Consider the following 56,732-nt stretch of genomic DNA (forward strand, 5'->3'; position numbering starts at 1 on the left):
TGCTGATGCGCCTGGCGCTGACCGATCTGTACCGGGCGCGTTGGACGGACATGATCCACGACGAGTGGACGCGTAACGTTCTGAAGCAGCGGCCAGATCTGAAGGCCGAAGACCTGGAGCGGACGCGGTTGCTGATGAACGCCCACGTCCGCGACAGTCTGGTCACCGGCTTCGGGCATCTGATCCCGTCCGTCGAGTTGCCGGACGCCGATGACCGGCATGTAGTTGCCGCCGCCATTCACGGCGGCGCCAGCCTGATCGTGACGTTCAACCTGAAGGATTTCCCGCAGGAACGGCTCAAACCCTACAACCTGACCGCCCAGCATCCAGACGACTTCATCTTCGATCTGCTGGATCTGCACGCAGCCCGAGTGTGCGAAGCGGCGACCAACCATCGACGATCGCTGAAGAACCCGCCCAAGACGGTTGACGAGTATCTGGACACGCTGCTCAAGCAGGGACTGACGAGGAGGCGTTACAGTGTAACGGCCCCACCTGAGATCTTCTGTACCGATCAGGGCGCCCAGTTCACCTCCGAGGCCTTTATTGAGGGAATTTCAGACTGCCCCCGAGTGGCGCACAGTCACGCCCCTGATACGCCATTTGAGGAATCCAGCGGGAATGATCCAGTCGAATCTCGGTGATCTGGCATCGGGATTTTCGGGCTAGCCAAAATGCTCCGGGCAAGTCTGAGCGTTCTGGGTTGGAAATACCCGTTCCCTGCGGGAACAGCACCACCCCGTGGCCCGCCTCCAGGGTGCGCAGAATCACCCGAAGCGCCATGGGTGATCGTTGGTCAAGGGCGACCATGCGCCGGTGGCCGTGGACCCGGCCATACCAGGTCAGCGCTCTTCGCCAGAAAGGATGGCGGGCATAATCGGGATCGACGGCGAAGAGGTAGCCGCAATGTCCATCCATCTGATGCAGGTAACGGGCAATGACAGGGCCGTCCAGTAAGGACGCGTGCGGACGGACAAGGATCAGGTGACCCGGCATGGCGATACTCCCGTGAAGGCTGATGGGAGGGTATAGATCATGCGCGGAGCGGGTATCGGCGTGCGGGCCAGGCGCCGGGGGTGGGTCGCAACGGGCGTGCCAGAGCGAAGCGGCAGGCGCGGGCCGTTGCCAACGCGTTGATATTGCGCAGGATGCCTGCACGTTACCCCTTCTTTATCTTGCGTTCCGTTCTCTTATAAACCACCCGCTTCTGATACTCCCAATACGATTGAGCTATCCTTTGAAAATTCAAACCGCCCTCACATTGATTAAGGGATCCACCACTTTTTACTGGGCGTCCTGAATTCGGCTTTCCCTCAACAGCCGATTACTGGCTGGCCGGTCCAGAGTACCGGTCGCCGCAAAGCTGATGTTTCTTGCCACAGTTTCAACCGGATCATCCAGAGTCCCGAGGAACTGGAACTCAGAAACATCGACATACCTGGCTTTCTGTCCAGTTGTGCCGGTAAATGATTGCTCCGTTCCAGTCTGACTTGATTTTCTGAACTGTATCTGGCGCAACGTGTTTTCGTCTAACAACTTGGCCAGGAACAGGACATTCTTACGATCGCCGATCCGATTGAGCAGGTATCCGGTTCCATAATCTTTACTCCAGATCGGCTTCACCATGATCATGTGCAACGTCTTGATTCCTCTCCGGGCCAAATCCAGCATGACTGACAACTGGCCATTGTTTATGCCGAAGGAGAGATTACCGTTGCCCCTCTCAACACGCGGGTACTTGTGCTTCACTTCCAGCTGTATGAGTTTACCGTCAGGCAGTCGTGCCAAACTGTCTATATCCCAGACACCATCAAAGAATGGTTGTATGGCGCAGTTCTTGAACAGCCGATAGAGAACGACATTCCTGAATAAGTCATTGCCGTATTGGCTGGAAATCCCTGCCCAGAAGGCCTGCTGGGAACGTTGCTCATCAATGACAGAATCCGAAGGAATCCTGAATAGAGGCGTTGACTGTCCGCGTTTCTTCAGCATGTAGGACTGAATTGGGATATTCCGCATGCGGCCCAATTCTTTTATATAGAAGTCCCTTTCCTCTGCGTTGTAATAGCAGTCTAACAGGAACTCCTTACTGTGTGGCCGAGGAGCGAGAAGACTAAGCAATTCCGTTGCTGTCTGACCGTCCTCCGAGTGATCCCACATCCACCATGACTTTACATATTCCTTCGTCAAATCGGGTTGGGTTTTCTCCGTCAGTGTCGTGACCAATGAAATCGGCAACACTTCTATCCCCTGCCCAGACAGTTTGTTGAGGTAATCGTTAAACACAGCCTCAATAACCAACCCTTCCAGCATTCTGCTCTTATCAGAGCGGATAAGTATTTCCTTTAACTGCTCAACATTATCAAGTTGAATATCTTTAAGAGGGCCAAAAGGGGTCAGCAGGCTCATTGGGATTCATCCTTGCGCAACGTAAAAGAGCGAAATTCTGGCGAGGCCACAAATAATTCGCAATATTTAACCTCATTCCACCAAGCTCAGACTCCAAGTAATGAGACTATGTTATTTGGGGGGGCATGACATCATGGAACATATAACACCCGTGCCATGTTTTAATGTCTGGCAGCAACCAATCCCCGCCTCTCCCATAGAGGCCAGCGAACCGTCCCAATCTCAGATCTGAAAAAGGACTCGAACGATATGACCGAGGCCTGCTTCCTGTATTCGGTCGTATCCGAGCTCTTGAGGCTCTCGGGAACGACCAGCACGATGCCCTGCGAGGCCATGTCTTCGATGGCGTTCGCAGCGATGTTCTCATCGACAGTGGCGAGATAGAGGTCGCAGTTTTTCATTTCCTGCCCGACCTGCTTCCAGCGCTCGCGCAGGGTCGTCTTGGCCGAGAGCACCAGGGCTTCCCTGTTCGTCCGCTCCGCGTCATCGTACAGGGCCTTGGAGGGCAGGATGAAGTCCGGCCGTTTTCTGGCTTCTATGACTACCTGTTTCTCAAATGGAACCCCACCATCGATCATCATCGCTTCAATGTGATGCTCGAATGAGTAGCCAGCCCGTGATTTCCTCTGCTGGGCCGCCGAGAGCAGCATGGCGTCGATCTTCGGGAACTCGACGATGATCGAACGCAGCGCCTTTTCCGGTGTAAGGGCCTTGGGGTCGTCCCCGAGGACGAGCCGCACAAGCTCGACGGCCCTGCCTCGCATCTGAAGCTCCTTGAATATCTCGTATTCGACGCCACGGCTGATGGCCCGGATCGCGTCCCCCGGCTTCGCCATCGCGAATGGGTCCATGCTCCTGAGTCCCTGCTCGGACATGAACCGGGTCCGCGCGGTTGCTGCGAGTTCGGCCGTGGCCGGCATCGTCCCGTATTTGTCGGCCAGGGTGGCGATGGATCCGTCGAAATACGCCTTGATGACTTCATCAATGAAGGTGAGAACCTTTTCCTCGCGCTCGCGCTTGACCGCCCGGAGTGTGAAAAGTCCGGAAACGAAATCCGGCGGCAGATTCAGGATGTCCGAGAGAATTTCATGATCATCTCCGTCCGAGTCGAGGGTAATCGCCCTGTATACACCGTCTTGGTCGCGGCCCATGACGATGAGCGACGCGGGGGCAAGATCGCGGAACGCGGGCTTGGGAAGCCGCGTCATGTGCGTCTCCTGTCCCTTGCTTAGGTAATGTACGAGCCGTGCCTGTCTGGTCTCATCGAATTCGAGCCATTCGATGTCGAAGAACGTCTCCCGGATCTCGTCTGCTTCAGTATCGTTGCGCTCCTTTGCAACGAGCGGCGGAAAGAAGCCGCCGTCCCGCTCCCTGGGCGGGACATATACCCCTGCCTGGTGCTTGTTGGGCAGCCGTGCCCAGTCCCGGTCGTTGAGGGACAGCTTCTTGACGAACAGAGCCTCGCACTCGTCGAGGAGCCTGGATAGCAGGATGCCGGGCTCGCGTTCGGTGAAAAGGTCTTTTTGCGGTTCGTCCGTCTGGACGTTTCTTTTTGCCATGGGCGAGTATGCTAACGGATGGCCGTTTACTGGTCCATGGCGGCGATTTCGAGGGCCTGCCCCTGGCCTTCCCTTATCCATGCCGCAAGGTCGCCGCAAACGGCTTCCCAGGGGCGTTTGCCTGCCCCACGGATCGCGCACTCCCTGACGACAGCCACGCGCCAGCCTGCGGCCTTGAGGCTGGCGGAAACCGTGGCGTCACGCTCCCTGTTTTTTCCAATCTTCTCCCGCCAGAATTCCTGCCTTGTTCCCGGCATCCTGAAGAGCGGGCAGTCGTGCCCATGCCAGAAGCAGCCGTGAAAAAAAACTGTGACGCGGTGTCTTGGCAGGACAAGATCGGGCTTGCCCGGGAGTGTAGAATTGAGCGTGAAACGCAAGCCGAGCCTGTGAAGACCAGATCGGAGCTTCAGTTCGGGCTTTGTGTTTTTTCCACGGATACCTGCCATCATCCGGCTGCGGACTTCCGGAGATACGATATCGGTCATTCAGGCAACGAACAGGTGTGGCGTTCCGTTTTCGGCTTCAATCAGTGACCGGATACCCGGAACCATGGCCCTTGCAACCGCCTCAAAAACGGGTACGGCCACGGCGTTGCCAAACTGTCTGTAGGCTTGCGTATCCGAGACGGGGATCTTCCAGTCGTCGGGAAAGCCCATGAGGCGGGCGCATTCGCGTGGCGTCAGGCGGCGCGGGTTTTTGCCCCTGCCTCGGGAGACCAGAATCTCGGATCCGTCCTTGTGGTAGCGGGCGGAAAGCGTTCTAGCCACATCACCGGGACCAACCAGACCGAAGCCAAAACCATTGCCAGCTGCCTTGTGCTTGGCGGCGTAATCCTGAAGGTACCGCCACAGGTTATCGGTGAGCGTGTATTTGGCTGCGACCCTGGCTTTTATCCCCTCCGTAAATGGAGATTCCGGGTCTTCGCTACCGTCCTCGGGGTGCAGAATGCTGCCAAGCCTCGGACCTTCGTCCACAGGCGGCAGATCGACAGCATCGAAATCGAAACCCACATTTTCGCGGAAGCCAACAATCACAATGCGTTCACGATGTTGCGGTACGAACCTTTTGGCATCAATCACTTTCGGTTGCACGGTATAGCCCAGATCATCCCGAAGTGTACGCATGATTACATCGAATGTGCGGCCCCGGTCATGGCTGACAAGATTCTTCACGTTCTCAAGCAGGAATGCCTTCGGCTTTTTTTCCGCGATAATCCGCGCCACGTCGAAGAAAAGTGTTCCCTGGGTTTCACATGCAAAACCATGTGCGCGACCAAGGCTGTTCTTCTTGGAGACCCCTGCAATGGAAAACGGCTGGCACGGGAAGCCTGCCAAAAGTACATCATGATCCGGAATATCACTTTCGTGGATTTCGGTAATGTCCCCCTTGATCTCATGATCGTCGCCAAAGTTCGCACGATAGGTCTTCTGCGACCATGTATTCCACTCGCTCGTGAATACGCAAGTTCCACCCTGACGCTCGAATCCCAGGCGGATGCCGCCGATCCCGGCGAACAGATCTATAAAGCGGAATGACTGGCCTTCGACTGGAGTGGGATTGCGGATCGGAACCGGCGTGTCAGCCTTTCGCTCCTGAATCAGCTGCCTGATCGCAAGACCGGCCATGGCCGGCGGCTGGACTTTACCCGTCTCCCACCTGGATATGGTTTTCACATCGACCTCAAGCAGATCAGCCAATGCTTTCTGCGACCATGTTTTCCTCGCCTCCGCGAGGATGATTTCAATTTCCTTCGGGTTGCCCATGTTTTGCTCCTTGATCCCGCTTCTTCCTCTGGGAATACTGGAGGACATTTTGCCCTGAAACAATCCCGCCGGTCTATAGGCCACGGCAGTTTTTTTGCCACGTTATCCAGGTCTGGGTTTCGCTTTTGCGCGCGCATCTGCCGTTTTTCAGAACAGCATTCGCGGAAGCCTCTGACCGGGTCAGAAGGGAATATCGTCAAATTCCTCCATCGGTGCAACACCCATGTCCCCGCCACCCCCACCACCATGCTGTGGCGCTGGATTGCCGCCGTCGGCCCCGTCGCGGCGCCCACCAATCAACTGAAGCCGGTCGCCCACGATCTCCGTGGAATACCGCTCCTGACCGTCCTTATCGGTCCATTTTCTGGTGCGGATACGTCCCTCGATGTACGCCTGGCTTCCCTTACGCAAGTATTCGCCGGCGACTTCCGCCGTCCTCGCGAAGAGTGCAACGCGGTGCCACTCGGTACGCTCCTGGCGGTTGCCGTCCCGATCCTTGTAGGACTCCGACGTGGCGATGGTCATATTGGCGACCGCCGTCCCGTCTGGCATGTACCGCATCTCAGGGTCTCGCCCCAGATGGCCCAACAAGATCACTTTATTGACGCCTGCCATGGTTTTTTCTCCTTGATTGTGGTGACGCTTGGTATAGATCGGGAGTGGGTCACACTGCGCACAGATCCAACAAGGAACACTGGCGCGGAGCATGCCGCTCATACCACTGCGTAAGGCGCGGATTCATCCAGATCCTTTCTATCCGCTCCCGATCAATATCTTCACCGGCTTGCCCTGACCGGTTCGCGTGACAGGAGTGGGCAAAATCCACAAAGGACCATCCTTGCCCGGACTCCAAATGGTCCGAATATAAATCACTGGGATAGCCGGAGATCGCGACATAGGCGTCACATGCACAGAGCACTCGAAGCAGGTTTTCATGATCCTGGTCACTCATCTCATCGGCATACTGCCCGTCTCTGCGGGTAGACTGGAGATAAGGCGGGTCACAATAGATGACGGCCGATAGGTTGTCGAACCTTCGGACCACTGCAATGGCATCATCATTCTCGATCAGCGCATACCGCAGCCGATCCCGAACCAATCGCAATTCCGAATCAATGACGGTGGCCATGGACCGGGCTTTATTGTCAAAAACCTTGGCAAAGGCCCACGCCGGATTTTTGCGGGTGGACTCGGCGGCGAACGCGGACCGGGCGATATAGAAAAACCGGGCGGCGCGTTCGAGGTCTGGCAGGCCTGCCGGGTCCGGAATAGCCCGCCACTCATAAAACAGTTGGCGCGAGTAGGGGGTGTTCTGCAAATACCGGATCAGTTCGTCCGTGCGGTCACGAAGCACACGGAAGAAGGTTACGATCTCGCCATTGGCATCGTTGATGACCTCAATGCCCGAGGGTCGACGGGCAAAGAATACCGCCCCGCCGCCAAAGAAGGGTTCAACATAGGTCAGCTCCCGCGACGGCTCGGGAAGCCGGGCAAGTATCTGGTCAGCCAGTTTCCCCTTGCCACCCAGCCAGGGGAATGGCGGATGCACGCTCATACGGAAGCCACCTGCAGTGCAGCCAGCACCTCACGTTCACCATTCTCCCCACGAAGGTATGCCTTGCACGAGTCGAAAAGGGAGACCACTTCACGGCTGTCGGCCCGGCCAACGCGCAGGACCTTCTTTCGAATATCGGCCAGATTTCGATTACCCAGCAGTTCACGCAGCGAACCTGCTTCAAGGCTGATTTCATCGGTTTTCTTCAGCACCTGAAGAAAACCGAGAACGGCACGGTATTCCCTGGCCTCGGCCAGGTAAGGGATGAGCTGCCTTGCAGCGATTTGCTGGTTACCCACCTGAATCAGAAGATCCAGGAACTCCCGCTGGTTGGCGGGCATCTCATAACTTTCGTCTTCCTCTTCCAGGTCGACACCTCCAACCGCGATGGACTCCTGGTCCTCCAGCGAAAGTCGCTCGCTACTGCCTCGTGCCTCATGGTCTCCCCTTTCTTCCAGCGCATATTCCAGGCGAACCTCTGTTCGCGCTCCATGCATTGTGGCTTCCATTCTTTCCAGCTCCCGCACTTTCTTCTGGCGTTTTTCTCCGGAGAGATGCTTGAGTTCCGATCGCCTCTGCCGGATGACTCTTTCCAGCGATGCTTTCGAGAACGTCGGCTCGTGGGGCAACACGGATTCCGCATCGAGCCGTTTTCGATAAATGAAATCTTCCATGGCATCACGGGAAGCAAACCGGGTGTGCACATCAACGAATGTCGCCATATTGGGGTGCGGCATCGTTGTCAGGTCGTGCTTCTCCGTAAAGTGTTGCAATGCCTTGGTGGCCGCCGTGACGGCAAGATCGTGATGATCGTCGCGATGATCTGGTATAGACCATTCAGCCGTCCTGATTTTGGATTCGATGATCGCGGCTCCACGCCGAATGGCCTCAGAGATGATCTGGTTCATCGTGTGATTTTGTCGGGGGGTCAACTGGATGCTTTGCGACCAGCGCATAAGGCGGATGGCCACCTGTGCGCTGCAGTCGTACCCCTTCGGCGCAAAGTCACTCGCGCGCAGGCTCTCCAGGAACTGCTTTGGCTCTGAAAAAAATGGGCCAAGGTCGATCAGGTAGGATGCCAGGTCTCTGGTCGCGCTTCGGGCGCAAGCGGAGCGGACGGGATGCGGGTTCAGCTTGGGGTGACCTTCCGAGAGGTGATCCATCAGCAGGTGCTGCTCATGATTTCTGTTCATGATTCACCCCGCAGACAGATAGCCGTATCGGATTTGCACCCCCTCCCCCGGCGATGGCTCTGCCAGTCAAAGAGCAGCAGCCCGCCATTTTGACACAGCCGGTCGAAGGCGGCCGGACCCAGATATTTCTCCACGCCCTCCATATTCTCGTTGGACAGGATGAGGGTCGGTTTCAGGTCGCGATAGCGGTGATCGATCACCTCGAAGAGATGTACCCGCTCACCATCGCTGCCGAAGGTTTTCCCGATCTCGTCGATGATGAGTAGACCCACTTCCGCAAACCCACGGATGACCTCCAGCTCCGTACTGTTGCCGATTCCCCGCTGCCAGGTCTGGCGGATCCGGGCAATGATGTCGTAGGCCGTGACCTGGAGCACGCTGTACCCTTTGGCCAGCACCACGTGGGCGATGGCAGACGCCAGGTGGTTCTTACCCGTGCCGGGATTCCCGCAGAGGACGAGACAGGATCCCTTTTGGGCGCGCTCTTCGAAATGATCTGCGTAGTCCCGGCAGACGTCGAGAGCCGTCTGCTGACCCGGGACCTCAACCACGTAGTTGTCGAAGCCGCAGTCAAGGTAGCGCTTTGGGATGGCCGCGCTCTCCATGAGCCGGCGGGAGGCATGCTCCGCCGCGCACACCGGACAGACCGGTGACAGGTAGCGGATGACGTCCCGCTCATCCACCATGGAGATCGGATAGCGGCCGTGGCGCTCGCACTCGCGGTGCTGGGGATGACGGTCGGGCAGAATCGCCTCATTGGTAGGGTCGAATCCCCATTTGGCAAGGAGATCCCTGGCAGCATCGCCCGCAGGGACGGATGGCTGATGGTGGATATTGGACTTCTTTTCCATGGGGGCTCTCCTACAGTCTGACATAATGAGATTTGGCAACGGCGACGGGCGGCAGCAGAGAGCGGTTGGGCGGCCCCGCTGCCGGCTGGCTCTTTCCTCCTTTCCCAGGATCTTTCAGCATCGCGGCGATGTAGCCGACGTGAATTCCGCCGCCTTTTTTCTCCAGGGCGATCTCCGCCGCAGCCAGGATGTGCTCATCGGAATGGCGTGCACACATCTCCTGCACAACGACCATGTGAGGGGCCGCACGGACACCAAGTGCCCGTAGTTTCTTGCATAACGTGCCTTCGCGGGTTGTGGTCGGCAGTGGAGAGGGCTCTGTGGGTGGCGTTTCCTGAAACGTATCACCCGCCGTTTCTGAAACGTCACTATCGTTTCTTCTCTCTCTCTTTTCTCCCTCTCCTTCTTTTCTATGAAACGTTTCAGCCGTTTCTGGAAACGTTTCAGTGAAACGGCCTTGAGACGTTTCAATCGTTTCATCGGCTTGGGTAGAGTGTGCTTCCTCAGTTCTGATAGACTGAGCGCTTTCCTGTTTGGCCCTTTGTGCCGCCCGCCAGCGACGAAGCCGCTCGCGATCCTTGGCGCGCGGGTCCGAGGGGCTTGATGTCGGTTGCTGGGTCTTGTTGCCCCAGGCATCCAGTACCATTTCCGCAAGCACGGGATGGTACAGGCGGCCATCGGAGCAAAGGGAGAAGCCATGCAATGCAATCGTTTTGACTTTCCTCCACCGTCGGGGAGAACCCCGATATCCAGCGAGGCACGCCAGGATCCTGTCATCGTTGGGAAGACTGCCAGCCGGTACCTGCCGCATGGATTCGGTCCACAGCTTTACCGCTGCGCCGAACTCCTCATTGCTGGCCAGGTGGATGAAGTCGCTGGAATGGAGTCGGCTCAGGTCCAGCTTCATCCAGCAATAGGAACGCAGATCAATGTCGGCTGATACAGGTGGGGGCGGAAGCGCTGAACAATCCAGTTTTTGTGCATCACTCGGCATGGTCTCTTCCAGCCTTCCCAGCCGTGCGAATAGGCGCCAGGCATGATCGCGCGACTGGAAACGCAATCCGGGTGCCCCCGTTTCCTGGCATGGAAGTCGTAGTAGTCGATTGGTGTTTCATGTGGCTCCCCGGTCTCTGATCTCATCCAAGGGGCCGAAAATGTCGGGCCGGAGTTCGGCACGGGTGACAGCGCCGGCGGTGGCGCGCTCGATGGCGATGGCGCGGGCGAGGGGGACTCCTCGACGCCGCCAGTGGCTAACTGCCATAGGGCAAACTCCTAGCGTGCGCGCGAGCGATGACTGGGAGCCAAAATGTGACACTGCACGGTCAAGTCCATTCATGAGGCAAAGTATAACCACAATGGTGACACTGTCAACACAGCGGTGCTTCCCTGCTTGTGCGCTAAGGGGAACAATCAACGCATGAAAAACCGAAAACCTACAGGATCTACAATTGCTATTGCCATGCTGGAATCGGACAGGCAGAAACGCGGCTTATCCAAGCGCCGCTATGCGCTAGATGTTCTCCAGCTCAAAGATGCACAGAACTATCAACACTGGGAGGAACGCGGGGTTCCCAGAAAGGAGCTGGTCAGGTTATCCAATATACTGGGAGTTCCTGCTGAGACCCTTGATGCACTTGGAGGACAGGGCATTCACAGCCAGTTGGAAAAGTCTGGTGTGACTGAAAGTGTGGATGTCAGTGCGTGGTATCCAGGCGAGGAACCAGTGCCGGATGGTTATGCCGCCATAGAGGCAGTATTACTGGAAGTTGGAGCGGGTAATCGGCTAGTTGTCACTGATGCACCAGAAAAGAAGTTGAGACTATACGACGCTGATTTCTTTGTGACTAGACGTTGTGTGCCGAACGCGTGCAAGGCGTACCGGGTGCGAGGGGAAAGCATGAGCCCCTTCATTTTTGACAATGACTGGATTGTTGTAGATACCCGTCGGCGCGTTCCGCCCGGACCGGGCGTGACAGATCCACGATTGTGTACTTTTGTCCTGCGCGTAGACGCTGAAGTAATGGTTAAAATGGTTCACCGGCTCCCGGACGGATCATTGCGGGTTAGCTCCATCAACCAGGACCCGGTATACGCTCCTTTTTCAGTCCCTGAGAACCGCTTAGATTCCGTGGAGATCTGGGGAGGCTACTTGGAGCGTAGTGGCGGCAGACCAATGAGGTAATGGATTAGGTACTTGCCGTTGTTATAACCATTATGTTGACATAATAACCTTTGCGGTTATAATTTCTACATCGAAGCCGCCCATCCCGCGCGGCATCATGGAGACCAACAGCCATGCAAAGAACCACGCTCAATGGTGAACCAATCAGGCAGGGGTTTCACCCCAATGCGAACGAGGTTGTCCCACAGCACCTAATCCCTCTCAAATTCTCTCAAAAACACGCACTGGTTTCCGTCGCCTACTGCGACGGCGCAGTACTGACTTTCCTCTTCGATCGCTCCACACCCATTGTCGACCTCATAGCCATGATCTCACGCGCCGGCACGGTGCAGAAGGTGGTGCTCTGATGCAGTGCACCCGCCTGTTCATAGTCACAAGGAAGGGCCCAAAGCAACGGAGCCGTTTGGAGTTGCTGCTTAGCCGGATACTCCTGTGTGCACCGAGAGGGTCCTTTCTGTTTCGGGTGCCAGGCCGCATCGGGATAGACGCGCGTGGTGACACCCCCTCACGGTGGTGCTCTGTTCTACTCTGGAACGAGGTGGCATCATGATTCAGATCGCAAAGGACGCCTCACGTCTTGGCATACTCATCCGGCCCAACGGCACCCGGCTACCCATAACAGGGCTTCAATCCGAAGGGACAACTTCAGTAACAGGTATTTACTTGGGGTTCGAGACGGCCATTGGTGCCACCATTGCTTTCGGATACTCTCCGGAAGATTCTACGCCAACACCTTCCGAAGTTTGGGAAAACGCTGCGGGAAGGTATCAGGCACAGCCCCCGCTGGCAGTCCATTTTGGGAGATGATCCATGAGCGCCTTACTCCTAAAAGAGCCCTCTCGCCGAATCACGCGCAATAACGGCGGGAGCTTCCGCGTGGCAGACTGGATTTTGGAATCATGGCTACTTTTCTAACGCCGGAAGATCTATATAGCCTCACAGGACTGAAGACCAAGCCTGGGCAGGTCAGATGGCTATGTGACCATGGTTACAGGCATGAAGTGGCGGCAACCGGGCGACCAGTGGTACTTTGGGCAGAGGTCGAACGTCATCTCGTTGGATCAGGGGCAATGCCCAGACGTAATGGGCCGAGACTGGATGTTCTGAAGCAGGAGACACGACAACATGGGACGGCATAGATCGTCACACCATAACCTACCGCCAAGGATGCACCAGAAAGGCAAGGTATACTATTACGTCACGCTCGTCGCCGGAAAGCGCCAGTGGACCAGGCTCGCAGATAATTATCCTGAGGCCGTTGCCAAGTGGGCCGAGATGGAAGGACATAATGCCTCCGGCTCCACAATGGGACAGGCCATAGATCGCTATATCGGTACGGAGCTATCCAAGCTCGCAGAGTCCACCAGAAAGGAATACATCCGTCAATCCGCGCGGCTGCGCTCCGTGTTTGGGCACATGCAGATCGTCGAGGTGAGAGGTATGGATATCGCCGCTTATCTGGACCAGCATCCATCACCTGTTGCAGCCAATCGCGAGATGGCCCTTCTTTCAACGGTCTTCTCCTTTGCCATTCGATGGGGCTGGTGTGAACACAATCCAACCAAAGGTGTCAGGCGAAACAAGGAAAAACCACGGGACCGCTACATCAGTGACGAGGAGCTCGACCTTATCAGGTCACATGCAGATAGCCAGTGGCAGTGCATCATTGATATCGCCTACCTCACTGCCATGCGGCGCGGCGACATCATGAGGCTTCGACTTTCGGATATCAACGGGGACTCTTTACTTATCAGTCAGGGCAAGACCGGGAAAAAGATGGCCTTCATCATTGCCCCTGCATTGGACGAAGTGATTTCACGTTCCAAGAGCTTGCGCCGCAGGGTAGGGTCGCTCTACTTCTTCTGCACACGAGACGGGCAACCCTATAGTGTGAGCGGCTGGAACAGTGCCTGGCGACGTATTGTGGCCAAAGCTGGCGTGGAGGATATTCACTTTCATGACATACGAGCCAAGGCACTAACTGACGCCAAGCGGGTCGCTGGAAGAGACTACGCGCAAACCCTGGCCGGCCATGCCAGCGGCGATATGACTGAGGCATATATCAGAGCCAGAGAAGCGGAGCGGATCACCCCACTGAGCAAGATTGTAGAAAAAGGCGGTGATTGTAGAAAAAGAAATCAGGAAGATGCATCCTAACCCTTTGATTTATTGGTCGGGGCGAGAGGATTTGAACCTCCGACCACCTGAACCCCATTCAGGTGCGCTACCAGGCTGCGCTACGCCCCGCGAGTTGCACAGAGTACGCAGATTCTTCGCGGCGGTCAATCGCTGCGCACGCAGAGGTTCCGTAGCTGCTCCAGCTCCCGCCGCAAAGCCTGGAGGCGCTGCCGCCAACGCTGCGGAGAGTACTCGCGGGCATCGCCTTCCACCTCGATATCCAGGACGAGCTGCGGAGAGTGGCCATCGTTGCACACTGCTTGGCCAATCTTCTCGCGCGCACCGTGGATGGTAAAACCCTCTCCGTATAGGAGGGAGCGAATCTGCCGCACCAGGAGTAGATCATGTTTTTGGTAGTAGCGGCGATTACCCCGTCGCTTCAGGGGGCGGAGCTGGGGAAATTCCTGCTCCCAATAGCGCAGCACATGCGCTTTGACCCCGCAGAGCGTCGCTGCCTCACTGATGGAAAAATACTGTTTTTCCGGAATTTCAGGCAGCGCCGGCAAGGTCTTAGCTAGTTTGGACTTACTCCCTGGCTCCATCACCATTTACATACGCCTTGAGCTTCTGGCTGGGATGAAATGTCACCACGCGCCGTGCGGTAATGGTGATTTCGATGCCCGTCTTCGGATTGCGGCCCGGACGCGGATTCTTTTCGCGCAGGGAAAAATTACCAAAACCTGAGAGTTTGACCTCTTCCCCTTTCGCCAAGGTCTCGCGAATACCCTCAAAAAAGGACTCTGTGACACTTTTGGCCTCGCGCTTGTTGAGACCCATGGTCGAAAAGAGCATGTCGACGATTTCTGCTTTTGTTACTGCCATTTTTCACCTCTAGTTGCGCAATGCAATGGGAGCGACCTGTTGCAGCGCACGCAAAAGCCGATCCACTTCTTCCTGTACCTGTGCTTCCGTCAGAGTGCTCGTTTGCCCCTGAAACTGCAAACGTATCCCCAAACCGACCTGCCCTTCCGGGAGGCTTTTGCCAATATATCTGTCAAACACAGACACTTCCTGCAATATGGAGGACTCCGCCCCAGCCAAAACTGCCAGAACATCGCCCGCAGTCAACGCCTCGGGCACCAACAAGGCGAGGTCGCGGCGCACTGAGGGAAATGGAGACAATGGCTGAAAACGCGGCAACTCTGATGCTTCCAACAATATTTCGAGATCCAGGGCAAAGAGCCAGATGGACTCCGTAAAATCATAGCGCTCTGCAAGCTGGGGGTGCAGGGCGCCAAGGCGTCCTACCGCACGCTCGCCCCAGAAAATCTCGGCACTTTGCCCGGGATGCAAGGCTGGGTCAGCAACCTTGGCAAAACGGAAGCAGCGCTGCGGCCAGAGTCCGAGCAGGGCCTCGACGTCACCCTTGAGATCGAAGAAATCACTGGCTCGGGCTTTCTCCAGCCAGGATTCTGCCTTGGCTGCACCCAACATCGCCCCAGCCAGTTGCAGACGCTGCGTCTGATCCGTAAAGACTCGCCCGATCTCAAAGAAGCGCTGGCGATCCTGCTGTCGATTGCGATTGAAGTGTAACGTCTGCAAAAGTCCCGGCCAGATCCCCGCACGCATGACGGCCATATCGGCGGAAATGGGGTTCTGCAGCACCGGAGACTCTACTCCAGGGTAGAACTGCGCCTGCAGTTCTGGAGCAATGAAGCTATAGCTGATGATCTCGCTATATCCACGGGCACTGAGCAAAGCCATCAGGGCATGCCGATACCCACCCGTGGTCCGCAAGGGACGAAGGACGGCTTGCGGTCGCCGGGTTGGCAGATTTTCATAGCCTGTAAGGCGACCGAGTTCTTCGATGAGATCCGCCTCGATGCGCAGGTCGTAGCGATGGCTGGGGGGTAGCACCAGATAATCCTCACCCTCGGTCCGGAGCCCGCAGCCCAAAGCCTGGAGCTGCTGGACCACCGTCTCCGCGGCGATCATCGTACCCAGTACCCGAGCAATGCGCTGTGGCCGTAGGCGAATTTCCGACAATGTTGGTTCTGTGCCCAGCGCCGTTGCCCCCGCCGCACAGCGAACGCCGCACTGCTCGACCAACGCAAGGGCCGCCGGCAGCGCCAAGCGAAAGTCCACACCTCGCTCATAGCGTTGCGCCGCTTCGGTCTGCAATCCCAAACGACGGGCACGCCCTTGCACGGCCCGCGCCGCAAAATACGCCGCCTCCAACAATACCGAGCGGGTGCTGGTAGATACGGCTGTACGACGCCCGCCAATGATCCCCGCCAGGGCCACGGGGCCAGACGCATCGGCAATCACCAGCATGTCCTCATTGAGGTGAAGGTCACGGCCGTCGAGGGCATCGAGCATTTCTCCCGAGCGCGCCCAACGCACCTCGATCCCACCCTGAATTTTTTCGGCATCAAAGGCGTGCATAGGTTGTCCCAGTGCCAGCATCCACACGTTCAGCCAATCTACCATAGGCGCAATACTTTTTTGCCCGCCACGCCGCAAGCGTTCACGCCAACGGTCTGGCAGACGCTGCGGCAGCGTGTCTAACTGCAAAGCAGAATAGTTGCCGCAGGCGTCCCGAGCCGCATCAGTGATGCGTATCGGCAAGGAATTCGCCAACTGCGCTCTACCCGTATGGGGCGTCCAGGAAGCAGCCGGCAAGGTGGGTGCCCGGAAACGACCAGCGCCCCGCGCCGCCAGGTCCCGCGCCACCCCAAGAATTGAGAAGGCATCGCCCCGATTCGGGGTGATGCCCAGGGTAAAGACCGGATCGTCGAGGCGCAGGTAGCCGCGCAGGTCCATACCAACCGGCGCATCGGCATCCAGTTCAAGAATGCCGCTGCTGCCATCGTCGATGCCCAACTCTGCTGCCGAGCAGAGCATCCCTGCCGAGCGCACACCGCGCAGTTCGGCCTCGGCGATCTCCATGTGCGGCAGCGCTGCACCGGGTAGCGCCGCAGCAACCCGCATCCCTTCCCGCAGATTGGCCGCGCCACAGACGATCTGGCAGTTGTTTCCACCACCAACATCGACTTCTGCTACTCGCAATTTGTCAGCGGCAGGGTGCGCCCAGACGCGCTGCACGTGGCCCACCAGCACTCCGGAAAAATCCGGGGCTGCGGCCTCCACCGCCTCGACCTCGAGGCCAATCATACTGAGGATATCGGCCAGCTCTGCGGCCGGGCGCTCGGTGTCGAGATAGTCCCGCAACCACTCCAATGCAACGCGCATGACGTACCCTAGGCAAACTCGCGCAAAAAGCGCAAGTCGTTTTCGAAGAAGAGGCGCAGGTCGTTAATCCCATAGCGCAGCATGGTCAATCGTTCCACTCCCAGACCAAAGGCAAAGCCAGCAAAACGCTCCTGATCGACCGCTGCGCTGGAAAGCACAGCGGGATGCACCATGCCGCAGCCAAGAACCTCTAGCCAGCCCGTATCCTTGCAGACACGACATCCTTTCCCGTGACAGATGACACAGCCCACATCCACCTCGGCCGAGGGTTCGGTAAAGGGGAAATAAGAGGGGCGAAAACGTACCGGCAAGGCACTGTTGTCAAAAAATTCCTGTAGGAAGTCGGCCAACAGACCGCGCAGGTCGGCAAAACTCGCACCCTCATCCAGATAGAGGCCCTCCACCTGATGGAACATCGGCGTATGGGTAATATCCGAGTCACGTCGATAAACCCGTCCAGTCGCAATCATCCGCAAAGGCGGCTGATGTGTCTCCAGATAACGAATTTGTACCGGCGAGGTATGAGTTCGCAGTACCCGTCCGTCCTGGAGATAAAAGGTATCATGCATCGCCCGCGCCGGGTGGTCTTCGGGAATGTTGAGGGCGGTGAAATTATGAAAGTCGTCTTCGAGTTCCGGCCCATCGGCAACCTCAAAACCCAGACGGGAGAAATAGTCTTCGATCCAGTTCAGGGTCTGGCGTACCGGATGCAGGGAACCCCGCCCGGCATCACGACCGGGCAGGGTGACATCCACGGATTCGCTTGCCAGACGTTGCTGCAACAGCTCATTTTCCAGTTGCGCCCGCCGCTGCTCCAATAGCTGCTGGATCGCCTCTTTCTGCGCGTTGAGCTCCGCTCCACGCGCCCGCCGCTGCTCCGGATCCAGAGCTCCCAAGCCCTGCATTGCCCGGGTCAGGTGACCCTTTTTCCCGAGCCACTGCACGCGCAGCTGCTCCAGCTCGGCGAGCTGCTGAATCTTGGCAATGGCTTCCGCCACTTCCGCGACAGAGGCCGGGGACACTGCATTCTCCACCATAGCCTCCTTGCGCAGACTCAAGCGGCGTCTTGCTGACCCTTCGCGACAGCAACTAGGCGAGAGAACGCTGCCTTGTCCCGCACGGCGAGATCGGCCAGGACCTTGCGATCCAGACTCACACCAGCCCGCTGCAACCCGTTGATGAAGCGGCTGTAGCTCAAACCCTCGGAACGCGCCGCAGCATTGATACGCACAATCCACAGACTACGGAAATCGCGCTTCTTGCTGCGGCGATCCCGATAGGCGTAGACCAAGGCCTTCATCACCGCCTGATTGGCGATACGGAAATTGCTCTTGCGCTGGCCACGGAAGCCCTTGGCGCGCGCCAGGACCTTCTTGTGGCGGGCGTGGGCGGTAACGCCCCGTTTTACTCTTGGCATCTGGGTACTCCTTTTGACTCAGACGTAGGGCAGCATACGCCGCAATGCGGCCTGCTCACTGCCAGACGTTACCAGGGTGTGGCGCAGATGACGCTTGCGCTTGGTGCTTTTTTTGGTGAGGATGTGATTCAAGAACGCCTGCCGGTGCTTGAATTTCCCCGAGCCGGTGCGCTTGAAACGCTTGGCGGCCCCGCGATTGGTCTTCATCTTCGGCATCTTGCCTCTCCTATTTCTTCTTGGGGGCGATGACCATGACCATCTGCCGCCCTTCCATACGTGGCCGCTGCTCGACCACACCCATTTCTTGCAAATCTGCTTCCACCCGGTTGAGCAATTCCATACCCAATTCCGGGTGACTCATTTCTCGACCGCGAAAACGCAAGGTAACCTTCGCTCGATCACCATCCTCGAGAAAGCGGATGATGTTGCGGAGCTTGATCTGGTAATCGGCATCGTCCGTGCGTGGTCGAAACTTGATCTCCTTGACCTGGCTCTGTTTCTGCTTCTTTCGCGCTTCGTGCTGCCGCTTGCTTTCCTGGAAGCGAAACTTACCGTAATCCATAACCCGACAGACCGGGGGGACGGCCTGTGGGGCGATCTCTACAAGATCAAGATCCGCCTCTTCGGCGGCGGCAAGAGCCTCATGCAAGGGAACGATACCTAACTGCTCTCCGTCGTCCCCAATCAACCGAACCTTTGCCGCAAGAATTTCCCGATTGATGCGGATCTCTTTTTCCGTCGCGATTGCCCTACCCTCCCCCTAGGCCAGTTCCAAGGCCTGCTGCCGTCGTGTATCCAAGCGTTGTAAAGTCTTACCCAACATCTCCAGCGGGATGGCGCCAAGATCTGCGCCATTGCGATCCCGCAAACTGACCGTACCCTCGCTCTTTTCCCGCTCGCCGACGATAGCCATAAATGGCACCCGCCGCAAAGTGTGGGCGCGTATTTTATAGCCGATCTTCTCGCTTCTCAAGTCCGATTCTACGCGCAGGCCGTGCGCGCGCAACTGACTGACCACGTGCTCGGCATAGTCGCTGTGCTGCTCGCTGATCGGTGCCACCACCACCTGCGTCGGCGCCAGCCAGAAGGGAAATTTACCCTCGTAATGCTCGATGAGCACACCAAAAAACCGTTCGACCGAACCAAAGATGGCGCGGTGGATCATGATCGGCACCTGCCGACTACTGTCCTCAGCGACATATTCCATGCCAAAGCGCTCCGGCAGATTGAAGTCGAGCTGAATGGTACTGCATTGCCACTTGCGGCCGATCGCGTCCTCGATCTTGAGGTCGATCTTGGGACCATAGAAAGCGCCGCCACCGGCGTCGACCTGGTAATCGAGACCGGCCCGCTGCAACGCAGCTTCCAGCGCCTTGGTAGCAGTTTCCCAAATCTCGTCGCTACCGACGGAACCCTCTGGCCGCGTCGAGAGATTGATCTCGTAGCGATCGAAACCAAAAGTGCCAAGAATGCGCTGGGTCAATGCCAGCACCCCGGCGATCTCCGCCTCGATCTGATCCGGCCGACAAAAGATATGCGCGTCATCCTGGGTAAAACCGCGTACCCGCATCAGGCCGTGCAGGGCTCCCGACATTTCGTGGCGATATACGGTCCCGAGCTCCGCCCAACGGATTGGCAATTCGCGATAGGAGCGCAGTTTGCTCTTGTACACCAGAATATGGAAAGGACAGTTCATCGGCTTGAGCTGATACGGCTGCCCCTCGTCCTCCATGGGCTGGAACATGGACTCGGCGTAGAAATCCTTGTGCCCAGAGGTATACCAGAGATCCTCGTGCGCGATGTGGGGAGTAAAGAGAAGTTCGTAGCCAGAATCGATATGCGCGGCACGCCAGAAATCCTCGATCACCCGCCGCACCCGCGATCCCTGTGGGTGCCAGAAGACCAAGCCACCGCCGGCATCTTCCTGAATCGAGAAGAGCTCGAGTTCGGTCCCGATCTTGCGATGATCGCGACGCTCGGCCTCAGCTTGCTGCAACAAAAAGGCATCGAGATCTTTCTGCGTTGCCCAGGCGGTCCCGTAAATCCGCTGCAGCATCGGATTACGCGAGTCGCCGCGCCAGTAGGCACCCGCCACACTGCGCAGCGCAAACGCGCCGAGCATTCCGGTGCGCGGCACATGCGGACCACGGCAGAGATCGACGAAATCCCCCTGATGGTAGAGGCTCAGTTCCTCTCCCGCGGGAATGTCCTGGATGATCTGGACCTTGTATTCCTCATCCATGGCGCGGAAGCGCTCGATTGCCGCGTCACGACTGACGACTTCCCGCTGCACCGGCAGATCGGCCTGCACCAGCTCCCGCATTTTGGCACTGATGGCCTCCAGATCTTCCGGCGTAAACGGTTTGGACGCGGCAAAATCGTAGTAGAAGCCGTTGTCAATCACCGGACCGATGGTGACCTGCACATCTGGGAACAGTTCCTTGACCGCCTGTGCCAGGAGATGCGCAGTGGAGTGCCGGAGAATCTCCAACCCCTCCGGGCTGTCTTTGGTGACGATACTCACCTCGGCATCGTGATCGATAGGAGTACCGAGATCACAGAGGCGGCCGTCGACGCGCAGTGCGAGGGCCGCCTTGGCCAGACCAGCGCCAATGTCGCGCGCCAGTTCCGCGCCCGTCAGCGGCGCTGCAAAGGAACGTATAGAACCATCCGGCAGACGGATCTCGGGCATATCCTCTCCAAAGAAAAAGCACCAGTGAGCCAGGCCCTTCTGGTGCGGGTGTTGGTAGGCACGGGCGGTTTCGAACCGCCGACCTCTACCGTGTCAAGGTAGCGCTCTCCCCCTGAGCTACGCGCCTAAGTCTGGCAAAAGTATCAGTGTTTGCCGGGACTCGTCAAGATCGGCGCAACATCGGCACGATATTGAAGCGCCAGATAAAACCAGGAATGGCGAAAACCGCAAACATGCACAGGGCAATCACGTAGAATTCCCAGCCCTGCCCATGATTTTGACCATCGAGCAGACGCTCTACCCCCATGCCGATGAGTCCCATGATCAAGTACATGACAAACCACTCGCCAAGATACCAGAGCAAGGTCTTCTCCGGATTGCAACTGCCAAAGACAAAACGCTTTCCACTCAGCCAAGGCAGATTCGCGGCGATAAACGCTACCAGGATGTAGATCATCGCCCATTGTTGCAAGGCCATTAGAGCACCCCCTGTAAGGCATGATAACAGAACGCCACCAAGGCACCTGGAACAATGCCGAGAATCAGCAGGGCAAGGCTATTGACAGTAAGCACAGAAGCCGCCAACGGATCATCGGCACCGTACGCCAAATCTTCCGCCGGCGGATCGAACAATGCAACCTTGAGTACCCGCAGATAGTAGAACGCGCCCACCACCGCCATCAGCACGCCAAACACCGCGAGCCAGACGAAATGGGCCTCGATGAGCGCCTGGAAGACCGCAAGTTTGGCGTAAAAACCAATGGTCGGCGGTACGCCGGCGAGGGAGAACATGATGATCAGCAGCAGGAAGGCCGCCCAGGGGCGGGTACGTACCAGACCCCGGAGATCACTGATTTCCTCGGCCTCGAAGCCTTCGCGGCTGAGATAGACAATCAGACCGAAGGCCGCGGTTGCCATGAAAGCGTAGACGACCGCATAGAAGAAGGCGCTAGCCAATCCATTCTGCGTTCCGGCGACGATACCCAAGGCGAGAAAACCCATGTTGCCCACCGTCGAGTACGCCAGCATGCGCTTGAGGTTGGTCTGGGCAATGGCCACCACATTGCCGATCAGCAGCGAGACGACCACCAACGCAACGAAAAGCTGCTGCCAGATCTCGATGCTGCCATAGCCGCCATCCACCAGGATGCGCAGAAACAGGGCGAAGATGGCAATCTTGGGAACGGAAGACATAAACAGGGTGACTGGCGTTGGCGCGCCCTGGTAAGCGTCCGGTAACCACATGTGGAAGGGTGCCGCACCGAATTTGAAGGCGATCCCCGCCACCAGAAAGATCACCGCGAGCATCAGCAGATAGTTGGCACCGCCCACATTGACCAGGCCAATAGCAATCTGGTGCAGATCCAGGGTTCCCGTGAGCCCATAGAGCAACGACATGCCATAGAGCAACAGGGCCGAGGCCAACGCACCGAGAATGAAATACTTCAGTCCCGCCTCCGTGGCGCGCAGATTGCCGCGTTGAAAAGCGACCAAGGCATATTGACTGAGGGCAAGCAGCTCCAGCCCCAGATACAGGACCAGCAGGTTGGACCCGGAGATGAGGATCAACGCCCCCAGCAAGGCAAAGAGAAGTAGTACGAAGACCTCCCCCCGATACAAGGCCCGACGCAGGAGATACTTGCGCGAATACAAAAGCACCAGCAGACTCAGCAGCTCGACGAGGAAACTGGCGATACTGGTAAAGGGATCGAGATGGAATTGCCCGAAGAAGGCAAATCCTGTCTGGCCCATCTGCGAGCAGGTCAGGGCCATGGCCGCGAGCAAGCTGAAAATACTGAGCACATAGGCGACATCACGTTGGCGCTCGCCAACGAACACGTCAACCAGCAGCACCACACAGGCCATTGCCAGTACCCAAATTTCAGGAATGGCAAAGGACCAATGAAACAGAGCGTTCTGCATGGCGCCTCCTCAACCAGGAACTTTACTGGTGGCGACCTGCTGCAAGAGATGCGCCACGGATTGATGAACAATGTCGAGGAAAGGGGCCGGCCACACACCCTGCAGCAACACAAAAACCGCCAAAGACCCAAGGACCAGAATCTCGCGACCGTTGAGGTCATTGAGGGCGGCCACCTCGGCATGAATGATGCCGCCAAAAATCACCCGCTTAAAGAGCCAGAGGGTATAGCCGGCCCCGGTAATTAGCCCGGTGGCGGCAATGATCGCCGGCCACGGATGTACCTGGTAGGTGCCCAGCACCACCATAAACTCCCCGACAAAGCCCGAGGTCCCAGGTAGACCGACATTGGCCATGGCAAAGAGCATCATCAGGCTGGCAAAAATCGGCATCACGTTAGCGACGCCACCGTAGGCCTGAATATCGCGGGTGTGCATGCGGTCATAGAGCACGCCCACGCAAAGGAACATCGCCGCACTCACAAAACCGTGCGAAAGCATCTGGATGATCGCGCCCTCTATCGCCGTCTGCGTAAAAACGAATAAGCCGAGGGTGACAAAACCCATATGCGCGATGGAGGAGTAGGCGATCAGCTTCTTCATATCCTGCTGCACGATGGCAATCAGGGCGATATAGACAATGGCGATCAGCGATAGCACGATCATCAACCATGCGAGTTGATGGCTGGCATCCGGGGTGATCGGCAGACTCAGTCGCAAGAAACCGTAGGCACCCATTTTCAGCATGATCGCCGCCAAAATCACCGATCCCCCCGTAGGTGCCTCGACGTGGGCGTCAGGTAACCAGGTATGTACCGGCCACATCGGGATTTTCACCGCAAAGGCAATCAGGAAGGCGAGAAAAATCCAGATCTGCGCGTTCGCGCCCAGGGGCGTTTTCTGAAAAGCCAGCAGACTGAAGCTGTCGCCACTGTGAAAATAAAGGTACAGAAAGGCCACCAGCATCAACACCGAACCGAGGAAGGTATAGAGGAAGAACTTGATGGTGGCATAGACCCGGCGTGGCCCGCCCCAGACCCCGATGATGAGGAACATGGGAATGAGCATCGCCTCCCAGAACACATAAAAGAGGATGGCATCGAGGGCACAGAAGACCCCGATCATCAACCCGTCCATGATCAGAAAAGCGGCCAGATACTGGGCAATACGCATTGGGACGTTGCGCCAGGAGGCTATCACCACCAGCACCGTCAGGAAGCTGGTGAGCAGGATGAACCAGAGGGAAATCCCATCGATACCCAGAAAATACGTAATGTGAAATACCGGAATCCACGGGACGCGTTCGACAAACTGCATCGCTGCCGTATGGGTATCGAAGCCCGTGAATAGCGGCAAGGTAATGGCAAAGGTCAGTAGTGAGACCAACAGCGCCAGCCAGCGCGCCGGGTTGCCGCCGGCGCGATCGCCCACGGCAAGAACCAGAAAGCCACCAATAATCGGCGCCCAGATCGCTGCGCTCAGAAGGCCAAAGGAATGCATCGATCAGCCCCTCCAGATCATGAAATAGGTCATGAAGAGGACGAGCCCAATGATCATGACGAAGGCATAGTGATAGATATAACCGGTCTGCAGACGGCGCCAGGAAAGGGCCGCGCGCGCCACCAGCCGGGCGCTGCCATTGACCATTCCGCCGTCGATGATTGCCTCGTCCCCCCAATGCCAGAAGCGCCGACCGAACAATAGGGCACCTCGAACGAATACCAGCTGGTTGAAGGCATCAAAGCCATATTTCTTGCGCAGAACCCATGTGAAGGGTGCAAGCAGGCGATTCAGTGCCGCTGGTACGCCGTCATGCAGCAGGTAGAACCATGCCGCCAGAGCGATGCCAAGAATGGCCAACCAGAAGGGCCAAGACTCCAGGCCATGGACAAGGAAGGCACCAGTCCCCTGCCAGTGCGCCGCAATTTCTCCGATGGTATTCCACTGCGCGCGAATCTGTAGCGAACTATCCAGAAAACCGCCCAGGCCCACCGGGGCAATAAAGAACCAGCCTGCCAGCAGAGAGGGAATGCCCAACGCGATCAGAGGGCCGGTAATCACCCAAGGCGACTCATGCAAATGTTCTTGGGTGTGTTCGTCCATGCGTTTCTTGCCATGGAAGACCAGGAAGAACATGCGGAAGGTATACAGCGCCGTGACCAGCGCACCCAGCACCAGCAGGACATAGGCAAAAGTCGCGCCGGTCAGACTCGATTCGCCGACCGCCTCGATGATCAGGTCCTTACTGAAAAAGCCGGCGAAGGGTGGGATTCCGGAAAGCGCTAACCCGCCCACCAAAAAGGTGAGATAGGTAATGGGCATGTGCGCGCGCAGCCCTCCCATCTTGCGGATATCCTGCTCATTCTGCATGGCGTGAATGACCGATCCGGCGGCCAGGAAGAGCAATGCCTTGAAGAAGGCATGGGTCATCAGGTGGAATATGGCCGCAGAAAAAGCCGACGCACCCAAGGCCGCGGTCATGTAGCCCAACTGGGAAAGGGTGGAGTAGGCGATGATGCGCTTGATGTCGTTCTGTACCAGCCCAATCAGCCCCATAAATAACGCGGTAATCGCGCCAATGATCAGAATGACGCTCAGCGCCGTTGCCGACTGCTCGTAAATCGGCGACATGCGCGAGACCATGAAGATTCCGGCGGTGACCATGGTTGCGGCATGGATCAGCGCCGAGATCGGCGTCGGACCCTCCATCGACTCCGGCAGCCAGACATGCAAGGGTACCTGCGCCGATTTTCCCATGGCCCCGATAAAGAGCAGGATGGCAATCCAGGTCAGCACCGACCAGGGATGCCCAGGGATGATGGTAACGGTCTGCCCAACCAAACTGGGGACCATGGCAAAAACGGTACGATAATCGAGGCTGCCACAGTAGTGATAGATAGCGGCGATGCCGATCAGAAAACCGAAGTCGCCGACACGGTTGACGAGAAAGGCCTTCAGCGAGGCCTGATTGGCGCTTTCGCGGGTAAACCAGAAACCGATCAGGAGATAGGACACCAGCCCCACTGCTTCCCAGCCAAAAAAGAGCTGCAGAAAGTTGTTGCCCATCACCAGCATCAACATGCTGAAGGTAAACAAGGCGATATAGCTGAAGAAGCGGGCATAACCCGGATCGTTATGCATATAACCGATGGTATAGACATGCACGCAGAGGGAAACGAAGGTGACCACCACCAGCATCACCGCTGTCAGACTGTCGATATCGAAACCAATGTGTACCGGCAGATTTCCAAACACCGCCCAGGTGTAGACATCGCCATAGAAGGTCTGCCCATGCAGCACCTGCAAGAGCACGAAAATGGCTAGATACAGAGCAAAGGCAACACCGGCGATGGGTGCCCAATGCGCCCTCTCCCGCAGAAACCATCCCCCCAGGCCAGCAACCAGCGAGCCCGCCAGCGGTGCTAGGGGAATGAGCAAATAGACCCAGATGGGTGGCAGGCCATGCAGCCAGTCAAAGATCCACATATCAGCCCCGTAAGTCGTCGATGTCTTCTACATTGATGCTGCGGCGATTACGGAAATAGACCACCAGGATCGCCAAGCCAATAGCCGCCTCAGCGGCTGCTACGGTAAGGACAAAAAATACAAAGATTTGTCCCTGAAGGTTCCCCAAATAACGGGAAAATGCGACAAAATTGATATTTACCGCCAACAACAAAATCTCTATCGCCATCAACAGAATAATGACGTTTTTCCGGTTCAGGAAAATCCCCACCACGCCGATGGAAAACAGCAGCGCCCCCAGGATCAACCAATGCGACAACGGGATCATGGCTTCGGCCCCCGCAGATCGACCATGCGTAGCCGTTCGCGTACGGCGACTGCGACCTGTTTGCCGACCACCTGCGACTTGGTGTCGGGCCGACGGCGCAAGGTCAGGGCTATCGCGGCAATGATGGCGACGAGCAGGATCACCGCAGCGATCTCAAAGGGATAGAGATAGTGGGTGTAGAGCAACTCACCGAGGGCGCGGGTGTTGTCGGCATTCGCCGAGATTGGCCCAGGTGCCGGCACCCTACCGATCGGCGCGGTCCAGAACACCGCCACCATCTCCAGCACGCCGACGATCGCGATCGCCAAACCCAGGGGAAGGTAGCGCAGAAAGCCCTCCTTGAGACGCTCCAGATTGATATCCAGCATCATGACCACGAAGAGAAACAGCACCATCACCGCACCAACATATACCAGAATCAAAATCAGCCCGAGAAACTCCGCGCCCAGCAACAGAAACAAAGCTGCCGCATTGAAAAAGGCGAGTACCAGATAGAGCGCCGAATACACCGGATTGCGCGCGGTGATGACCAACAGGGCCGATAACAGCAGGACGGCCGAGAAAACATAAAAAAGGACGGTGGTGGTGAGCATCATGCGTTTTCTCGTTCTCTCCTAACGGTAGCTACTGTCCGCCTGCCGATCGCGGGCCAGCTCGCCTTCCAAACGATCACCGTTACCCAGCAAACGAATCTTGTCGTAGAGCAGTTCACTACGGGTCTCGGCGTGATAACTCAGCACCCGACTTTCGACAATGGAATCCACCGGGCAAGACTCCTCGCAGAGTCCGCAAAAGATACACTTGCTCAGATCGATGTCATAGCGGCTGGTGCGGCGCGTCCCGTCGCTACGCTCCTCGCTCTCGATGGTAATGGCCAGCGCAGGACAAACGGCCTCGCAGAGTTTGCAGGCAATGCAGCGCTCTTCCCCATTCTCATACCGGCGCAGGGCATGCAGACCGCGAAAGCGCGGCGACTGGGGTGTCGTTTCCTCGGGATACTGCACGGTAAACTTGCGCGCGAAAAAATAGCGTCCGGTGAGCCGCATACCGCGCAGCATTTCGAGCAGGAAAAAAGACTGGAACCAGCGTTTGACAGGATTGGCCATGACAACCTCCTCAGCGCAGGATAGCCCGCAACGGGGTCTCGAGGGCAATACCCACTACCACGATCCAGGCGATGGTAATGGGAATGAAGACCTTCCAGCCCAAGCGCATGATCTGGTCATAGCGATAGCGCGGGAAAGTGGCGCGGATCCAGAGGAAGACATAGAGCAGGAAGGCGGTCTTCAGCAACAGCCAGACGAGGCCCGGCACCCAGGTGAAAGGCGCGACGTTGAAGGGCGGATACCAGCCTCCGAGGAAAAGCACGGTGGTCAGGATCGAGACAAAGATCATATTGGCATATTCGGCCAGGAAGAACAGCGCAAAGCCCATCCCCGAATATTCGACATGAAAACCGGCAACGATCTCCGACTCTCCCTCCGCCACGTCGAAGGGGGCGCGGTTGGTTTCCGCCACGCCAGAGATGAAATACACCAGAAAAAAAGGAAAGAGCGGCAACCAGTACCACGACCAGAAGCCTCCGCCTGCCTGCGCCTCGACGATCTTGCTCAGATTCAGCGTCTGCGCCAGCATCAACACGCCCACCAGGGCAAAGCCCATGGCAATTTCGTAGGCCACCAACTGCGCGGCCGCGCGCATCGCCCCCAAAAATGCATATTTGGAGTTCGAGGCCCAACCGGCAATGATGATTCCATATACCCCCAGACCGGCAATGGCTAGGACGTAGAGTAGACCCGCGTTCATATTGCTGATGGCCACACCTGGACCGAAGGGGACCGCCGCCCAGACCAGCATGGCGGGAACGAAAGCCAACACCGGCGCCGCCAGAAAGAGAAAGCGGTTGGCCGTACTGGGAATTAGGACTTCCTTGAACAGCAGCTTCAGGGCGTCGGCAATCGGCTGCAGCATGCCACGAAAACCAACGCGATTCGGCCCGAGGCGAATCTGGATGTAGCCGATCACCTTACGTTCGGCCAGGGTCAGATAGGCGACACCGAGCAAGAGAGGGATCAGGACGATGATGATTTTGATCAAGGCCCAAACAGGTGGCCACCAGGCCGCATTGACGAGATCGTGCATCCTTCCTCCCTACACCCGAATACTCGGCATCTGCACCCGCAGTGCCGTCCCGACTCCTCCCAATGCCTGAGTCTCGGGATGACCAAGATCGAGCCAGACGGCGCCGTGGGGAATTCCGGCATCGAGAACAAAGGGTATCTGCACCTGCGCGCCATTGCTCGCCAACAATTCTACCGCGGCACCGCCGATTCCAAGTTCGGCAACCGTATCCGGATGCAAGCGGCAGACCGGCTCCTGCGCCAGGGGCTGGGCACGTCGGACGAGCGGGTCCTGCTGATAGATACGCCAGTCACCCAGCAATTGGAGTCCCCCTGCGTCTTCCTGATGACGCGCGGCAATCTCTGGCATCACCCTGAAACCCGGAACATCGAGGGGAAAATCCCCCAACTGTTTCTGCCAAGTATCCTGCAGCGCCTCGAGATCATCGAAATCGAGGCCGGCCAATTCCAAATGATCGGCCAACACGCGCAGGATTTTCCAGCCAGGGCGCGACTCTCCTGCCGGCCGCACCGCCGCACGATACTGTTGCAGGCGCCCTTCGTTATTGAAAAAGCTGCCACTGCTTTCCGCCCAGCTCGCCAGAGGCAGAACGATATCGGCATAGGACTCAGCGGCGCCCAGAAAGCTACTGATGCTGATGACCGCATCGGCAGCATCGAGAGCTGCGCGGACACCCGGCGCGTCCATGGCATCCGCCTCAGGCTCGACACCATAGAGCAGGAATGCCTTTTTCTCCTCCCAGACCCGCGGCGCATCCTCAACCTGCACGCCTCCCGGCTTGCGTCCGGGTACACAGCCGAGTAACCAAGCGCCAGCGCTATTGGCGGCCTCCGCCAGCCAGGAGACGCGAGCGGCGGTCTGTTGCGCGATTTCAGCGATAACGGCCAGCAGCTCCGCTGCCCGAGGCTGCTGCAAGAGACTGCTACCCAGCAGAAACAGTGGCTTATCGGCAGCCCGCACAGCATCTGCCAAATCCCCCAAGGCAGGATTCGATGCTGGCGTCCCATCGCGCAGAAGCGCCAAGAGTTCCTCATAGACCGCCAGATCGGCTCCTGCTGCCGCGCGGATCTGCCGCAAAGGAAAATTGAACTCCCGTTGCGTGCTATCCAGCGCCCAGATCTGCGCCCCCGCCAGGGCCGCCTTGCGCAGACGGTGGTTGGTCAGCGGTTGCTGCTCCCGCGGGTAGGCATGACAGAGAATAATGTTTCGCTCTGTCTCCAACTGTTCCAGGCTCATGTTCAGGGCCGGATATAAGGGCATGGCCGGGTCGGCACGGAAGTCCGTCTGACGCAGGCGATGCTCGATAGCACGCACCCCCAGGCCCCGTAACAGGGCCTGGAAGAGATAGAGCTCCTCGTTGCTCGCCGCCGGCGAGATGAGCCCGGCCACGGCGTCTGGTCCCGCACGGCCGATGGTCTTTTGCAAGGCAGTCGCCGCCGCCTCCAGGCCATCCGCCCAGGACACTGGCTGCAAAGAACCGTTGATACGCAAGAGAGGAGTCTGCACGCGATCTGCTGCCTGCAATCCGGCATAGGCAAAGCGGCCCTTGTCGCAGAGCCATTCTTCGTTGACCGCCTCGTTGACCCGCGGCTTGACCCGCAACACCTCCCTGCCAAGGCTTTGAACATCGGTATTGCAACCCGTCGAGCAATGCGGACAGAGGCTCTGGCTGTGCTTAAGCTCCCAGGAGCGGGCCTTGTAGCGGAAGGGCTTGCTGGTCAGGGCACCGACGGGGCAAAGATCGATCATGTTACCGGAAAGCTCGGAACGCACTGCCTTGGCAACATAGGTACCAATGGCCATCTTCTCACCCCGTCCGGTAGCGCCCAATTCACTGATACCGCCAATCTCGGTGCCAAAGCGAACGCAACGAGTGCATTGGATACAGCGCGTCATCTCGGTGGCAATCAGTGGCCCGATATCCTTGTCTTCTACTACCCGCTTTTCTTCGGTGTAGAGACTGTGCGGATTGGCATAGCCCATGGTGATGTCCTGCAATGGACATTCGCCGCCCTGGTCACAGATCGGGCAATCCAGGGGATGGTTGATAAGCAGGAATTCGAGCACGCCCTGTTGCGCCATCTTCGCCCGTTTCGAGCGGGTGGAGACCTTCATTCCATCGCTCGCCGGGGTGGCGCAGGCAGGCAAGGGCTTGGCCTGCTTTTCGACATCCACCAGACACATACGGCAGTTGGCTGCCACTGACAGCTTGGGGTGGTAGCAAAAGAAAGGGATGTAGATACCGAGCTGCTCGGCGGCCTCCATCAATGTGGTGCCGGCAGCAACCTCGATCTCCTGCCCGTCAATCTCGATGCGTGGCATCAGGCAACTCTCCGTGCAGCATCAGCACCGACCAGGCAGGTCTTGTGCCGGACATGGTGCAGGTACTCATCCGGGAACAGACGCAGGGAGCTGGTCACCGGGGCCACCCCGCCGTCGGCCAGCGCACAGATGGTGCGCCCCTCGATGCGCGACCCGACATTCTGCAACAATTCCAGATCGGATTCGCGACCCTGTCCGTTCTCGATCCGGTGCATGACCCGCCACAGCCAGCCCATACCCTCGCGGCAGGGGGTGCATTGGCCGCAGGATTCGTGCATGTAGAAGCGAGCGATGCGCTCCACTACCTTAACGATGCAAACACTGTCATCGATGATGATCACCGAGCCTGCACCCAGGGCCGAACCGGCCTTGGAGATGCTGTCGTAGTCCATCGTCACTTCCATCATCTGCGCGCCGGCCACCATGGCGGTACTGGTACCACCAGGGATCACCGCCTTGAGCTTCCGCCCCGGACGCAGCCCACCCGCCATTTCCAGTAATTCGGCAAAGGGGGTACCCATGGGTACCTCGAAGTTTCCCGGTCGTCGTACATGCCCGGTTACCGAGAAGATTTTCGTTCCCCCATTGTTGGGTTTGCCCAGGTCGAGGAACCATTGCCCGCCACGTGTGATAATGTCAGGCACCGAGGCGAAGGTCTCGACATTGTTGATAGTGGTCGGCTGGCCATACAGGCCATAGCTCGCCGGGAAAGGTGGTTTGAAACGGGGCTGTCCTTTCTTTCCTTCCAGCGCTTCCATCAGGGCGGTTTCCTCACCGCAGATGTAAGCACCAGCGCCCCGGTGAACGTAAAGATCAAAGGAAAAATCGGTTCCCAGGATTTTTTCGCCGAGCAGACCAGCAGCATAGGCCTCGGCCAGGGCCGCTTCGACAATGCGGATGGGTTCGATGAATTCCCCGCGAATGAAGATATACCCGGCCCGCGCACCCATCGCATAGGCGCCGATGATCATCCCCTCGATGAGCCGGTGCGGCTCATAACGCATGATATCACGATCCTTGCAGGTGCCAGGTTCCCCCTCATCGGCGTTGCAGAGCAGATACTTCCTGCCAGTAACTCCCTTCGGCATGAAGCTCCATTTCAGGCCCGTTGGAAAACCTGCACCACCGCGACCACGCAGGGCCGAGGTCTTCATTTCGTTGATGATCTGCTCGGGCGTCATCCCCTCCAGCAACACCTTGCGGAGAGCCTGATAGCCGCCAGTGTCCTGGTAGACCTGCAAACGATGGGAATCCGGCAGACCGCGGTTACGCAAGGTAACACCATTCACATACGTTTCCGTCGTCATTGCTCCGCCTCCTTGCGCAATTGCGCGATCAGGTCGTCGAGTTTCTGCGGCGTGAGATCTTCGATATAGCGATCTCCTAATTGCATCATCGGTGCATCTTTACAGGCCCCCAGGCACTCCACTTCTTTGATGGTGAAGAGACCGTCAGCAGTCGTCTCGCCAATGCCGATGCCCAGGCGCTCCTGCAAATGGGCAAGGATCTCATCAGAGCCATTGAGAAAGCAGGATACGCTGCCGCAGACACAGAACTGGTGCCTACCGACGGGCTGCAAGTCATACATCGTTAAAAAGTAGCCACCTCGAAGGCCTGGATCGCCGGTACGCCGAGGATTGCCGCCACATGCTCGATCAGAGGCTCGGGCAGATAGCCATGCTCCTCTTGCGCAATGCGTAGAGCCGCGAGGAGCGCCGAGCGCGCCTGCTCAGGAGGATACTTGCTGCGCTCCGCCGCAATGGCATCGAGGGAGCTTTGCGACAGCCATTCGCTCATCGGTCGATCTCCCCAAACACAATGTCCATGGTCGCCAGAATCGCTACCACGTCGGCAATCATGTGCCCCTTGGCCATCTCGTCCATGGCGGCAAGGTGGGAAAAGCCCGGCGCCCGGATCTTCATGCGATAGGGCTTATTGGCTCCGTCGGAAAGCATGTAAATACCAAACTCCCCCTTCGGGGCCTCGACTGCGGCGTAGATCTCGCCAGCCGGCACGATCATGCCCTCGGAAAAGAGTTTGAAGTGATGGATCAGCGCTTCCATGCTGGTCTTCATTTCTTTCCGTGGGGGCGGCGCGATTTTGTAGTCGTCAACCATGACCGGGCCGGGATTTTTCCGCAACCAGTCGACGCATTGCGCAATGATCTTGTTGCTCTCGCGCATTTCGGCCACCCGAACCAGATAACGATCGTAGCAGTCACCCTCCTTACCCACTGGGATCTCGAAATCCAGATCGGCATAGGCCGCATAGGGCTGGGTACGGCGCAAATCCCAGGCGACCCCGGAGGCACGCAGCATCGGCCCGGTGAAACCCAGGGCAATGGCCCGCTCCGGCGCGACCACACCAATCCCTACGGTGCGCTGCTTCCAGATGCGATTATCGGTAAGCAGAGTTTCGTATTCGTCGATATAGCCAGGGAAACGGCGGGTAAAGTCCTCGATGAAATCGAGGACAGAACCGTTACGGTTGGCATTGAGCTCTTGCAGGCGCTTCGCATCGCGATATGGCGAAGGCTCATACTGTGGCATCTGCGCAGGGAGATCGCGATACACACCGCCAGGCCGGTAGTAAGCAGCATGCATGCGTGCCCCAGAGACCGCCTCATAGACATCCATGAGGTCTTCGCGCTCACGGAAGCAATAGAGAAATACCGACATGGCTCCGACATCAAGGGCATAGGCGCCGAGCCACAGCAGATGATTGAGTACCCGCGTGATTTCGTCGAACAGGGTACGGATATACTGGGCGCGTTGGGGAATCTCGATACCCAGCAGACCCTCGACGGCACGACAATAGGCGTGCTCATTGCACATCATCGAAACATAGTCGAGCCGGTCCATGTACGGTAGGTTCTGCAGAAAGGTCTTGTGCTCGGCGAGCTTCTCCGTGGCGCGGTGCAGAAGACCAATATGCGGATCGGCGCGCTCGATCACCTCGCCATCGAGCTCCAGCACCAGCCGCAGCACACCATGGGCAGAGGGATGCTGCGGCCCAAAGTTCATGGTGAAGTTGCTAATTTCTGGCATCGTATCGCCCCTCCTCGTCACTGCGCACGATGCGCGGCACGACCACCCGCTCCTCGATACGGGTGGGCTCGTAGATCACCCGCCGCTGATCCGGGTCGTAGCGCATCTCAACGGTCCCGACCAGAGGAAAATCCTTGCGGAAGGGATGGCCAACAAAGCCGTAATCGGTGAGAATTCGCCGCAGATCGGGATGCCCCTCAAAGAGAAAACCAAAGAGATCGAAGGTCTCCCGCTCAAACCAATTGGCCGCCGGCCAGATCGCATTCACCGAGGCGATGATCGGGAGATCTTCGTCAAGAAACACGCGCAGGCGCAGCCGCTGGCGACTGTGAATACCCAGAAGATGGTAGACGACGGCAAAACGCTCTCCCTCCCAGGTGCCATCACCGTACTCGGAATAGTCTACCCCACAGATATCGATCAACTGATCGAAACCCGCCGCATCGCGTAACCAGGTGCAGCTGGCAAGAAAGTCGTCGCGCAAGAGTTCCAGGGTCAGCTCGCCGCGGGCGATCTGCCGACGGCGTATCCGCTGCCCGAGCCCAGCCTCGATCTGCTGGGATACCATTTCCAGATCGTCCATTTTTGCGTTACCGGGCTATTGTGTGCGTACGGCGGATCTTCTTCTGCAGCTGGATCAGCCCAAAAAGAAGTGCTTCGGCGGTGGGCGGACAGCCGGGGACGTAGACATCCACCGGTACGATCCGGTCACAACCGCGTACGACACTGTAAGAGTAGTGATAATACCCACCACCATTGGCACAAGAGCCCATGGATACCACCCAGCGCGGCTCGGCCATCTGGTCGTAGACCTTGCGCAAGGCCGGGGCCATTTTATTGACCAGGGTACCGGCAACGATCATGACGTCGGATTGCCGCGGGCTAGGACGAAAAATGATACCAAAGCGATCGAGATCGTAGCGCGCGGCTCCCGCGTGCATCATCTCCACGGCACAACAGGCAAGCCCAAAGGTCATTGGCCATAAAGACCCGGTGCGACTCCAGTTGACCACCGTATCGATACTGGTGGTGACGAAACCCTTTTCGAGAACCCCTTCTATTCCCATTCCAGAGCCCCCTTCTTCCATTCGTAGACGAAGCCGACCACCAGAATGGCGAGAAACACCATCATGGCCAGGAAACCGGTCATGCCGACGGAGTCGAAGACAACGGCCCAGGGAAACAGAAATGCGATTTCGAGGTCAAACAAAATGAACAGAATCGCGACCAGGTAGTAACGCACATCGAACTTGACGCGGGCGTCCTCGAAGGCCTCGAATCCACACTCATAGGGGGACAGCTTTTCGCTGTCGGGCCGATTGGGGCCAAGCATGCTGCCCAGAATCAAGGGCACAATGCCAACCACCAAGGCGATCAGCAGAAATATCAGCACAGGCAAATAATGTCCGAGCACCCGGCCCCTCCGTCAAAGTCATTACGTACCCACCAGGGTCGCCATAAAAAACTTTTTTTCTATATAATCAAATCTCTGGAAGTCTACAGAGACAAAAAAACAGCCACGCGGGCTGTGATTTGGTGCCGAAGACCGGACTCGAACCGGTATGGCTTGCGCCGCCGCCCCCTCAAGACGGTGTGTCTACCAATTTCACCACTTCGGCAAGTGAATCAAAACTTTCTCATGCCCCGCCCAGGACGTCAAGGCTTAGCTGGAGAGGAATTCCCGGTGGCCACGCTCTTTTCGGACACAGCGGATTTTGCCGAGGCGGAAACCGGGCTCTCGCTGCTCGTTACGGACGCAGTAGGCGCCGTTGCCGGCGCGGCAGCAGAGGGCGCTGCAGTCGAGCTTGGCAGCGCAATACCCGCCCCCATCTGATGTGCCTCATGCTCCGACAAATAGGCCAACGCCAGACTGTTGAGAAAGAAAATCGCGGCAAGAATTGCGGTGACATGACTGAGAAAATTGCCCGCCCCCGCAGCGCCAAAAACGGTCTGTGAACCGCCACCGCCAAAGACTGCGCCAATATCCGCGCCTTGTCCTTTCTGAATCAGCACCAGACCTACCAGCACGACACAGATCAGTACCTGAAAAATCAATAACACCGTATACATGCTCAAATACCTCGGGCTACCGCATGGGCGGCCTGACAGATCTGCAAAAACTCGACTGCCTGCAATGAGGCTCCACCGACCAGACCGCCGTCAATATCCGGCTGGGAAAATAGGACCTGGGCGTTGCCGGCCTTGACACTACCTCCGTAGAGGATGAGGATTTTGCGGGCGATATCGGGATTCTTTGCAGCGACCAGGCCACGCACAAAAGCATGCACTTCCTGCGCCTGCTCCGGGCTGGCCGTCTTGCCGGTGCCGATGGCCCAGACTGGCTCATATGCAAGGACCATATTGGCCTGCTGTCCGCTACTGCCCAAGGCCGGGAGAACGGCCTCTACCTGACGCCGCAACACCTCTTCCGTTTGGCCCTGCACCCTTTCCTGCTCGCTTTCACCGATGCAGACCATGGGAATCAGACCAGACAGGAGGGCGGCCTTCACTTTTTTCAGGACGATTTCATCCGACTCCTGAAAAATCTGACGGCGCTCCGAGTGTCCAACCAGAACATAACGACAGCCATGATCGCGCAGCATCGGTCCCGAGATCTCACCGGTATAGGCACCGTGCGCTTCCCAAAAGAGATTTTGTCCGCCCCAACGTAAGGAACTGCCCTTGGCCAGCTGATGCACCGTCGGCAATAGCGTGAAGGGCGGAAATACCACAACCTCCGGCGAGGCTGGCGCCAGACCCGCATCGAGAATGGCTTGGGTGAGGTGCTCAGCATCCGCATTCAAGCCATTCATCTTCCAATTGCCCGCTACAATGATCGACCGCACGTCGCCCTTCCTCATATTTGTCATCAATTGCTAATAGAACGCGAAGTTTAAAGAGTACGCTGACGAGGGTCAATTTACCCTGTTCGCGCGCTCTAGACTGCCACAGATTCGGTCACACCGGCGGCCACTTGCGCCCGCAACTCCTCAGCGACCTTTTGCGCCAGCCCACATTCGACCGCCTCTACCATGATACGCAGCAGTGGTTCGGTACCCGAAGCACGCACCAGAAGTCGTCCGCGTCCGGCGAGCTGTGCCTCCGCTGCCTGCAACAGTTGCTGCACATCGGAGCGCTCCAAGTGCTGGCGCGCGTCTGGCAGGCGCAAATTGAGCAAAACCTGCGGATATAGTTTCAGGCCATCGGCCAGCTCATGCAGACTCCTGCCTTTCTGCTGCAAAAAGGCAAGCACCTGCAACGCCGCAAGAATGGCATCGCCCGTAGTATTTGCTGGAGTGATGAGGTGACCGGAATTCTCCCCACCCAAGGGATAGCCCAGACGGCGCATGGTCTCCAGTACATAACGGTCTCCCACAGCGCTGCGCACGAAAGGCACTCCCTGCTCTGTCAGCGCCTTTTCCAGGGCGAGATTGCTCATCACCGTACCGACGACCCCGGGTAAGCTCCCCCGCTCCCGGAAGGCCTGCGCCAGCAGCCACAGGACGGCATCGCCATCCCAGGTATTACCTCGCGCATCCACGAGCAGGACGCGATCGCCATCGCCATCCAGGGCGATCCCCAGATCAGCCTGTCGCTCTCGCACTGCAGCAATGAGTGCCTGCGGTGCTGTCGAACCAACCCCATCATTGATATTGACACCGTTGGGTCGCACTCCGATGCTCTCCACCTGCGCACCCAGCTCGCTGAACACCATGGGCGCGACCTTATAGCCGGCGCCATGGGCGGCATCGACAATGATTCGCACGCCGCGCAGATCGGCCGACGCCGGAAAGGTCGTCTTGCAGTATTCGACATAGCGACCAGCGGCATCCTCCACGCGGCGTGCCTTCCCCAAAGAGTCTGCAGCAGCACAGCGCATGGGTCCTTCCAGCTCGGCCTCAATGGCTTCCTCCACCGCATCCGGGAGTTTGTAGCCATCGCCAGAGAAAAACTTGATGCCGTTATCTTCGTAGGGGTTGTGCGAGGCGCTGATGACGATGCCGGCATGGGCCCGCAGGGTACGCGTCAGGTAAGCGATGGCGGGCGTCGGCAGCGGGCCAACCAACAATACATCGACGCCTGCCGCTGCCAGCCCGGATTCCAGGGCCGATTCGAGGAGGTAGCCAGAAAGGCGAGTATCTTTGCCAATCAGCACCTGCGGCCTGCCGGATACCCCCCTGGTGAGCACCCTACCCGCAGCCCAGCCGAGCTGCAAGATCCAATCCGCACGCATGGGCATTTCTCCTACCCGACCGCGCACACCGTCGGTTCCAAAAAATTTTCTGGCCATATTCGTTTTATCCTGTCGCTTCCATCGCTTCCCAAATGTTGAGTGCCTGCCGCGTAACGGCAACATCGTGCACCCGATAGATCGCACTACGGCACCGTTGTCGGGTCCAGAGGAGGGCCGCCACACTCGCTATCACACGCTCACTGGGGTTTTCCACGCCGGCAACCTGCCCCAAAAATCTTTTGCGCGACAGCCCGAGCAGAATGGGGTGCCCAAGCGTCGCCAAGCGGTCGAGGTGCCGCAGCAGGCGAAGATTGTCAGCCTGTTCCTTGGCAAAACCAATGCCCGGATCGAGCAGGATGGATTCCGCAGGGATACCCGCCTGCAGGCACGCATCACGCCGCTGGGCAAGATAGTCATGTACCTCGGTAAGCACATTTTCGTAGGCGGTGAGGGTCTGCATGGTTGCCGGGGTTCCACGCATATGCATCAGACAAACATCAAGCCCTAGTTCTGCCACCGTCGCCAGCGCATTGGGATCAAAACTCAGGGCGCTGACATCGTTGATGAGGCTAGCTCCGTACGCATGGGCGGCACGCATCACCGCTGCCTTACGGGTATCCACAGAAATGGGTAGGGGAATCTCGGCGCGGATCGCCTCCAAGGCGGGCAGGAGGCGTTCGAGTTCCTCCTCTACCGAAACTTCCATCGCTCCCGGCCGCGTCGACTCCGCACCGAGATCAAGGATGTCCGCCCCCTCCGCCCACAAACGACGTGCATGGGCCAAGGCCGCAGTCACCGAGACATAGCGACCACCATCAGAAAAAGAGTCCGGGGTAAGGTTGATGATCCCCATGATACAAGAACGCCCCTGCAGCCAGGGGCGTCTTTGCTGCGGCACAGCAGAACTCAAACGGGGTGTTCCCCCGGGTTAAGCTTGGGCAGATTGTTGGGAACCTGCTCAGAATTGCCGACGCCGCTGTTACCACTGACCGCTGGTGTGCCGGGGTTGTTGTCCTGCGGCGGACGCGGATCGTGTCCAGCCATAATGTCGTTGACCTGGCCGGCATCCAAGGTCTCGAACTTGAGCAACGCCTGGGCCATACGCTCGACAATGTCGCGGTTGTCTTCGATGAGCTTGCGCGCCACCTGGTAACGTTCCTGAATGATCCCCCGCACCTCCTCGTCCACCGTCTGCGCGGTACGCTCGGAAACGTTACTGTGCTTGCTGATCTCTCGTCCGAGGAACATCTCTTCCTCTTTCTCGCCAATCACCATGGGTCCGATGGTGGACATGCCCCACTGCGTGACCATCTTGCGCGCGAGATCCGTGGCTCGCTCGATGTCATTGCCCGCGCCGGTGGTCATCTGGTTGAGAAATACCTCTTCCGCAATCCGCCCACCCATAAGGATAGAGATATTGTTCAGGATCTCCTGGCGCTCATAGTTGAAGCGATCCTCGGTCGGCAGCTGCATGGTCAAGCCCAGAGCACGGCCGCGCGGGATGATGGTGACTTTATGCACTGGATCAGTGCCCGGCAGCAACTTGGCAACCACCGCATGCCCAGACTCATGGTAGGCTGTGGTCTCCCGCTGCTTGTCACTCATCACTACCGACTTGCGCTCGGCGCCCATCATCACTTTGTCTTTAGCGTCCTCGAAGTCGTGCATATCGACCAGCCGCTTACTCTTGCGCGCCGCCATGAGGGCTGCCTCGTTAACGAGGTTGGCAAGGTCTGCACCCGAAAAGCCCGGGGTGCCACGCGCGATGATCTTGGCGTCTACGTCTGGCGCCAAAGGCACCTTACGCATATGCACTTGCAAAATCTGCTCGCGACCGCGAATGTCTGGAAGCGGAACCGTTACCTGCCGGTCAAAACGGCCAGGACGCAATAAAGCAGGATCGAGCACGTCCGGACGGTTGGTAGCGGCGATGACGATGATCCCTTCCGTACCCTCGAAACCATCCATTTCCACCAACATCTGGTTGAGAGTCTGCTCGCGCTCATCGTTGCCACCGCCGAGACCAGCTCCGCGCTGGCGACCAACGGCATCGATCTCGTCGATGAAGATGATACAGGGAGCGTGCTTTTTCGCCTGCTCAAACATATCACGTACGCGCGAGGCACCCACTCCGACAAACATCTCGACGAAATCCGATCCAGAGATCGAGAAGAAGGGGACCTTGGCCTCGCCGGCAATAGCGCGCGCGAGGAGGGTTTTGCCCGAACCAGGCGAACCCATGAGTAGCACACCTTTGGGAATACGGCCACCGAGACGCTGGAACTTGGAGGGATCCCGCAGAAAGTCGACGATTTCGGCCACTTCTTCCTTGGCCTCCTCTACACCGGCAACATCGGCAAAGGTGATCTTATTGTTTTCCTCACTGAGCATGCGCGCCCGGCTACGACCAAAGCTCATGGCGCCCCGACCACCAGCACCGCCACCACCCATCTGGCGCATGAAGAAGATCCACACACCGATGAGCAACAGCATCGGGAACCAGTTGATCAGCAAAGCCAACAGCAACGACTGGCCTTGCGGCGGCTTGACCGAGATCTTGACTCCGGCGGCCAGCAACTGCGGTACCAACTGATTATCGTTGGGCGGGGTGTAGACACTAAATTGCTGCCCGGAACTGAGCGTACCGGTCAGATGGTTGCCATCCATCGTGACATCGGCGACCTGCCCCTGCTTGACGCTGTTGACAAAAGTCGAGAAGTTCATTGCCTGAGTCGGCGTCGAACTCGACGAATTGAGATTCTGGAAAACGAAGATGAGGATGACCCCAATCGCCACCCACAAGAGTACATTCTTGAAAACGTTATTCATTCCCTCACCTCCCCCATCGGGAGTTTAGATTGGGCGCAAAATTCCCCAATATTTTCGATATTAGACCTCTGCCGAAAAACTGACAAGCGCACCTCGCGCATGGCATAGAAGTAGTATCATTGCGTTCCACCAACCGTGAGGTCACGTATCTTCAGCGTTGGCTGACCGACTCCCACCGGGACGCTCTGTCCGTCTTTCCCACAGGTCCCCACCCCTGGATCTAGCTGGAGGTCGTTACCGATCATTTCAACCCGCGTGAGCACATCCGGCCCGTTCCCGATCAAGGTCGCCCCTTTAACTGGACGCGTGATGCGGCCATTCTCGATCAGATACGCTTCCGAGGCCGAGAACACGAACTTGCCGCTGGTGATGTCGACCTGCCCACCGCCGAAGTTCACGGCATACAGCCCCTTCTTGACACTGGCGATGATTTCCTGCGGATCGTGCTGACCATTGCGCATGTAGGTATTGGTCATGCGCGGCATAGGCAGATGCGCATAGGATTCGCGCCGACCGTTACCGGTAGGGGCCACCCCCATGAGCCGGGCATTCAGACTGTCCTGCAGGTACCCGCGCAAAATCCCATCTTCGATCAGCACCGTACATTGGGTAGGGTGCCCCTCATCATCGAGGTTGAGACTGCCTCGCCGTCTAGCCAGGGTACCATCATCCACCACCGTGACGCCGGGCGCCGCTACCCGCTGCCCAACGCGGCCAGAGAAAGCGCTGGTACCCTTGCGGTTGAAATCCCCCTCCAGACCATGACCGATGGCCTCGTGCAGTAGAATACCCGGCCAACCAGGCCCGAGGACGACTTCCATACCGCCGGCCGGAGCGGCCTCCGCCTCGAGGTTGACCAGCGCCTGCCGTACCGCCTCGCGGGCGTATCCTTCCGCGACATCACCCTCGAGAAATTCGCGGTAGTCATGACGCCCACCACCGCCAGCACTTCCCTGCTCTCGCCGACCATTCTGCTCGGCGATCACCGTGACATTCAAACGCACCAACGGGCGTAAATCAGCGGCCAGACTGCCATCCAGGCGCGCCACCAATACCACCTCGTAGCGCGCGGCAAGACTGGCCATTACCTGCACCACACGCGCGTCGGCTGCCCGTGCAGCCGCTTCCAGTCGCTCGAGAAGGGAGATTTTTTCGCGATTCTCGATACTCGCCAGAGGATCGACGTTTGGATACAAATCCAGACCGCTACGGGAGCGCCACTGCAGAGCCCGCTGCTCGCCCGGGTGATGAACGATGCTGCGTGCCGCCTCCGCTGCTCCCAGCAGAGCCTCCACCGCAATTTCATCGGAGTAGGCCAGACCCTGGCGTTCTCCCTGGATGGCACGCACCCCCACTCCTTGATGAATGCTGTGACTGCCCGATTTAACCACCCCTTCTTCCAGACTGAAAGCCTCGCTACGGCTGTATTGAAAGTACAGATCCGCATCGTCAAGGGCGCGGCGGCGCAACTGCGCAAAGGTGCGCTCCAGTGCCGTCTCGTCGATTCCTGCGGGCTGCAGCAAATTTTCCCGGGCGAGATCGAGGGCGTTATCCGTCATGACGTGCTTCTCCGACTGAATATTCCAAAAGAGTATGCGCCGGCCAGCGATATAGAACAAGTCTAAATTTTTTATGTAATTTCTGCACTGCCAATCCCCAGGTCATCCACAGCTTGTCAACACTATATATAGTGTTGACAATGGCGCTGAGATAACTATATTTTGTGCTATCACCAAGGAGGAGCCCATGCCCAGCACTGCCACAGCCGTTGTCCCAGACCTGTCCGATTCCCGTCATCGCGTCATCCGCCGCAATGGAGCGGTGGTGCCCTTCGATGCCAGCAAGATTCAGGTCGCCATGACCAAAGCCTTCCTCGCGGTGCAAGGCACGGGCGGAGCCGCCAGTGCGCGTGTCCGGGAACAGGTAGCAAAGCTTACGGAACAGGTGCTCGGCGCACTGGGGCGTCGGCAACCGGGCGGCGGAACCTTCCACATCGAAGATATCCAGGATCAGGTCGAATTGGCGCTGATGCGTGCCGGGGAACATGAGGTGGCGCGCGCTTACGTTCTCTACCGGGAAGAGCGCGCACGGGAACGCGCTCGGCAGAAACAGCAGGAGCAGGAGCTATGCACGGAATTGCAGGTGCGTCAGGCCGATGGCAGCAGCCACCCCCTCGATCGCGAGCGCTTGCGGGCGGTCATCGACGAAGCCTGTGCCGGTTTGGGTACAGCGGTTTCCCCAGAACTGATCCTGCAATCCACCCTGAAAAATCTCTATGATGGGATCAGTGAGGCTGAACTCTATCAGGCCCCCATCCTTGCCAGTCGCATCCTGATCGAGCGTGACCCCGCCTATGCCTATGTGTCGGCGCGCCTGCTCCTCGACCGTATCCGTCGCGAAGTGATCGGGCAGCCATGTACCCAGGCGCAGATGACAGAGCGCTACAGCGACTATTTTCGCGATTATCTGGCCACGGGCATCGAGCACGAACTGATTGACCCGCGCCTGGCGCAGTTCGATCTCGATCGCATTACGGCAGCGCTACGCCCGGAGCGTGACCTGAATTTCCAGTATCTGGGCCTGCAGATCCTCTATGATCGCTATTTCCTGCACCTGCGCGAGCGGCGCATCGAATTGCCGCAGGCGTTCTGGATGCGCGTCGCAATGGGCCTCGCCATCGAGGAGATCGATCGCGAAGAGCAGGCCATCGCCTTCTATGAGGTGCTTTCTCAATTCGATTTCGTCAGCTCCACTCCTACCCTATTCAATTCCGGCACGCTACGACCGCAGTTGTCGAGCTGCTTCCTCACCACCGTCGCCGATGATCTCGATGGCATCTACGAGTCGATCAAGGACAATGCCCTGCTCTCCAAGTATTCCGGTGGACTCGGCAATGACTGGACACGGGTACGCGCTCTGGGTTCTTACATCAAGGGCACCAACGGTAAGAGCCAAGGCGTGGTCCCCTTCCTTAAAGTGGTGAATGACACCGCGGTTGCCGTCAATCAGGGCGGCAAGCGCAAGGGTGCCGTCTGCGCCTATCTCGAAACCTGGCATCTGGACATCGAAGAATTTCTCGAGCTGCGCAAGAACACCGGCGATGATCGGCGCCGTACCCACGATATGAACACCGCCAACTGGATCCCCGACCTATTCATGGAACGGGTAGAGGCGGGCGCCGACTGGACGCTCTTCAGTCCCAACGACGTCCCCGAGCTCCATGATCTGACCGGTGCTGCCTTCCGCGCCCGTTACGAGGAATACGAAGAGCAGGCACTGGCAGGCAAGATCGAGCTCTACAAGCGACTGCCGGCCGTGCAACTGTGGCGCAAGATGCTGACCATGCTCTTCGAGACCGGTCATCCGTGGATCGCCTTCAAGGACCCCTGCAATTTGCGCAGCCCGCAGCAGCATGCAGGCGTGGTGCACAGCTCCAATCTCTGTACTGAGATCACCCTGAACACCAGCGACAAGGAAATCGCCGTCTGCAACCTGGGGTCGGTGAATTTTGTCACGCATCTGCGTCAGCCGGCGGGGCAGGATCCGCTGGCCCTGAACCCTGACCTGAGCGCGGAGCAGATCCTCGCCGCCATCGATGGCGAAAAGTTGGCGCGCACCATCCGGGTGGCCATGCGCATGCTCGACAATGTCATAGACATCAACTACTACGCCCTCGGCAAGGCACGCAATAGTAATCTGCGTCACCGCCCCGTAGGACTGGGTTTGATGGGTTTCTCCGACGCCCTTCTCGCCCTGCGCATTCCCTATGCCTCGGATGCTGCAGTGCGCTTTGCGGATATCAGCCAGGAACTGATCAGCTATCACGCCATCGATGCCTCGGCCGATCTCGCCCGCGAGCGCGGCGCCTATCAAAGCTTCCCTGGATCCTTGTGGAGTCAGGGGATACTGCCTATCGACAGCATCGAGATTCTGGCGCAGAGCCGCAGTCAGGGGGTCGATCTCGACCGCAGCCAGCAGCTCGACTGGTCGGGCCTGCGCGAGAAGGTGCGCGGCGGCATGCGCAACAGCAACTGCCTGGCCATTGCCCCGACGGCGACGATCTCCAATATTGTAGGAGTCAGCCAGGGGATTGAGCCGATCTACCAGAACCTCTACGTCAAATCGAACCTTTCCGGCGAGTTCACCGTGGTCAATCAGTATTTGGTGGAGGATCTCAAGCGCCTGAATCTATGGGATGAGGTGATGGTCAACGATCTCAAGTACTTCGATGGCTCGGTCGCACCCATCGACCGCATCCCAGCCGCTCTCAAGCCCCTCTATGCCAATGCCTTCGAGACTGATCCCGTCTGGTTGATCGAAGCAGGCGGCAGGCGGCAGAAGTGGCTGGATCAGTCGCAGAGCCTGAATCTGTATTTCGGTAAGCCCTCGGGCAAGAAGATCGATGATACCTATCGCTTGGCTTGGCGGCGCGGCATCAAAACGACCTATTACCTGCGTTCCCTGGGCGCCACCGCGGCAGAAAAATCCACGGTGCAGACCGGCACCCTCAATGCTGTGCCCGGCAGCCTCAAGGCCTGCGCCATTGACGACCCCACCTGCGAGGCCTGCCAGTAAGGCGGCCGAAAACTGGAGAAACCGATGCTAGATTTTGCAGAAGAACAACCGAAGTCCATCACCCTGCCTGCTTACCACGAACAAGGTCAGGCCGGCGCCGATATCGGCATCCAGGCCAGCAGCTTTGCCCGTGTGCGCGCCGAAGACAAACGCATCATCAATGGCAAGGCCGACGTTAACCAACTGGTACCGTTCAAGTACCAGTGGGCCTGGGATAAGTATCTCGCGGCCTGCGCCAATCACTGGATGCCGCAGGAAGTGCAAATGGCTCGCGACATCGCCCTCTGGAAAGACCCAAAAGGTCTGACGGAGGACGAGCGCCGCATCGTCAAGCGCAATCTCGGCTTTTTTGTGACCGCCGATAGTCTGGCAGCCAATAACATCGTGCTCGGTACCTACCGTCACATCACCGCGCCCGAGTGCCGCCAGTATCTGCTGCGCCAGGGCTTTGAAGAGGCCATTCATACCCACGCCTACCAGTACATCGTCGAATCCCTGGGGCTCGACGAAGGGGAGATCTTCAATATGTATCATGAAGTCCCCTCGGTACGCGCCAAGGATGATTTTCTCATCCCGTTCATTGAGGTCCTCGCGGACCCCAATTTCAAGACCGGCACGCCAGAAAATGACCAGCTCTTGCTGCGCTCCCTGATCGTTTTCGCCTGCATCATGGAAGGCACGTTCTTTTATGTCGGTTTCAGTCAGATCCTGGCCATGGGGCGGCAGAACAAGATGGTCGGTGCCGCCGAACAGTACCAGTACATCCTGCGCGACGAATCGATGCACTGCAATTTCGGCATCGACATGATCAACCAGATCAAGATCGAAAATCCGCACCTGTGGACCGAGGAATTCCAGGAAGAGGTCATCGACCTGATTCGTCAGGGCGTGGCACTCGAATGCGCCTACGCCGACGACACCATGCCACGTGGCGTGCTCGGGCTGAATGCGCCAATGTTCAAGGACTATGTGCATTTCATTGGCAACCGGCGACTCAGCCAGATCGGCCTCAAGCCGCAGTGGGAGGGGGTGAAAAATCCCTTCCCGTGGATGAGCGAGATGATGGATCTGAAGAAGGAAAAGAACTTCTTCGAGACCCGGGTCACCGAATATCAAACCGGTGGCGCCCTGAGCTGGGATTGATCTCCCGCCCGGAGGCCCCGCCGAAGATCTTGCGGAGGAGGGCCTGCGGGCGTTATTATTTTTACTCTTCGGTGACTGTAGCTCAGCAGGTAGAGCCCCGGATTGTGATTCCGGTTGTCGTGGGTTCGAGCCCCATCAGTCACCCCATACAAAACAAGGGTCTGAACATAGGTTTAGGCCCTTTTCTTTGCTAAAGGAACTCCCGACCCTCTGGTACGATGCTGCCTCCGAAGAGCGGACCGTGGAAGAACTCGCCACGCAGAAGCGGATCCTGTCGCCCCTGGAATTTTTCATTCGGACGCCTATCGAGCGCTTGTTCGCCGCGCGCCCCCTGAGTAGACTCAGCCTTTCTTACAAGCCAGGCGGGACGTTGATGCCGGAGCGCATACCCGATGATTGCGTGGGACTGGTAGAGTACCAGGATCTCCACATCACAGAAGATCTACTCTTGGAATGTGGCCGCAGTCTACCCGGCTACACTCTGCGCTACGAGTGCTATGGTACGTTGAACAGCGCTCGCAGCAACGCCATTTTGATCTGTCATGCATTGTCTGGCGACCATCATGCTGCCGGTTACCATTCCCCAACGGACAAAAAACCAGGCTGGTGGGACAGCATGATCGGGCCCGGCAAACCCATCGATACGCGACATTTTTTTGTGGTGTGCAGCAATTTCATTGGCTCCTGCAAGGGCTCCACCGGACCGGCGAGCATCAACCCGGCAAGCAACGAGCCTTGGGGGATGGACTTTCCCATGGTGACCGTATCGGACTGGGTTCGTACCCAGGTCATCCTCAGCGATCATCTCGGCATCGATTGCTGGGCGGCGATCGTTGGCGGAAGCCTGGGTGGCATGCAGGTCCTGCAATGGGCCATCGATTACCCGGAGCGCTTGCGGCATGCCCTCGTCATTGCTGCAGCGCCCAATCTGAGTGCGCAGAACATCGGTTTCAACGAGGTCTGTCGCCAGGCGATCATGACCGATCCCGATTTTCATGGCGGGCACTATTACCGCTACGAGAGCAAGCCACGCCACGGCCTTGCCCTGGCGCGGATGATCGGCCATATCACCTATCTCTCCGACGATGCCATGGGCCAGAAATTCGGTCGGGAAACGCGGCTAGGCAAGAGTCTTTCCTATGGCTTTGACATTGATTTCGAGGTCGAAAGCTACCTGCGCTATCAGGGGTCCCGCTTCGTCGAGCACTTCGATGCCAACAGCTACCTCTACATCACCAAGGCACTCGACTACTTTGATCCCGCTGCCGCTTACGGAGGCAATCTCGCGGCCGCGTTTGCCAGCGTCCAGGCCAAATTTTTGGTCGTCAGCTTCAGCAGCGATTGGCGTTTTTCACCCGAGCGTTCGCGCGAGATCGTGCAGGCCCTGTATACCACAGGCGCGCATGTGAGCTATGCCGAAATTGAATCCCATCATGGGCATGACTCGTTTCTGCTACCGATTCCCCAGTACTTACGGGTCATGCGCTCTTATCTGGAGCGTATGGCAGAGGAGCTCGGCGTATGAACCAGACATTGCGACGCGATCTGCAGATCATTGCCGACTGGATTCGTCCAGGGAGCCGCGTGCTCGACCTGGGTTGCGGCGAAGGGGAATTGCTCTCTCATCTGCAGCAGCAAAAACAGGTCAAGGGTTACGGTATCGAACTAGACGATGAGCGGGTGGCGGCGGCCTTGCGGCGGGGCGTGCCGGTCCTGCAACAGGACCTGGATAGTGGCTTGCGGCAATTTGCCAGCGGTAGCGTGGATACGGTGGTTCTGTCGTTGACCCTGCAGGCGGTGCATTATCCACTTGATCTTCTCCTGGAAATGTTGCGAGTGGGTCGCGAAGGCATCGTCACCTTCCCCAACATGGGGCATTGGCGCGCGCGCTGGCAACTCGGGGTCGGCGGGCACATGCCCATGACCGACGTTTTGCCACATACGTGGTACGATACCCCTAACATCCACCTTTGTACCATTCGCGACTTTGACGCCCTGTGCCACAAAAATCGCATCGAGGTGCGCGAGCGCGTAGTGTTGGACGATCGCCGTCGCAACACCGCGAGTAACCGCATTCTGCCCAATCTTCTCGGAGAAGTGGCACTCTATCGATGCGCCAAGGCGGACTGAGCGCACGCCGCTGGAGCCAGCCATGACCCTGGAATTGATCAGCTTTCCTCTATGCCCCTATGTGCAGCGCTCGGTCATCACCCTGCTGCATAAAGAGGTTCTCTTCACCCTGACCCATATCGACCTGGCCCACAAACCTGAGTGGTTTCTGGCCATCTCGCCTCTGGGTAAGGTTCCCTGCCTGCGTATCGATAACGATACCGTGCTCTTTGAATCACAGGTCATCAACGAGTATCTCGACGAGACTCTGCCGCCGCCCTTGCACCCTGCGGACCCCCTGGAAAGGGCACGGCACCGGGCGTGGATCGCCCTGGGGGGCGAGGCGCTGGGAGATCAGTTTCAGATGATGGTGGCGCAGGGAGAGGAACGCTTTACTGCGGCGCACCGGCAGCTCTTCGATAAACTGCAACGACTGGAAACGGCAATGGGCGACGGACCTTTTTTCGCAGGAGAGCGCTTCAGCCTAGTCGACGCCGCCATCGCCCCGCTCTTCATGCGCATGGAAATCCTCCATGCCCTGCGACCATTGCCGAGCTGGGAAAGTCTCGGCAAACTACGGCGGTGGACCGCGCAACTCATGGAGTTGCCGGAAGTCGCCAGCTCGGTGCGGGCGGATTTTGCCAGCCTGCTGCGTAACTATTTGAGCGAGAAAGGCAGTTTACTGCTGCGTTCAATCTAATGGAGAGAGGGATGACCGATCACAACCTGCCGGAAAACGAGCAAGAGTCTGCCACCACCCATTTTGGCTATCAGGAAGTTCCAGAGGCGGAAAAGGAAAAGCTGGTGCGCGGGGTGTTCAGCAGCGTTGCGAGCAGCTACGACCTGATGAACGATTTGATGTCGCTGGGGGTGCATCGGCTGTGGAAGCGCTACACGGTAGACCTGGCCCGGCCCCGCCCGGGGCAGCAGGTGCTGGATCTGGCCGGCGGCACCGGAGACCTGGCGGCGCTTCTCTATAAACGTCTACAGCCAAATGGTCGCATCGTCGTCTCCGACATCAACCCGGAGATGCTGGCGGTCGGCGAAAAGCGCCTCGCCGACAAGGGCATGCTGGCCGGCGTCGAGTTCGTTGAGGCCAATGCCGAAGAGCTGCCCTTCCCCGACCAACAATTTGATCTCGTTACCTTAGCTTTTGGCATCCGCAATATGACCCATCCCGAACGCGCCCTGGCGGAGATCTACCGGGTACTCAAGGTTGGCGGCCGCGCCTTGATCCTCGAGTTTTCGCATCCGCGTTGGCCGGGCCTGCAGCAGATCTACGATCTTTACTCCTTCAATATCCTGCCCAAGATTGGCGAAATCGTCGCCAAGGACCGCGACAGTTATCAGTATCTGGTGGAGTCCATACGCCGCTTTCCCGACCAGGACACCTTCCGCATGATGATGGAGGATGCCGGTTTTGCGCGGGTCGATGTGCATAATCTGTCCGGTGGCATCGTCGCCATCCACCGCGGCTTTCGTCTCGACTGATCCTGCCAGTGAAGGGGATTCATCCCCCGGCGTAAAATTTCCCACTTGAGCCGCATCCACCAGCGGGGCATGATGGCGGCAATTTTGGCAGAGGAGTGATGACATGACCCGGGTGCACAATCTTGGTTTTCCCCGCATCGGCCACAAGCGTGAGCTGAAGAAGGCCACCGAGGCCTATTGGTCTGGCGAAATCGACGGCGCCGAGCTGGAGGCACGGGGTGCGCAACTGCGGGAGCGTCACTGGCGTATCCAGCAGACCTGCGGCGTCGATCTCGTCCCCGTGGGCGATTTCACCTTTTACGATCAAATGCTCGACATGAGCTGCACCCTGGGCGCGATCCCGCCCCGCTACGAATTTGCTGGTGGCGAAGTCGATCGTGACACCTTCTTTGCCATGGCGCGTGGGTCCAAGACGCAGCCGGCCATGGAAATGACCAAATGGTTTGATACCAATTACCATTACATCGTCCCCGAATTCCATGAGGATATGGAGTTCCGGCTGAGCAGCGAGCGGATTTTTGCCCAGGTGAAAGAGGCCCAAGCCTTGGGCCTGAATACCAAGCCGGTGCTGGTGGGTCCGCTGACCTACCTGTGGCTGGGTAAGGAAAAGGACCTGGGCAGCGCCCATGGCGAGGCTGGCCATCGCCACGATGAGGGCTGCACTGGCCACGATGAGGCGCCCCGCCACAGCGGCTTCGATCGCCTGAGTCTGTTGCCCAAAGTCCTGCCCGTCTACACCGAGATCCTTGCCAAGCTGGCCGCGGCTGGCGTCGAGTGGGTGCAGATGGACGAGCCGGCGCTGGTCCTCGATCTGCCGCAGGAGTGGCTGGACGCACTGGACAAGGCCTATGCACAGCTGACTCAGGGTAAGGCACCCAAGATCCTGCTTGCCACCTACTTTGAGTCCGTCGCCGACCATGCCGCACGGCTCAAGGCCCTGCCCGTGGCGGGACTGCATCTGGATCTGCGGCGGGCGCCAGCGCAACGCGACATTTTCTTGCAGGACTACCCGGCCGACAAGATCCTCTCTCTAGGCGTCGTGGATGGACGTAACGTATGGCGAACCGACCTCGACGCCGCTCTGGAATCGTTGGCTCCAGCGCACAAAGCCCTCGGTGATCGTCTGTGGATCGCGCCTTCCTGCAGCCTAATGCACAGTCCGGTAGATTTGGCCCAGGAAACGGAACTGGATGACGAACTCAAATCCTGGTTGGCCTTCTCCGTGCAGAAGCTGGATGAGCTTTCGCTGCTCGCCCGCGCAATCGACAAGGGAGAGTCAGCGGTTGCCCAGGAGCTGGAAGCGGCGCGCAAGGCCGTCACCTCGCGCAAGAGTTCGCCACGCATCCACAACGCCGCCGTCAACGCCCGCTTGCAGGAGCTGGGCAACGATGATGGCCAACGCCGCAGCCCCTTCCCGGCTCGTGCCAAGGCCCAGGCGGCGCGTTTCAAATTGCCCCCCTTCCCTACCACCACCATCGGCAGCTTTCCGCAGACACCGGAAATTCGCAAGGCACGGCTGCAAAATCGTAAGGGTGAGCTATCTGACGCCGAATACCACAAGATGATGGAGGCCGAGGTCGCCCTGGTAGTCAAGGAACAGGAACGCCTGGGCTTGGACGTGCCAGTGCATGGTGAGCCCGAGCGCAACGACATGGTCGAGTACTTTGGTGAGCAGCTCGCCGGCTTCGCCTTCACCCGTCACGGCTGGGTACAGAGTTACGGCTCCCGCTATGTGAAGCCGCCACTCATCTTCGGTGATGTCTCGCGTCCGCACCCGATGACGGTGGAATGGGCCAAATACGCCCAGTCCCTCACCAGCAAGCCGATGAAAGGCATGCTCACGGGTCCGGTCACCATCCTGCAATGGTCCTTTGTGCGTGACGATCAGCCGCGCGAGCGCACCGCCCTGCAGATCGCCCTGGCCATCCGTGATGAGGTCAAGGATCTGATCGACGCCGGCATCGGCATTATACAGATTGACGAACCGGCCTACCGCGAAGGTCTGCCCCTCAAGCGCAAGGATTGGAATAAGTATCTGGACTGGGCCTCGCGTGCCTTCCGCATCTCGGCGCAGATCGCCCCCGATGACGTGCAGATCCATACCCATATGTGCTACTCGGAGTTCAACGACATCCTGCCGGCCATCGCGGCGATGGACGCGGATGTGATCACCATCGAGACCTCCCGCTCGCAGATGGAGCTACTCGATGCCTTTGCCACCTTCAACTACCCCAACGAGATTGGGCCGGGCGTCTATGACATCCACTCTCCACGGGTACCCAGTGTGGAAGAGATGGTGCAACTCATGGAAAAGGCCGCCAAGGTGGTCCCTGCCGAGCGTCTTTGGGTCAACCCCGACTGCGGCCTGAAAACCCGCAAGTGGGCCGAGGTGACCCCAGCCCTGGAGAACATGGTGAAGGCCACCCAGGAAATTCGCCAGCGCCTGGTCTGAGCACAGAGGTTTTCCAAACCCAAAAACCCCCGCCTTGCGGGGGTTTTTTATGGCTAGGGAACTAGCTTGCCCTCTGTTACTCTAATGGCTCGCCATATCTGATAAAGGGAGCCAACGGATGAGTCTGCCACAGACATCTTCCGCCGGGCAGCATCCTGCTGTCCAAAAAATCAATCTTTCACCCCTTGCAAATTTGCGTTTCGACGTTCCTGCCGCCCTGGTCGTCGCTTTAGTGGCCATCCCCCTCTGTCTGGGCGTGGCCTTGGCATCTGGGGCGCCGCTGATGGCAGGTATTCTGGCGGGCATCGTCGGCGGCATGGTCGTACCGCTGTTCAGCAAATCGCCCCTCTCGGTCAGTGGGCCCGCCGCCGGGCTCACGGCCATCATTGTTGTCGCCATCGAAGACCTGCACAGCTTTCCCATTTTCCTGGTGGCGGTCATCATTGCCGGTGGCCTGCAGATCTTGATGGGCGCTCTGCGCGCCGGTGGCATTGCCTATTTTTTCCCTTCTGCGGTCATCGAAGGCATGCTTGCGGCCATTGGTATCATCCTGATCATGAAGCAGTTTCCCTATGCAGTGGGCTTCGATCTCGGACAATTTGGCAGCCAGGAATTCAGTAGCGGTGGTACAGAAAACACCTTCTCCGGCATTTTCAGAGCGCTGGGGCACCTGCAGTGGGGTGCATTATTGATTAGCGTGGTCTGCCTGATCATTCTTCTGCTCTGGGACTTGGTCCCGATCCTAAAAAGACAAACTTGGTTTTCTGGCCCTCTCATGGCCGTGCTTGCCGGTACGCTACTCAACCTGCTTTTCGCTGCTGTATTTCCAGGGCTGCAGCTTGGCACCGACAAGCTGGTGCAACTACCCGTCATCCACTCTATGGCAGAGCTCGGCCAGCTCGTGCAGTTTCCCGACTGGTCGGGCCTGGGTAAGCAGCAGGTGTGGATCGTTGGCGTGACCATCGCCATCGTCGCGAGCCTGGAGAGCCTTCTGTCCATCGAAGCCGCCGACAAACTCGATCCTTTCAAGCGGCGTACGCCTCTGGATGGCGAGCTCTACGGTCAGGGAGTGGCTAATATCATCAGTGGACTCATTGGAGGACTACCCGTGACGTCGGTCATCGTGCGTTCCAGCGCCAACATCAGTGCCGGCGGCAGGACCAAGGCGGCGGCATTTCTGCACGGTGTCTTTCTGCTGATTGCCGTACTGCTGTTGGCGTCTTTCCTCAACCAGATCCCGCTCGCGGCCCTGGCTTCGGTGTTGATCATGGTTGGCTTCAAGCTCGCCCACCCCAAAGTCTTTCGCCACATGTATTCTTTGGGCAAGACACAGCTGCTCCCCTTTGTTATTACCATTCTCGCCATACTTTTTACCGATCTGTTGATCGGCGTCGCTGTCGGGCTGGTAGTGGGCCTATTTTTCGTGTTGCGCGCCAACTATCGCAGTGCATTGGAGCTCTGTCAGGAAGGTCCCAATCACTACCTGTTGCGCTTCAAACGCGAATTGACCTTTGTGAACAAGGCCCATCTGGCACATCTACTGGACTCTCTACCAAACGGCAGCGTACTCACTCTAGACGGTGCGCAAGTGGCATTCGTCGACCATGACGTGCTGGAGGTAATCCGCAACTTCGAGGAATCCGCCTCGTTGCGCCAGATTCAGGTCCACGAACAGCACTTCAGCAACCCAGTCTTGAGTGCGCGGATCTAATTTATTCCGGCAGCTTCGGCGATAAACGGAGTGAGCGCTCTGCGGCAAGTTGCCGCAGGGCTGCCGGGTTTTTGCCATCTCTGGCCAGGCGCTCCCACAGCGGATGCGGCCCTAAATTCATGCCGGCCCGCAACATCCGCTCGCGAATGCCGCCACCACCACCAGCGAGCGCTAGATTCATCAGGATCAGGGCGTCGATATAGCCCTCGATATCTCTTTGCTTGTGGGTAATGCGCAGCAGTTCTGCATACAGCGGCAGACGCAGTGGTTCTTCCTGGATGGCGGCTTGCAATATGGCAATGCCATAGTGCGGGTCGGTATTGCGTGATACCAATGCCAGCGCCTTGGCCGCCGTCATTGGCTCTTGCAGTTGTACCTCTGGCGAGGGAATGGGCATGCCCATCTTTTCCGCGAGGACGAGCAATTCCAGATTTCCCGGATCGCGACGCAAGCCATCGCCCACCCGTTGCTTCCACCAAAGCTCGTCGCCGGGCATGGCACTCGATTCGCCAAGGCCTTCGAGCAACTGCGTATAGGCATTCATATCCTCAAGGGCGAGGTAAGCGTCGAGGAGTTGATTGATGGCTCGGCCATCGCCAGGCTGCAGATCCACATACCAGCGCAGGACCGTCGCGGCCTGTAAATAATGGCCGTACTGCATATAGATATCCGCTTCCCGCAGCAGATCCTCCCCGCTCAGGGCTTCTTCCTGCACGACCTGCTGCGGCGCAACCGTCGCCGGGGCGGAAGGAGACGCCACGACGACGGGCTTCTCTTCCGGCACAGGCGAGACTCGGGGAGGCTCGGTGCTACGCGCCGGTTTCTTACCCTTACGCCGTCCTGTGAAGCGGATGTATACCTCGATGGCGACTAGCACCACCACAACGATTTCCAGGATCAACATCAAACCCTGCACGGATCACGCTCCTGACTATGCCACTCGGTGCCTAGGCACTTAGTCGAAAATGGAAAATTTACCGGGAAGGAGATTGTGGTACCCCGCGTTGGACGCCACCCAAGGGAAATTCATCGTCCATAGAGTTCCTCTGTCCAATTTCACCAACGAGGAGCCGCAATAATATCAGCACTTCTTCCCGATCGCGGACGTCCGTGGTAGTGAGACACAAGCGGAGGTCACCATGTCGCAGATAGGGCGGAACATGAACTGGAAACGCTCCTGTCCTGGGATAGCATAGATGTGCAAACGGTCATTGCTCACCGGGCAATCGATCACCCCGTAATCCATAGCAACCGTGGTCGTGGTTTTGCTGTCCGAGACCGCCTCACTATGGAGTGCATCGGTAGTGAGCGCCTGATCGCCGAAGAGAGTTTGCAACACGGTGGTCTTGCCGGCCCCAACATGACCGGCAATCAGGATCTTCCTGACGGTTTGTGTCGGCCTGACGACGTTCAAGTCGTGGCACATTTTAATTGGCAGGGGCTGAGATCGCTCCTCCCACATATTTACCGACCCAATGCTCGATATCCTGCACGTCGCGCAGGTGACCATACAGGCCAATCCGCGCATCAAATTTTGTGACCGACGCCCCAAGTCCATGCAAGGTGATCAGGATGGCGTCTCCTCCTGCAGTGTATCCGCGCAACTCTACCGTTTGCGGATTGACGGTCTTCGTCCCGGTAAAACGCATACCGGCAGCCGGCAGGGCGCGTTCCGTGGCACTCACGACTGTCGCAAGGGAGGCAGGATAGTAGGTGTAGTAGGGCACCGGATTGATCTGCGGGGCAACAGTGGAACTACAGGCACTCAGAGAACCCGCCATCCCAAGCAACAGCGACAGCATTATCATGTTTCTTTTCAAGTAATCATCCTCTCATCAGGAGATCTGGATCACCTTGAGCAAGCTCCAAGGCACCTACTTGCATATGGCGTAAAATGCTACCATATTCATTGCTAGTGAACCCAACTGTAACGGTATAGTAGAGGGAGTTATCAATGACGACAATACGTTGGA

At 58.1% G+C, this 56,732-nt stretch carries 56 protein-coding genes, 4 tRNA genes and 1 pseudogene (1 of these 61 running past the window's edge); 15 read left to right on the forward strand and 46 right to left on the reverse strand.

Annotation, left to right across the window (positions count from 1 at the left end; translation table 11 throughout):
- Positions 1-644: VapC50 family PIN domain-containing toxin (locus tag AC2VNM_RS08980; RefSeq protein ID WP_486913179.1), on the forward strand; the 644-nt coding region annotated here is incomplete at its 5' end.
- On the opposite strand, the gene AC2VNM_RS08985 is transcribed toward AC2VNM_RS08980, so the two are convergent.
- The 11 genes from AC2VNM_RS08985 to AC2VNM_RS09035 form a co-directional block, all read right to left on the reverse strand.
- Complete coding sequence (locus tag AC2VNM_RS08985) at positions 544-996, reverse strand: 1-acyl-sn-glycerol-3-phosphate acyltransferase (RefSeq protein ID WP_486913180.1); 453 nt, start codon at positions 994-996, stop codon at positions 544-546. The two genes, AC2VNM_RS08980 and AC2VNM_RS08985, sit on opposite strands and share 101 nt — an antisense overlap.
- 288 nt (positions 997-1,284) lie before the next feature.
- On the reverse strand, positions 1,285-2,409 hold the full coding sequence (locus AC2VNM_RS08990; RefSeq protein ID WP_486913181.1) for a hypothetical protein: 1,125 nt from the start codon (positions 2,407-2,409) through the stop codon (positions 1,285-1,287).
- 161 nt (positions 2,410-2,570) lie between these two features.
- Positions 2,571-3,968: a type II restriction endonuclease gene (locus tag AC2VNM_RS08995; RefSeq protein WP_486913182.1), complete on the reverse strand. Its 1,398-nt coding sequence runs from the start codon at positions 3,966-3,968 to the stop codon at positions 2,571-2,573.
- 26 nt (positions 3,969-3,994) lie between these two features.
- The gene (locus tag AC2VNM_RS09000) at positions 3,995-4,453 is read right to left on the reverse strand and encodes a very short patch repair endonuclease (RefSeq protein ID WP_486913183.1); all 459 of its coding nucleotides are present in this window, start codon (positions 4,451-4,453) and stop codon (positions 3,995-3,997) included.
- A complete protein-coding gene (dcm, locus tag AC2VNM_RS09005; RefSeq protein ID WP_486913184.1) occupies positions 4,454-5,731 on the reverse strand; it encodes a DNA (cytosine-5-)-methyltransferase in 1,278 nt (425 codons plus the stop codon). It abuts the gene before it with no gap.
- Between the two features lie 180 nt (positions 5,732-5,911).
- Positions 5,912-6,346 (reverse strand): single-stranded DNA-binding protein, encoded by a 435-nt coding sequence (locus AC2VNM_RS09010; RefSeq protein WP_486913185.1) that lies wholly within the window; start codon positions 6,344-6,346, stop codon positions 5,912-5,914.
- A gap of 49 nt (positions 6,347-6,395) precedes the next feature.
- Positions 6,396-7,286 carry a DNA adenine methylase gene (locus AC2VNM_RS09015; protein WP_486913186.1) on the reverse strand — a complete coding sequence of 297 codons (891 nt, stop codon included), beginning with the start codon at positions 7,284-7,286 and terminating at the stop codon, positions 6,396-6,398.
- Positions 7,283-8,479 (reverse strand): hypothetical protein, encoded by a 1,197-nt coding sequence (locus AC2VNM_RS09020; RefSeq protein ID WP_486913187.1) that lies wholly within the window; start codon positions 8,477-8,479, stop codon positions 7,283-7,285. The genes AC2VNM_RS09015 and AC2VNM_RS09020 overlap by 4 nt, the downstream gene beginning before the upstream one ends.
- Positions 8,476-9,330, reverse strand: a complete 855-nt coding sequence (locus AC2VNM_RS09025) for an ATP-binding protein (protein WP_486913188.1) — start codon at positions 9,328-9,330, stop codon at positions 8,476-8,478. The genes AC2VNM_RS09020 and AC2VNM_RS09025 overlap by 4 nt, the downstream gene beginning before the upstream one ends.
- Before the next feature lie 10 nt (positions 9,331-9,340).
- Positions 9,341-10,324, reverse strand: coding sequence for a DUF1376 domain-containing protein (locus tag AC2VNM_RS09030; protein WP_486913189.1), 984 nt, complete (start codon positions 10,322-10,324; stop codon positions 9,341-9,343).
- Positions 10,325-10,441: 117 nt separating this feature from the next.
- Positions 10,442-10,666, reverse strand: a complete 225-nt coding sequence (locus AC2VNM_RS09035) for a transcriptional regulator (protein WP_029316360.1) — start codon at positions 10,664-10,666, stop codon at positions 10,442-10,444.
- 81 nt (positions 10,667-10,747) lie between these two features.
- Here AC2VNM_RS09035 and AC2VNM_RS09040 point away from each other — a divergent pair, with 81 nt between their 5' ends.
- The 4 genes from AC2VNM_RS09040 (at position 10,748) to AC2VNM_RS09055 (ending at position 13,669) form a co-directional block, all read left to right on the forward strand.
- Positions 10,748-11,512, forward strand: a complete 765-nt coding sequence (locus AC2VNM_RS09040) for a S24 family peptidase (protein ID WP_010641751.1) — start codon at positions 10,748-10,750, stop codon at positions 11,510-11,512.
- 113 nt (positions 11,513-11,625) lie between these two features.
- Positions 11,626-11,859, forward strand: coding sequence for a hypothetical protein (locus AC2VNM_RS09045; protein ID WP_486913190.1), 234 nt, complete (start codon positions 11,626-11,628; stop codon positions 11,857-11,859).
- Between the two features lie 552 nt (positions 11,860-12,411).
- A complete protein-coding gene (locus tag AC2VNM_RS09050) occupies positions 12,412-12,651 on the forward strand; it encodes a DUF4224 domain-containing protein (RefSeq protein ID WP_077273075.1) in 240 nt (79 codons plus the stop codon).
- A 28-nt stretch (positions 12,652-12,679) separates the two neighbouring features.
- Positions 12,680-13,669: a tyrosine-type recombinase/integrase gene (locus AC2VNM_RS09055; protein WP_486913191.1), complete on the forward strand. Its 990-nt coding sequence runs from the start codon at positions 12,680-12,682 to the stop codon at positions 13,667-13,669.
- Positions 13,670-13,682: 13 nt separating this feature from the next.
- Here the strand turns inward: AC2VNM_RS09055 and AC2VNM_RS09060 are convergent.
- The 32 genes and pseudogenes from AC2VNM_RS09060 to tldD all read right to left on the reverse strand — a co-directional run bounded on the left by AC2VNM_RS09060 (position 13,683) and on the right by tldD (position 42,837).
- Positions 13,683-13,759: transfer RNA gene (locus AC2VNM_RS09060), tRNA-Pro, on the reverse strand.
- Between the two features lie 35 nt (positions 13,760-13,794).
- Positions 13,795-14,238, reverse strand: a complete 444-nt coding sequence (locus AC2VNM_RS09065) for a MerR family transcriptional regulator (protein WP_483164871.1) — start codon at positions 14,236-14,238, stop codon at positions 13,795-13,797.
- Positions 14,216-14,512, reverse strand: coding sequence for an integration host factor subunit alpha (locus AC2VNM_RS09070; RefSeq protein WP_215871613.1), 297 nt, complete (start codon positions 14,510-14,512; stop codon positions 14,216-14,218). Before AC2VNM_RS09070 ends, AC2VNM_RS09065 begins: the two co-directional genes overlap by 23 nt.
- A 9-nt stretch (positions 14,513-14,521) precedes the next feature.
- A complete protein-coding gene (gene pheT, locus AC2VNM_RS09075; protein ID WP_486913192.1) occupies positions 14,522-16,882 on the reverse strand; it encodes a phenylalanine--tRNA ligase subunit beta in 2,361 nt (786 codons plus the stop codon).
- 8 nt (positions 16,883-16,890) lie between these two features.
- Positions 16,891-17,904 (reverse strand): phenylalanine--tRNA ligase subunit alpha, encoded by a 1,014-nt coding sequence (gene pheS / locus AC2VNM_RS09080; RefSeq protein WP_483167178.1) that lies wholly within the window; start codon positions 17,902-17,904, stop codon positions 16,891-16,893.
- A 32-nt stretch (positions 17,905-17,936) separates the two neighbouring features.
- The gene (gene rplT, locus AC2VNM_RS09085) at positions 17,937-18,299 is read right to left on the reverse strand and encodes a 50S ribosomal protein L20 (protein WP_483164869.1); all 363 of its coding nucleotides are present in this window, start codon (positions 18,297-18,299) and stop codon (positions 17,937-17,939) included.
- Positions 18,300-18,317: 18 nt separating this feature from the next.
- Positions 18,318-18,515, reverse strand: coding sequence for a 50S ribosomal protein L35 (rpmI, locus tag AC2VNM_RS09090; RefSeq protein WP_215871617.1), 198 nt, complete (start codon positions 18,513-18,515; stop codon positions 18,318-18,320).
- A 10-nt stretch (positions 18,516-18,525) separates the two neighbouring features.
- Entirely contained in the window at positions 18,526-19,044 is a 519-nt protein-coding gene (gene infC, locus AC2VNM_RS09095) for a translation initiation factor IF-3 (RefSeq protein WP_483189424.1), read from the reverse strand.
- 15 nt (positions 19,045-19,059) lie between these two features.
- Positions 19,060-20,991, reverse strand: coding sequence for a threonine--tRNA ligase (gene thrS, locus AC2VNM_RS09100; protein WP_483164868.1), 1,932 nt, complete (start codon positions 20,989-20,991; stop codon positions 19,060-19,062).
- Positions 20,992-21,043: 52 nt separating this feature from the next.
- A tRNA-Val gene (locus tag AC2VNM_RS09105) sits at positions 21,044-21,118 on the reverse strand.
- A 36-nt stretch (positions 21,119-21,154) separates the two neighbouring features.
- On the reverse strand, positions 21,155-21,469 hold the full coding sequence (locus tag AC2VNM_RS09110; protein ID WP_483164867.1) for a DUF2818 family protein: 315 nt from the start codon (positions 21,467-21,469) through the stop codon (positions 21,155-21,157).
- Entirely contained in the window at positions 21,469-22,914 is a 1,446-nt protein-coding gene (gene nuoN, locus AC2VNM_RS09115) for an NADH-quinone oxidoreductase subunit NuoN (protein WP_483164866.1), read from the reverse strand. Before nuoN ends, AC2VNM_RS09110 begins: the two co-directional genes overlap by 1 nt.
- Positions 22,915-22,923: 9 nt before the next feature.
- Entirely contained in the window at positions 22,924-24,411 is a 1,488-nt protein-coding gene (locus AC2VNM_RS09120) for an NADH-quinone oxidoreductase subunit M (protein WP_483164865.1), read from the reverse strand.
- Between the two features lie 3 nt (positions 24,412-24,414).
- Complete coding sequence (gene nuoL, locus AC2VNM_RS09125; protein WP_483164864.1) at positions 24,415-26,397, reverse strand: NADH-quinone oxidoreductase subunit L; 1,983 nt, start codon at positions 26,395-26,397, stop codon at positions 24,415-24,417.
- 1 nt (position 26,398) lies between these two features.
- Positions 26,399-26,704: an NADH-quinone oxidoreductase subunit NuoK gene (gene nuoK / locus AC2VNM_RS09130; protein WP_215871623.1), complete on the reverse strand. Its 306-nt coding sequence runs from the start codon at positions 26,702-26,704 to the stop codon at positions 26,399-26,401.
- Positions 26,701-27,300 carry an NADH-quinone oxidoreductase subunit J gene (locus tag AC2VNM_RS09135; RefSeq protein WP_483164863.1) on the reverse strand — a complete coding sequence of 200 codons (600 nt, stop codon included), beginning with the start codon at positions 27,298-27,300 and terminating at the stop codon, positions 26,701-26,703. Before AC2VNM_RS09135 ends, nuoK begins: the two co-directional genes overlap by 4 nt.
- 18 nt (positions 27,301-27,318) lie before the next feature.
- Positions 27,319-27,810: an NADH-quinone oxidoreductase subunit NuoI gene (gene nuoI / locus AC2VNM_RS09140; protein WP_215871624.1), complete on the reverse strand. Its 492-nt coding sequence runs from the start codon at positions 27,808-27,810 to the stop codon at positions 27,319-27,321.
- A gap of 10 nt (positions 27,811-27,820) precedes the next feature.
- A complete protein-coding gene (gene nuoH, locus AC2VNM_RS09145) occupies positions 27,821-28,846 on the reverse strand; it encodes an NADH-quinone oxidoreductase subunit NuoH (RefSeq protein ID WP_483164862.1) in 1,026 nt (341 codons plus the stop codon).
- A 9-nt stretch (positions 28,847-28,855) separates the two neighbouring features.
- Positions 28,856-31,168: an NADH-quinone oxidoreductase subunit NuoG gene (gene nuoG, locus AC2VNM_RS09150; RefSeq protein ID WP_483164861.1), complete on the reverse strand. Its 2,313-nt coding sequence runs from the start codon at positions 31,166-31,168 to the stop codon at positions 28,856-28,858.
- On the reverse strand, positions 31,168-32,475 hold the full coding sequence (gene nuoF / locus AC2VNM_RS09155; protein WP_483164860.1) for an NADH-quinone oxidoreductase subunit NuoF: 1,308 nt from the start codon (positions 32,473-32,475) through the stop codon (positions 31,168-31,170). Before nuoF ends, nuoG begins: the two co-directional genes overlap by 1 nt.
- Positions 32,472-32,965: pseudogene (gene nuoE, locus AC2VNM_RS09160) on the reverse strand (NADH-quinone oxidoreductase subunit NuoE). Before nuoE ends, nuoF begins: the two are co-directional and overlap by 4 nt.
- A complete protein-coding gene (locus tag AC2VNM_RS09165) occupies positions 32,962-34,215 on the reverse strand; it encodes an NADH-quinone oxidoreductase subunit D (protein WP_483164858.1) in 1,254 nt (417 codons plus the stop codon). The pseudogene nuoE and the gene AC2VNM_RS09165 overlap by 4 nt, the downstream one beginning before the upstream one ends.
- On the reverse strand, positions 34,202-34,798 hold the full coding sequence (locus AC2VNM_RS09170; RefSeq protein WP_483164857.1) for an NADH-quinone oxidoreductase subunit C: 597 nt from the start codon (positions 34,796-34,798) through the stop codon (positions 34,202-34,204). The genes AC2VNM_RS09165 and AC2VNM_RS09170 overlap by 14 nt, the downstream gene beginning before the upstream one ends.
- A gap of 7 nt (positions 34,799-34,805) precedes the next feature.
- A complete protein-coding gene (locus tag AC2VNM_RS09175; protein WP_215871631.1) occupies positions 34,806-35,282 on the reverse strand; it encodes a NuoB/complex I 20 kDa subunit family protein in 477 nt (158 codons plus the stop codon).
- The gene (locus AC2VNM_RS09180) at positions 35,273-35,629 is read right to left on the reverse strand and encodes an NADH-quinone oxidoreductase subunit A (protein ID WP_483164856.1); all 357 of its coding nucleotides are present in this window, start codon (positions 35,627-35,629) and stop codon (positions 35,273-35,275) included. Before AC2VNM_RS09180 ends, AC2VNM_RS09175 begins: the two co-directional genes overlap by 10 nt.
- A gap of 120 nt (positions 35,630-35,749) precedes the next feature.
- Positions 35,750-35,834: transfer RNA gene (locus AC2VNM_RS09185), tRNA-Leu, on the reverse strand.
- A gap of 37 nt (positions 35,835-35,871) precedes the next feature.
- Complete coding sequence (secG, locus tag AC2VNM_RS09190; RefSeq protein ID WP_483164855.1) at positions 35,872-36,285, reverse strand: preprotein translocase subunit SecG; 414 nt, start codon at positions 36,283-36,285, stop codon at positions 35,872-35,874.
- A gap of 2 nt (positions 36,286-36,287) precedes the next feature.
- Positions 36,288-37,061, reverse strand: coding sequence for a triose-phosphate isomerase (tpiA, locus tag AC2VNM_RS09195; protein ID WP_483164854.1), 774 nt, complete (start codon positions 37,059-37,061; stop codon positions 36,288-36,290).
- A 92-nt stretch (positions 37,062-37,153) separates the two neighbouring features.
- Positions 37,154-38,506, reverse strand: a complete 1,353-nt coding sequence (gene glmM, locus AC2VNM_RS09200; RefSeq protein ID WP_483164853.1) for a phosphoglucosamine mutase — start codon at positions 38,504-38,506, stop codon at positions 37,154-37,156.
- A 7-nt stretch (positions 38,507-38,513) separates the two neighbouring features.
- Positions 38,514-39,359, reverse strand: coding sequence for a dihydropteroate synthase (gene folP, locus AC2VNM_RS09205; protein ID WP_483164852.1), 846 nt, complete (start codon positions 39,357-39,359; stop codon positions 38,514-38,516).
- The gene (gene ftsH, locus AC2VNM_RS09210) at positions 39,356-41,278 is read right to left on the reverse strand and encodes an ATP-dependent zinc metalloprotease FtsH (RefSeq protein ID WP_483164851.1); all 1,923 of its coding nucleotides are present in this window, start codon (positions 41,276-41,278) and stop codon (positions 39,356-39,358) included. Before ftsH ends, folP begins: the two co-directional genes overlap by 4 nt.
- A 116-nt stretch (positions 41,279-41,394) precedes the next feature.
- The gene (gene tldD, locus AC2VNM_RS09215) at positions 41,395-42,837 is read right to left on the reverse strand and encodes a metalloprotease TldD (RefSeq protein ID WP_483164850.1); all 1,443 of its coding nucleotides are present in this window, start codon (positions 42,835-42,837) and stop codon (positions 41,395-41,397) included.
- A 187-nt stretch (positions 42,838-43,024) separates the two neighbouring features.
- Here tldD and AC2VNM_RS09220 point away from each other — a divergent pair, with 187 nt between their 5' ends.
- The 9 genes from AC2VNM_RS09220 (at position 43,025) to AC2VNM_RS09260 (ending at position 54,759) form a co-directional block, all read left to right on the forward strand.
- Positions 43,025-45,853 (forward strand): ribonucleoside-diphosphate reductase subunit alpha, encoded by a 2,829-nt coding sequence (locus AC2VNM_RS09220; RefSeq protein WP_486913194.1) that lies wholly within the window; start codon positions 43,025-43,027, stop codon positions 45,851-45,853.
- A 24-nt stretch (positions 45,854-45,877) separates the two neighbouring features.
- Entirely contained in the window at positions 45,878-46,996 is a 1,119-nt protein-coding gene (locus AC2VNM_RS09225) for a ribonucleotide-diphosphate reductase subunit beta (protein ID WP_483164848.1), read from the forward strand.
- A 71-nt stretch (positions 46,997-47,067) separates the two neighbouring features.
- A tRNA-His gene (locus AC2VNM_RS09230) sits at positions 47,068-47,143 on the forward strand.
- 40 nt (positions 47,144-47,183) lie between these two features.
- Positions 47,184-48,521: a homoserine O-succinyltransferase MetX gene (gene metX, locus AC2VNM_RS09235; protein WP_483164847.1), complete on the forward strand. Its 1,338-nt coding sequence runs from the start codon at positions 47,184-47,186 to the stop codon at positions 48,519-48,521.
- Positions 48,518-49,126, forward strand: coding sequence for a methionine biosynthesis protein MetW (gene metW, locus AC2VNM_RS09240; RefSeq protein WP_483164846.1), 609 nt, complete (start codon positions 48,518-48,520; stop codon positions 49,124-49,126). The genes metX and metW overlap by 4 nt, the downstream gene beginning before the upstream one ends.
- Positions 49,127-49,148: 22 nt before the next feature.
- Positions 49,149-49,805 (forward strand): glutathione S-transferase family protein, encoded by a 657-nt coding sequence (locus AC2VNM_RS09245; protein ID WP_215871642.1) that lies wholly within the window; start codon positions 49,149-49,151, stop codon positions 49,803-49,805.
- Between the two features lie 11 nt (positions 49,806-49,816).
- Positions 49,817-50,596, forward strand: a complete 780-nt coding sequence (gene ubiE / locus AC2VNM_RS09250; RefSeq protein WP_483164845.1) for a bifunctional demethylmenaquinone methyltransferase/2-methoxy-6-polyprenyl-1,4-benzoquinol methylase UbiE — start codon at positions 49,817-49,819, stop codon at positions 50,594-50,596.
- Between the two features lie 103 nt (positions 50,597-50,699).
- Complete coding sequence (gene metE, locus AC2VNM_RS09255; protein WP_486913196.1) at positions 50,700-53,048, forward strand: 5-methyltetrahydropteroyltriglutamate--homocysteine S-methyltransferase; 2,349 nt, start codon at positions 50,700-50,702, stop codon at positions 53,046-53,048.
- A 118-nt stretch (positions 53,049-53,166) separates the two neighbouring features.
- Positions 53,167-54,759: a SulP family inorganic anion transporter gene (locus AC2VNM_RS09260; protein WP_486913197.1), complete on the forward strand. Its 1,593-nt coding sequence runs from the start codon at positions 53,167-53,169 to the stop codon at positions 54,757-54,759.
- Between the two features lies 1 nt (position 54,760).
- On the opposite strand, the gene AC2VNM_RS09265 is transcribed toward AC2VNM_RS09260, so the two are convergent.
- The 3 genes from AC2VNM_RS09265 to AC2VNM_RS09275 all read right to left on the reverse strand — a co-directional run bounded on the left by AC2VNM_RS09265 (position 54,761) and on the right by AC2VNM_RS09275 (position 56,567).
- The gene (locus AC2VNM_RS09265; RefSeq protein ID WP_486913198.1) at positions 54,761-55,675 is read right to left on the reverse strand and encodes a type IV pilus assembly protein FimV; all 915 of its coding nucleotides are present in this window, start codon (positions 55,673-55,675) and stop codon (positions 54,761-54,763) included.
- Between the two features lie 165 nt (positions 55,676-55,840).
- Positions 55,841-56,173, reverse strand: coding sequence for a hypothetical protein (locus AC2VNM_RS09270; RefSeq protein WP_486913199.1), 333 nt, complete (start codon positions 56,171-56,173; stop codon positions 55,841-55,843).
- 13 nt (positions 56,174-56,186) lie between these two features.
- A complete protein-coding gene (locus AC2VNM_RS09275) occupies positions 56,187-56,567 on the reverse strand; it encodes a hypothetical protein (RefSeq protein ID WP_486913200.1) in 381 nt (126 codons plus the stop codon).
- Positions 56,568-56,713: 146 nt separating this feature from the next.
- On the opposite strand from AC2VNM_RS09275, the gene AC2VNM_RS09280 reads away from it, so the two are divergent.
- On the forward strand, positions 56,714-56,732 hold the beginning of the coding sequence (locus AC2VNM_RS09280; protein WP_483164839.1) for a glycine zipper domain-containing protein. 362 nt of this gene lie beyond the right edge of the window; only the first 19 of its 381 coding nucleotides appear in the window; the start codon lies at positions 56,714-56,716; the stop codon falls past the right edge of the window.

It is taken from the genome of Acidithiobacillus sp. TH-A67 (assembly GCF_057473545.1).

Excerpts from the sequence above, each read along its gene's own strand:
- AC2VNM_RS09030 (WP_486913189.1), bottom strand. The coding sequence starts at position 10,324 with ATGCCGAGTGATGCACAAAAACTGGATTGTTCAGCGCTTCCGCCCCCA.
- nuoI (WP_215871624.1), bottom strand. The coding sequence starts at position 27,810 with ATGGCCAATCCTGTCAAACGCTGGTTCCAGTCTTTTTTCCTGCTCGAA.
- AC2VNM_RS09050 (WP_077273075.1), top strand. The coding sequence starts at position 12,412 with ATGGCTACTTTTCTAACGCCGGAAGATCTATATAGCCTCACAGGACTG.
- nuoL (WP_483164864.1), bottom strand. The coding sequence starts at position 26,397 with ATGTGGATCTTTGACTGGCTGCATGGCCTGCCACCCATCTGGGTCTAT.
- metW (WP_483164846.1), top strand. The coding sequence starts at position 48,518 with ATGAACCAGACATTGCGACGCGATCTGCAGATCATTGCCGACTGGATT.
- tldD (WP_483164850.1), bottom strand. The coding sequence starts at position 42,837 with ATGACGGATAACGCCCTCGATCTCGCCCGGGAAAATTTGCTGCAGCCC.
- nuoK (WP_215871623.1), bottom strand. The coding sequence starts at position 26,704 with ATGATCCCGTTGTCGCATTGGTTGATCCTGGGGGCGCTGCTGTTTTCC.
- pheT (WP_486913192.1), bottom strand. The coding sequence starts at position 16,882 with ATGCGCGTTGCATTGGAGTGGTTGCGGGACTATCTCGACACCGAGCGC.
- AC2VNM_RS08990 (WP_486913181.1), bottom strand. The coding sequence starts at position 2,409 with ATGAGCCTGCTGACCCCTTTTGGCCCTCTTAAAGATATTCAACTTGAT.
- AC2VNM_RS09220 (WP_486913194.1), top strand. The coding sequence starts at position 43,025 with ATGCCCAGCACTGCCACAGCCGTTGTCCCAGACCTGTCCGATTCCCGT.
- AC2VNM_RS08985 (WP_486913180.1), bottom strand. The coding sequence starts at position 996 with ATGCCGGGTCACCTGATCCTTGTCCGTCCGCACGCGTCCTTACTGGAC.
- glmM (WP_483164853.1), bottom strand. The coding sequence starts at position 38,506 with ATGGCCAGAAAATTTTTTGGAACCGACGGTGTGCGCGGTCGGGTAGGA.
- ftsH (WP_483164851.1), bottom strand. The coding sequence starts at position 41,278 with ATGAATAACGTTTTCAAGAATGTACTCTTGTGGGTGGCGATTGGGGTC.
- AC2VNM_RS09120 (WP_483164865.1), bottom strand. The coding sequence starts at position 24,411 with ATGCATTCCTTTGGCCTTCTGAGCGCAGCGATCTGGGCGCCGATTATT.
- AC2VNM_RS09015 (WP_486913186.1), bottom strand. The coding sequence starts at position 7,286 with ATGAGCGTGCATCCGCCATTCCCCTGGCTGGGTGGCAAGGGGAAACTG.
- AC2VNM_RS08995 (WP_486913182.1), bottom strand. The coding sequence starts at position 3,968 with ATGGCAAAAAGAAACGTCCAGACGGACGAACCGCAAAAAGACCTTTTC.
- AC2VNM_RS09275 (WP_486913200.1), bottom strand. The coding sequence starts at position 56,567 with ATGATAATGCTGTCGCTGTTGCTTGGGATGGCGGGTTCTCTGAGTGCC.
- AC2VNM_RS09175 (WP_215871631.1), bottom strand. The coding sequence starts at position 35,282 with ATGGGAATAGAAGGGGTTCTCGAAAAGGGTTTCGTCACCACCAGTATC.
- AC2VNM_RS09000 (WP_486913183.1), bottom strand. The coding sequence starts at position 4,453 with ATGACCGATATCGTATCTCCGGAAGTCCGCAGCCGGATGATGGCAGGT.
- AC2VNM_RS09065 (WP_483164871.1), bottom strand. The coding sequence starts at position 14,238 with ATGGTGATGGAGCCAGGGAGTAAGTCCAAACTAGCTAAGACCTTGCCG.
- nuoH (WP_483164862.1), bottom strand. The coding sequence starts at position 28,846 with ATGCACGATCTCGTCAATGCGGCCTGGTGGCCACCTGTTTGGGCCTTG.
- AC2VNM_RS09170 (WP_483164857.1), bottom strand. The coding sequence starts at position 34,798 with ATGGACGATCTGGAAATGGTATCCCAGCAGATCGAGGCTGGGCTCGGG.
- AC2VNM_RS09165 (WP_483164858.1), bottom strand. The coding sequence starts at position 34,215 with ATGCCAGAAATTAGCAACTTCACCATGAACTTTGGGCCGCAGCATCCC.
- ubiE (WP_483164845.1), top strand. The coding sequence starts at position 49,817 with ATGACCGATCACAACCTGCCGGAAAACGAGCAAGAGTCTGCCACCACC.
- AC2VNM_RS09135 (WP_483164863.1), bottom strand. The coding sequence starts at position 27,300 with ATGATGCTCACCACCACCGTCCTTTTTTATGTTTTCTCGGCCGTCCTG.
- dcm (WP_486913184.1), bottom strand. The coding sequence starts at position 5,731 with ATGGGCAACCCGAAGGAAATTGAAATCATCCTCGCGGAGGCGAGGAAA.
- AC2VNM_RS09225 (WP_483164848.1), top strand. The coding sequence starts at position 45,878 with ATGCTAGATTTTGCAGAAGAACAACCGAAGTCCATCACCCTGCCTGCT.
- AC2VNM_RS09110 (WP_483164867.1), bottom strand. The coding sequence starts at position 21,469 with ATGGCCTTGCAACAATGGGCGATGATCTACATCCTGGTAGCGTTTATC.
- AC2VNM_RS09055 (WP_486913191.1), top strand. The coding sequence starts at position 12,680 with ATGCACCAGAAAGGCAAGGTATACTATTACGTCACGCTCGTCGCCGGA.
- AC2VNM_RS09035 (WP_029316360.1), bottom strand. The coding sequence starts at position 10,666 with ATGAATGGACTTGACCGTGCAGTGTCACATTTTGGCTCCCAGTCATCG.
- nuoN (WP_483164866.1), bottom strand. The coding sequence starts at position 22,914 with ATGCAGAACGCTCTGTTTCATTGGTCCTTTGCCATTCCTGAAATTTGG.
- rplT (WP_483164869.1), bottom strand. The coding sequence starts at position 18,299 with ATGCCAAGAGTAAAACGGGGCGTTACCGCCCACGCCCGCCACAAGAAG.
- nuoG (WP_483164861.1), bottom strand. The coding sequence starts at position 31,168 with ATGCCACGCATCGAGATTGACGGGCAGGAGATCGAGGTTGCTGCCGGC.
- metE (WP_486913196.1), top strand. The coding sequence starts at position 50,700 with ATGACCCGGGTGCACAATCTTGGTTTTCCCCGCATCGGCCACAAGCGT.
- secG (WP_483164855.1), bottom strand. The coding sequence starts at position 36,285 with ATGTATACGGTGTTATTGATTTTTCAGGTACTGATCTGTGTCGTGCTG.
- nuoF (WP_483164860.1), bottom strand. The coding sequence starts at position 32,475 with ATGACGACGGAAACGTATGTGAATGGTGTTACCTTGCGTAACCGCGGT.
- rpmI (WP_215871617.1), bottom strand. The coding sequence starts at position 18,515 with ATGCCGAAGATGAAGACCAATCGCGGGGCCGCCAAGCGTTTCAAGCGC.
- AC2VNM_RS09020 (WP_486913187.1), bottom strand. The coding sequence starts at position 8,479 with ATGAACAGAAATCATGAGCAGCACCTGCTGATGGATCACCTCTCGGAA.
- AC2VNM_RS09070 (WP_215871613.1), bottom strand. The coding sequence starts at position 14,512 with ATGGCAGTAACAAAAGCAGAAATCGTCGACATGCTCTTTTCGACCATG.
- thrS (WP_483164868.1), bottom strand. The coding sequence starts at position 20,991 with ATGCCCGAGATCCGTCTGCCGGATGGTTCTATACGTTCCTTTGCAGCG.
- AC2VNM_RS09025 (WP_486913188.1), bottom strand. The coding sequence starts at position 9,330 with ATGGAAAAGAAGTCCAATATCCACCATCAGCCATCCGTCCCTGCGGGC.
- AC2VNM_RS09260 (WP_486913197.1), top strand. The coding sequence starts at position 53,167 with ATGAGTCTGCCACAGACATCTTCCGCCGGGCAGCATCCTGCTGTCCAA.
- AC2VNM_RS09245 (WP_215871642.1), top strand. The coding sequence starts at position 49,149 with ATGACCCTGGAATTGATCAGCTTTCCTCTATGCCCCTATGTGCAGCGC.
- AC2VNM_RS09040 (WP_010641751.1), top strand. The coding sequence starts at position 10,748 with ATGAAAAACCGAAAACCTACAGGATCTACAATTGCTATTGCCATGCTG.
- AC2VNM_RS09010 (WP_486913185.1), bottom strand. The coding sequence starts at position 6,346 with ATGGCAGGCGTCAATAAAGTGATCTTGTTGGGCCATCTGGGGCGAGAC.
- AC2VNM_RS09045 (WP_486913190.1), top strand. The coding sequence starts at position 11,626 with ATGCAAAGAACCACGCTCAATGGTGAACCAATCAGGCAGGGGTTTCAC.